General features: G+C 39.7%; 52 protein-coding genes, 3 rRNA genes and 2 pseudogenes (1 of these 57 running past the window's edge). 26 read left to right on the top strand and 31 right to left on the bottom strand.

Features of this window, described 5'->3' with window-relative positions:
- Positions 1-201, bottom strand: partial view of a spermidine/putrescine ABC transporter substrate-binding protein gene (locus tag HEQ36_RS20430; RefSeq protein WP_168635158.1) — the beginning only. 882 nt of this gene lie to the left of the window's left edge; the window shows 201 of its 1083 coding nt (coding positions 1-201); the start codon lies at positions 199-201; its stop codon lies beyond the left edge, outside the window.
- The gene (locus HEQ36_RS20425) at positions 202-1338 is read right to left on the bottom strand and encodes an ABC transporter ATP-binding protein (protein ID WP_053537673.1); all 1137 of its coding nucleotides are present in this window, start codon (positions 1336-1338) and stop codon (positions 202-204) included. It lies immediately after the preceding gene.
- A gap of 130 nt (positions 1339-1468) precedes the next feature.
- Here HEQ36_RS20425 and mrdA point away from each other — a divergent pair, with 130 nt between their 5' ends.
- Positions 1469-3247: a penicillin-binding protein 2 gene (gene mrdA, locus HEQ36_RS20420; RefSeq protein WP_168635518.1), complete on the top strand. Its 1779-nt coding sequence runs from the start codon at positions 1469-1471 to the stop codon at positions 3245-3247.
- A gap of 464 nt (positions 3248-3711) precedes the next feature.
- On the opposite strand, the gene HEQ36_RS20415 is transcribed toward mrdA, so the two are convergent.
- Positions 3712-4350, bottom strand: a complete 639-nt coding sequence (locus HEQ36_RS20415; RefSeq protein ID WP_168635159.1) for a histidine phosphatase family protein — start codon at positions 4348-4350, stop codon at positions 3712-3714.
- A 389-nt stretch (positions 4351-4739) separates the two neighbouring features.
- Here HEQ36_RS20415 and HEQ36_RS20410 point away from each other — a divergent pair, with 389 nt between their 5' ends.
- Both HEQ36_RS20410 and HEQ36_RS20405 read left to right on the top strand, forming a co-directional pair.
- Positions 4740-6002, top strand: coding sequence for an FAD-dependent hydroxylase (locus HEQ36_RS20410; RefSeq protein ID WP_168635160.1), 1263 nt, complete (start codon positions 4740-4742; stop codon positions 6000-6002).
- 212 nt (positions 6003-6214) lie between these two features.
- Positions 6215-6790 (top strand): Uma2 family endonuclease, encoded by a 576-nt coding sequence (locus HEQ36_RS20405; RefSeq protein ID WP_053537669.1) that lies wholly within the window; start codon positions 6215-6217, stop codon positions 6788-6790.
- A gap of 148 nt (positions 6791-6938) precedes the next feature.
- On the opposite strand, the gene lysS is transcribed toward HEQ36_RS20405, so the two are convergent.
- Both lysS and HEQ36_RS20395 read right to left on the bottom strand, forming a co-directional pair.
- Positions 6939-8525 (bottom strand): lysine--tRNA ligase, encoded by a 1587-nt coding sequence (lysS, locus tag HEQ36_RS20400; protein WP_168635161.1) that lies wholly within the window; start codon positions 8523-8525, stop codon positions 6939-6941.
- A 56-nt stretch (positions 8526-8581) separates the two neighbouring features.
- Positions 8582-8941 (bottom strand): VOC family protein, encoded by a 360-nt coding sequence (locus HEQ36_RS20395; RefSeq protein ID WP_168635162.1) that lies wholly within the window; start codon positions 8939-8941, stop codon positions 8582-8584.
- Between the two features lie 789 nt (positions 8942-9730).
- Between HEQ36_RS20395 and HEQ36_RS20390 the strand changes: the two genes are divergently transcribed.
- Positions 9731-10357, top strand: a complete 627-nt coding sequence (locus HEQ36_RS20390; RefSeq protein ID WP_168635163.1) for a radical SAM protein — start codon at positions 9731-9733, stop codon at positions 10355-10357.
- The gene (gene queD, locus HEQ36_RS20385; protein WP_168635164.1) at positions 10354-10785 is read left to right on the top strand and encodes a 6-carboxytetrahydropterin synthase QueD; all 432 of its coding nucleotides are present in this window, start codon (positions 10354-10356) and stop codon (positions 10783-10785) included. The genes HEQ36_RS20390 and queD overlap by 4 nt, the downstream gene beginning before the upstream one ends.
- Before the next feature lie 64 nt (positions 10786-10849).
- Here the strand turns inward: queD and HEQ36_RS20380 are convergent, their stop codons facing one another.
- Positions 10850-12133, bottom strand: a complete 1284-nt coding sequence (locus tag HEQ36_RS20380) for an ankyrin repeat domain-containing protein (RefSeq protein ID WP_168635165.1) — start codon at positions 12131-12133, stop codon at positions 10850-10852.
- Positions 12134-12269: 136 nt separating this feature from the next.
- On the opposite strand from HEQ36_RS20380, the gene HEQ36_RS20375 reads away from it, so the two are divergent.
- Positions 12270-12740, top strand: a complete 471-nt coding sequence (locus tag HEQ36_RS20375; protein ID WP_053537663.1) for a DUF4079 domain-containing protein — start codon at positions 12270-12272, stop codon at positions 12738-12740.
- Positions 12741-13009: 269 nt separating this feature from the next.
- Here the strand turns inward: HEQ36_RS20375 and HEQ36_RS20370 are convergent, their stop codons facing one another.
- Positions 13010-13825, bottom strand: coding sequence for a Uma2 family endonuclease (locus tag HEQ36_RS20370; RefSeq protein WP_053537662.1), 816 nt, complete (start codon positions 13823-13825; stop codon positions 13010-13012).
- Positions 13826-13973: 148 nt separating this feature from the next.
- Entirely contained in the window at positions 13974-14756 is a 783-nt protein-coding gene (locus tag HEQ36_RS20365; protein ID WP_039200590.1) for a Uma2 family endonuclease, read from the bottom strand.
- Between the two features lie 28 nt (positions 14757-14784).
- Between HEQ36_RS20365 and HEQ36_RS20360 the strand changes: the two genes are divergently transcribed.
- Together HEQ36_RS20360 and HEQ36_RS20355 are read left to right on the top strand one after the other, a co-directional pair.
- On the top strand, positions 14785-14910 hold the full coding sequence (locus HEQ36_RS20360; protein ID WP_256366901.1) for a hypothetical protein: 126 nt from the start codon (positions 14785-14787) through the stop codon (positions 14908-14910).
- Positions 14911-15104: 194 nt separating this feature from the next.
- On the top strand, positions 15105-15296 hold the full coding sequence (locus tag HEQ36_RS20355; protein ID WP_152608834.1) for a hypothetical protein: 192 nt from the start codon (positions 15105-15107) through the stop codon (positions 15294-15296).
- Between the two features lie 115 nt (positions 15297-15411).
- Here the strand turns inward: HEQ36_RS20355 and HEQ36_RS20350 are convergent, their stop codons facing one another.
- Positions 15412-16026: a DUF1997 domain-containing protein gene (locus HEQ36_RS20350; protein WP_053537660.1), complete on the bottom strand. Its 615-nt coding sequence runs from the start codon at positions 16024-16026 to the stop codon at positions 15412-15414.
- A 333-nt stretch (positions 16027-16359) separates the two neighbouring features.
- Here HEQ36_RS20350 and HEQ36_RS20345 point away from each other — a divergent pair, with 333 nt between their 5' ends.
- Positions 16360-17034 carry a glycoside hydrolase family protein gene (locus HEQ36_RS20345; RefSeq protein WP_205748449.1) on the top strand — a complete coding sequence of 225 codons (675 nt, stop codon included), beginning with the start codon at positions 16360-16362 and terminating at the stop codon, positions 17032-17034.
- Between the two features lie 10 nt (positions 17035-17044).
- Here the strand turns inward: HEQ36_RS20345 and HEQ36_RS20340 are convergent, their stop codons facing one another.
- Both HEQ36_RS20340 and HEQ36_RS20335 read right to left on the bottom strand, forming a co-directional pair.
- On the bottom strand, positions 17045-17800 hold the full coding sequence (locus tag HEQ36_RS20340) for an armadillo-type fold-containing protein (RefSeq protein ID WP_168635166.1): 756 nt from the start codon (positions 17798-17800) through the stop codon (positions 17045-17047).
- A gap of 92 nt (positions 17801-17892) precedes the next feature.
- The gene (locus tag HEQ36_RS20335; RefSeq protein ID WP_027403585.1) at positions 17893-18426 is read right to left on the bottom strand and encodes a DUF4330 domain-containing protein; all 534 of its coding nucleotides are present in this window, start codon (positions 18424-18426) and stop codon (positions 17893-17895) included.
- Between the two features lie 285 nt (positions 18427-18711).
- Here HEQ36_RS20335 and HEQ36_RS20330 point away from each other — a divergent pair, with 285 nt between their 5' ends.
- Positions 18712-19575 carry a M48 family metallopeptidase gene (locus HEQ36_RS20330; RefSeq protein ID WP_168635167.1) on the top strand — a complete coding sequence of 288 codons (864 nt, stop codon included), beginning with the start codon at positions 18712-18714 and terminating at the stop codon, positions 19573-19575.
- On the opposite strand, the gene HEQ36_RS20325 is transcribed toward HEQ36_RS20330, so the two are convergent.
- From HEQ36_RS20325 to HEQ36_RS20315, 3 genes are all read right to left on the bottom strand, one after another.
- The gene (locus HEQ36_RS20325) at positions 19576-20337 is read right to left on the bottom strand and encodes a metallophosphoesterase family protein (RefSeq protein ID WP_053537656.1); all 762 of its coding nucleotides are present in this window, start codon (positions 20335-20337) and stop codon (positions 19576-19578) included. It abuts the gene before it with no gap.
- A 234-nt stretch (positions 20338-20571) separates the two neighbouring features.
- Positions 20572-21375, bottom strand: a complete 804-nt coding sequence (locus tag HEQ36_RS20320; RefSeq protein ID WP_053537655.1) for a Tab2/Atab2 family RNA-binding protein — start codon at positions 21373-21375, stop codon at positions 20572-20574.
- 47 nt (positions 21376-21422) lie between these two features.
- Entirely contained in the window at positions 21423-22694 is a 1272-nt protein-coding gene (locus tag HEQ36_RS20315; protein ID WP_168635520.1) for a CCA tRNA nucleotidyltransferase, read from the bottom strand.
- 86 nt (positions 22695-22780) lie between these two features.
- Between HEQ36_RS20315 and HEQ36_RS20310 the strand changes: the two genes are divergently transcribed.
- From HEQ36_RS20310 to rrf, 5 genes are all read left to right on the top strand, one after another.
- On the top strand, positions 22781-23029 hold the full coding sequence (locus tag HEQ36_RS20310) for a Ycf34 family protein (RefSeq protein WP_168635168.1): 249 nt from the start codon (positions 22781-22783) through the stop codon (positions 23027-23029).
- A gap of 254 nt (positions 23030-23283) precedes the next feature.
- On the top strand, positions 23284-23943 hold the full coding sequence (gene tsaB, locus HEQ36_RS20305; protein WP_053537653.1) for a tRNA (adenosine(37)-N6)-threonylcarbamoyltransferase complex dimerization subunit type 1 TsaB: 660 nt from the start codon (positions 23284-23286) through the stop codon (positions 23941-23943).
- Positions 23944-24222: 279 nt separating this feature from the next.
- A 16S ribosomal RNA gene (locus HEQ36_RS20300) occupies positions 24223-25709 on the top strand.
- 272 nt (positions 25710-25981) lie between these two features.
- A 23S ribosomal RNA gene (locus HEQ36_RS20295) occupies positions 25982-28806 on the top strand.
- 116 nt (positions 28807-28922) lie between these two features.
- Positions 28923-29040: ribosomal RNA gene (gene rrf, locus HEQ36_RS20290) — 5S ribosomal RNA — on the top strand.
- Together the 16S, 23S and 5S rRNA genes form the textbook arrangement of a ribosomal RNA operon.
- A 65-nt stretch (positions 29041-29105) precedes the next feature.
- Here the strand turns inward: rrf and HEQ36_RS20285 are convergent.
- The 6 genes and pseudogenes from HEQ36_RS20285 to HEQ36_RS20260 form a co-directional block, all read right to left on the bottom strand.
- Positions 29106-29339, bottom strand: a pseudogene (locus HEQ36_RS20285) (hypothetical protein); the annotation flags it as partial.
- A 304-nt stretch (positions 29340-29643) separates the two neighbouring features.
- Entirely contained in the window at positions 29644-30681 is a 1038-nt protein-coding gene (ccsB, locus tag HEQ36_RS20280; RefSeq protein ID WP_027403575.1) for a c-type cytochrome biogenesis protein CcsB, read from the bottom strand.
- Between the two features lie 866 nt (positions 30682-31547).
- Positions 31548-33215: an iron uptake porin gene (locus HEQ36_RS20275; RefSeq protein WP_168635169.1), complete on the bottom strand. Its 1668-nt coding sequence runs from the start codon at positions 33213-33215 to the stop codon at positions 31548-31550.
- A gap of 216 nt (positions 33216-33431) precedes the next feature.
- On the bottom strand, positions 33432-34100 hold the full coding sequence (gene phoU, locus HEQ36_RS20270) for a phosphate signaling complex protein PhoU (RefSeq protein ID WP_168635170.1): 669 nt from the start codon (positions 34098-34100) through the stop codon (positions 33432-33434).
- A gap of 134 nt (positions 34101-34234) precedes the next feature.
- On the bottom strand, positions 34235-35557 hold the full coding sequence (locus HEQ36_RS20265) for a cell wall metabolism sensor histidine kinase WalK (protein WP_168635171.1): 1323 nt from the start codon (positions 35555-35557) through the stop codon (positions 34235-34237).
- 50 nt (positions 35558-35607) lie between these two features.
- A complete protein-coding gene (locus tag HEQ36_RS20260) occupies positions 35608-36360 on the bottom strand; it encodes a response regulator transcription factor (RefSeq protein ID WP_027403571.1) in 753 nt (250 codons plus the stop codon).
- A 246-nt stretch (positions 36361-36606) separates the two neighbouring features.
- Here HEQ36_RS20260 and HEQ36_RS20255 point away from each other — a divergent pair, with 246 nt between their 5' ends.
- Positions 36607-36747, top strand: a complete 141-nt coding sequence (locus HEQ36_RS20255; RefSeq protein ID WP_168634706.1) for a hypothetical protein — start codon at positions 36607-36609, stop codon at positions 36745-36747.
- Between the two features lie 376 nt (positions 36748-37123).
- Here the strand turns inward: HEQ36_RS20255 and HEQ36_RS20250 are convergent, their stop codons facing one another.
- Complete coding sequence (locus tag HEQ36_RS20250; RefSeq protein ID WP_039202790.1) at positions 37124-37693, bottom strand: pentapeptide repeat-containing protein; 570 nt, start codon at positions 37691-37693, stop codon at positions 37124-37126.
- 129 nt (positions 37694-37822) lie between these two features.
- On the opposite strand from HEQ36_RS20250, the gene HEQ36_RS20245 reads away from it, so the two are divergent.
- The gene (locus HEQ36_RS20245) at positions 37823-38401 is read left to right on the top strand and encodes a hypothetical protein (RefSeq protein WP_039202789.1); all 579 of its coding nucleotides are present in this window, start codon (positions 37823-37825) and stop codon (positions 38399-38401) included.
- Positions 38402-38409: 8 nt separating this feature from the next.
- On the opposite strand, the gene HEQ36_RS20240 is transcribed toward HEQ36_RS20245, so the two are convergent.
- On the bottom strand, positions 38410-40554 hold the full coding sequence (locus tag HEQ36_RS20240; RefSeq protein WP_168635172.1) for a DNA phosphorothioation-associated putative methyltransferase: 2145 nt from the start codon (positions 40552-40554) through the stop codon (positions 38410-38412).
- A 535-nt stretch (positions 40555-41089) separates the two neighbouring features.
- On the opposite strand from HEQ36_RS20240, the gene HEQ36_RS20235 reads away from it, so the two are divergent.
- On the top strand, positions 41090-41308 hold the full coding sequence (locus HEQ36_RS20235) for a hypothetical protein (RefSeq protein ID WP_027403567.1): 219 nt from the start codon (positions 41090-41092) through the stop codon (positions 41306-41308).
- 17 nt (positions 41309-41325) lie between these two features.
- Here HEQ36_RS20235 and ribD read toward each other — a convergent pair whose 3' ends face one another.
- Both ribD and mreD read right to left on the bottom strand, forming a co-directional pair.
- A complete protein-coding gene (ribD, locus tag HEQ36_RS20230) occupies positions 41326-42504 on the bottom strand; it encodes a bifunctional diaminohydroxyphosphoribosylaminopyrimidine deaminase/5-amino-6-(5-phosphoribosylamino)uracil reductase RibD (protein ID WP_168635173.1) in 1179 nt (392 codons plus the stop codon).
- A gap of 5 nt (positions 42505-42509) precedes the next feature.
- Entirely contained in the window at positions 42510-43127 is a 618-nt protein-coding gene (gene mreD, locus HEQ36_RS20225) for a rod shape-determining protein MreD (RefSeq protein ID WP_053537645.1), read from the bottom strand.
- Positions 43128-43461: 334 nt separating this feature from the next.
- On the opposite strand from mreD, the gene HEQ36_RS20220 reads away from it, so the two are divergent.
- Entirely contained in the window at positions 43462-44187 is a 726-nt protein-coding gene (locus HEQ36_RS20220; protein ID WP_053537644.1) for a hypothetical protein, read from the top strand.
- Between the two features lie 496 nt (positions 44188-44683).
- Here the strand turns inward: HEQ36_RS20220 and HEQ36_RS20215 are convergent, their stop codons facing one another.
- Both HEQ36_RS20215 and HEQ36_RS20210 read right to left on the bottom strand, forming a co-directional pair.
- Complete coding sequence (locus tag HEQ36_RS20215) at positions 44684-45823, bottom strand: quinone-dependent dihydroorotate dehydrogenase (RefSeq protein WP_168635174.1); 1140 nt, start codon at positions 45821-45823, stop codon at positions 44684-44686.
- A 182-nt stretch (positions 45824-46005) separates the two neighbouring features.
- A complete protein-coding gene (locus HEQ36_RS20210; RefSeq protein ID WP_168635175.1) occupies positions 46006-46875 on the bottom strand; it encodes a class I SAM-dependent methyltransferase in 870 nt (289 codons plus the stop codon).
- Positions 46876-47250: 375 nt separating this feature from the next.
- Between HEQ36_RS20210 and HEQ36_RS20205 the strand changes: the two genes are divergently transcribed.
- The 3 genes from HEQ36_RS20205 to HEQ36_RS20195 all read left to right on the top strand — a co-directional run bounded on the left by HEQ36_RS20205 (position 47251) and on the right by HEQ36_RS20195 (position 49982).
- A complete protein-coding gene (locus HEQ36_RS20205) occupies positions 47251-47412 on the top strand; it encodes a DUF2256 domain-containing protein (protein ID WP_071992819.1) in 162 nt (53 codons plus the stop codon).
- A 52-nt stretch (positions 47413-47464) separates the two neighbouring features.
- Positions 47465-48412, top strand: a complete 948-nt coding sequence (locus tag HEQ36_RS20200; RefSeq protein ID WP_053537641.1) for an isoaspartyl peptidase/L-asparaginase — start codon at positions 47465-47467, stop codon at positions 48410-48412.
- 127 nt (positions 48413-48539) lie between these two features.
- Entirely contained in the window at positions 48540-49982 is a 1443-nt protein-coding gene (locus HEQ36_RS20195; protein ID WP_168635176.1) for an ATP-dependent DNA helicase RecQ, read from the top strand.
- A 50-nt stretch (positions 49983-50032) separates the two neighbouring features.
- On the opposite strand, the gene HEQ36_RS20190 is transcribed toward HEQ36_RS20195, so the two are convergent.
- The 5 genes from HEQ36_RS20190 to HEQ36_RS20170 all read right to left on the bottom strand — a co-directional run bounded on the left by HEQ36_RS20190 (position 50033) and on the right by HEQ36_RS20170 (position 55438).
- Positions 50033-52051 carry a hypothetical protein gene (locus HEQ36_RS20190; RefSeq protein ID WP_053537639.1) on the bottom strand — a complete coding sequence of 673 codons (2019 nt, stop codon included), beginning with the start codon at positions 52049-52051 and terminating at the stop codon, positions 50033-50035.
- A 463-nt stretch (positions 52052-52514) separates the two neighbouring features.
- The gene (locus tag HEQ36_RS20185; protein ID WP_053537638.1) at positions 52515-53003 is read right to left on the bottom strand and encodes a hypothetical protein; all 489 of its coding nucleotides are present in this window, start codon (positions 53001-53003) and stop codon (positions 52515-52517) included.
- Between the two features lie 84 nt (positions 53004-53087).
- Positions 53088-53852 (bottom strand): energy-coupling factor ABC transporter ATP-binding protein, encoded by a 765-nt coding sequence (locus HEQ36_RS20180; RefSeq protein WP_039200054.1) that lies wholly within the window; start codon positions 53850-53852, stop codon positions 53088-53090.
- Positions 53853-53862: 10 nt separating this feature from the next.
- Complete coding sequence (locus HEQ36_RS20175) at positions 53863-54522, bottom strand: energy-coupling factor transporter transmembrane protein EcfT (protein WP_053537637.1); 660 nt, start codon at positions 54520-54522, stop codon at positions 53863-53865.
- Positions 54515-55438, bottom strand: a complete 924-nt coding sequence (locus HEQ36_RS20170; RefSeq protein ID WP_168635177.1) for an energy-coupling factor ABC transporter permease — start codon at positions 55436-55438, stop codon at positions 54515-54517. The genes HEQ36_RS20175 and HEQ36_RS20170 overlap by 8 nt, the downstream gene beginning before the upstream one ends.
- A 714-nt stretch (positions 55439-56152) precedes the next feature.
- Here HEQ36_RS20170 and HEQ36_RS20165 point away from each other — a divergent pair.
- From HEQ36_RS20165 to HEQ36_RS20155, 4 genes and pseudogenes are all read left to right on the top strand, one after another.
- Entirely contained in the window at positions 56153-56446 is a 294-nt protein-coding gene (locus HEQ36_RS20165) for an element excision factor XisH family protein (protein WP_081424107.1), read from the top strand.
- A gap of 125 nt (positions 56447-56571) precedes the next feature.
- Positions 56572-56745 carry an element excision factor XisH family protein gene (locus HEQ36_RS26090; RefSeq protein WP_081424106.1) on the top strand — a complete coding sequence of 58 codons (174 nt, stop codon included), beginning with the start codon at positions 56572-56574 and terminating at the stop codon, positions 56743-56745.
- Positions 56733-57136 (top strand): annotated as a pseudogene (locus tag HEQ36_RS20160) (XisI protein). Before HEQ36_RS26090 ends, HEQ36_RS20160 begins: the two are co-directional and overlap by 13 nt.
- Positions 57137-57205: 69 nt before the next feature.
- Entirely contained in the window at positions 57206-57493 is a 288-nt protein-coding gene (locus tag HEQ36_RS20155; RefSeq protein ID WP_053537636.1) for a type II toxin-antitoxin system ParD family antitoxin, read from the top strand.
- Positions 57494-57671 lie beyond the last annotated feature (178 nt).

Here is a 57671-nt window from a genome sequence, read left to right as displayed (position 1 = left end):
TACTTTCACACCTGTTTGGGTCGTGAAGGTAGTTATTAATTCTTTATCTGTATATTGAGTCCAGGTATAAATATATAGTTTGCCACTTTGATTAGAGCTAATATAGTTTGACACCACATTAGCTAGTCGCCAACCACAACTACCTAAAGATAAGGTAGAAAATGCCGCCGTTTTTTTGAGAAAATTACGTCTGTTAGTCATTTAATTTACATCTTGACTAATAGCTAAACAGTCAAATTTTTCCCACCAAGCATAAATGGGTGTATTCCTATCTGGTAAACTAGCATAAGTATTAGGTTGTAAAACATTGAGGTGAACACCATTGATTAATTCCACAACATAATTAACATGAGTCCCTAAATACATGACATTAATTAGCCGTCCCTCAAAACAATTTGTGAGTATATTAGTGGGATAAAGGGAAAGTTGAATTTTTTCAGGACGGACACTAACAACAACACTTTGAGCTATTTCTAGGGGAGTTTGTTCGTGACGACTAACAATCATCGTTAATCCGGTTTTAGTAGAAATTTTCATAGATTCTGCATCTACTTCCACAATTTCACCGCTAAATAGATTAGTATCACCAATGAAGTCAGCCACAAAAGGTGTTTGAGGACGTTCGTAAATCTCGCTAGGAGTACCAATTTGTTCTATTTTGCCTTGATTCATCACCGCAATGCGATCAGATAAACATAATGCTTCTTCCTGATCATGTGTCACCATCACAAAAGTTAACCCTAAATCCTTGTGAAGATTGGATAACTCAACCTGCATCTCCTTGCGAAGTTTTAAGTCTAATGCTCCCAAAGGTTCATCGAGGAGAATAACTGCGGGACGATTAACCAAAGCCCTGGCTAAGGCTACCCGCTGTTGTTGACCACCGGAGAGTTGACTAGGAAGACGCGATCGCAAACTTTCCATTTTTACTAGCTTTAAAGCATCTGTAACGCGACTAGCAATTTCCGATTTGGATATTTTTTTCAATCGCAATCCAAAAGCAATATTTTCCCACACATTCAAGTGGTTAAATAAAGCATAACTTTGAAATACAGTATTCACAGGTCGCCGATAAGGAGGAACATCAGTCATTAACTGACCTTGAATGAGTAACTTACCAGCATCCACCCTTTCAAATCCAGCAATCAAGCGGAGCGTAGTTGTCTTTCCACAACCAGAGGGACCTAAAATGCTAAAAAACTCTCCCTGTCTAACATCCAAATCCACTCCGTGTACTGCGGGTTCTTGGTTGAAAAACTTGAATACATTACGCAATTCAACATCAAGTGGCTGTAGTGGTTTTAAACCTCTTTGATTCTGCATCGCAGTTCGAGCCATAATCTTCAGTAGAATACCCTGATATTTAATCTTGTTCGTTGTCAGTTGTCAGTTGTCCGTTGTCCGTTGTCCGTTGTTACCTGTTACCTGTTACCTGTTACCTATTTATCCCAAAAAATTATTTTGGTCTATGGCTATTTTACCATCATTACTTAGTATAACAAAAAATACACGCACAGTTGGACGTGGTGTTCAATCTACATTTGTAATTCTATTCACATTATTAATGTTATCTGGAATTGGCGCTAGATTAATATATTTACAAATTATCGAAGGAAAAAACCACCGCATCCGGGCAGAATCCAACCGCATTCGGATTATTCCCAAACAACCAGAAAGAGGTAATATTTTTGATAGAAATGGTAAATTATTAGCCAGCACCCGTTATCCCCGATCTGTATATTTATGGCCAATGGCACATACCAAAGCATCTTGGTCGGTAGTTGGTCCACGTTTAGCCAAAATTCTCGACACTCCCCAAACAGATATCGAGAAAATACTTGAACAATCTGCTGTCAATCCTTCATCACTAATTCGCATTGCTCGAAATTTAAACGAAGCACAGGTAACAGGATTAAAAGAGTATGAAAATGAACTACCAGGAGTAGAAATAAATACGGAAGCTGTTCGTTATTACCCTCATGGTCAAGAGTTGGCTCATATACTTGGATATACCCGTGAAGTTACTGCTGAACAGTTGCAAAAAAGGAAAGCTGAAGGCTACCGCTTAGGAGATGTCATGGGTCAAATGGGAGTAGAAAAAGCTTATGAAAAATTGTTAAGAGGTGAATGGGGCGGTCAGCAGGTAGAAGTAGATGGTAGCGGTAGACCTTTACGAGTATTGGGAAGCAAACAAGCAAAAGCTGGCAATGATTTGCACTTAACCATAGATTTGGATATGCAAATTTCCGCAGAAAAAGCTTTAGGTAATCGTAATGGCGCAATAGTTGCAATTGACCCTAAAAATGGGGCTGTCTTAGCAATGGTGTCTCATCCTACTTTTGACCCCAATATATTTTCTAAACAAAAACTTTCTCAAAAAGATTGGTTAACCGTTCAAGGTTCTGGACATCCTTTGGTCAATCGTGCCATTAGCGCCTTTCCTCCAGCCAGTACATTTAAAATCGTCACCACAACCGCTGCACTAGAATCAGGTAAATTTTCTCCTGATACAGTATTACAAACCTACGGTTCTTTAACTATTGGTGGAACTAGGTTTGGTGAATGGAATCACGCTGGGTTTGGTCCTCTGGGTTTTGTCGGCGCATTACAGTGGAGCAGTGATACATTCTTTTATCAAATTGGTAAGCGAGTCGGTGGACCAACATTGATTGAATGGACTCGTAAATATGGATTTGGTCAAAGAACCGGGTTTGAATTTACTACAGAAGAATCTAAAGGTTTAGTTCCCGATGAAACTTGGAAACACAAGGTATGGAAAAGAGATTGGACTGTGGGTGATACTATAAATATGTCCATTGGCCAAGGGGCTTTACAAGCTACTCCTTTACAAATCGCTGTGATGTTTGCTGTACCTGCCAATGGTGGTTATCGAGTTCAGCCCCATTTATTGAAGGATAATGAAGAAGCTAAAAGCTGGAGAGAATCATTAAATCTCAAACCCACAACGGTCAAAGTTCTCCGGGAAGGATTGCGGAAGGTAGTTAGTGAAGGTACAGGTAAGGTACTAAATGTCCCCAATCTTCCTCTGGTAGCTGGCAAAAGTGGTACTGCTGAAGCTTGGAGAGGAGGGGTTAAAGAAAATCACGCTTGGTTTGGCGCTTATGCACCTGCGGATAAGCCAGAAATTTTAGTGGTTGCCTTTGCTGAACATTCCGGTGGTGGTGGTGGTAGTGTCGCTGCACCCATGATTTTAGAAATCATGGAAAAACATTTTGCTCGAAAATAGGTAATGGGTAATGGGTAATGGGTAATAGGTAATAAGGAATGTGAATTAAATAAGGTGCAAAAGTAGGGTGTGTTAGCGACAGCGTAACGCACCATTCCAGGTTACATCAGAATTGCAGGTTATTAAATTTGCGTTCCTAAGAATAATTCTTTTTCCCTACTCTCTACCCCTGCCTCCTGCTTGCCATAAAAAAAGACCCTGAAATGATCTCCAGGGTACTTACACGTTTTTCAGGCATTAATAAGTTTAAGATTACTCAGCCTCAAGAAATATTGCTACTACCTAAAGTAGAGTTAATGGAAATATTTTGGCTTAAGGGTGAATAAGAAGGTGTTTAAAATTTAAAAAGTTTTGATTTATAGCAACGGTCAAGGTGGTTAGGACATGAATTGTTCGTGTTAACGTACCGTAGGTGAAACTCCGTCCAAAACAGGTTTTTACTCCTGACTCCTGCTATATTATGTTTATGTTCCGGCACGAGAGCGAATATGATCAGGTAGATGATGTCGGTCTCCTAATATTTCCAACAAAGGTCCATGCACATCAAATTTAACCATACTTACTGAAGCGACCAAAATATTCACCCGATAACGATAGCGTCCCAAATCAATCCCCAGTAAACTGCAAAGCATAATCCGAATCGTGGCTTTATGGGAAACGACTAAAACATTACCTTGGGGATATTTTTCTTGAATTTCCGCAATTACAGGCATAGAACGGTTAGCAATCTCTACCGCAGTTTCTCCACCAATGGGTGCATTCCAAGCCGGTTCTGTCAACCATTTTACATAGTTTTCTGAGTAATTTTCTTGAGCAAACGATTTACTCTTAGTTTCCCATTGTCCATAACTACCTTCTCTAAGTCCTTCCCGCACCTGCATCTTCATACCAGTAGCATCACAAAATGGCTTGGCAGTGGCAATAGCGCGTTTCATTGGACTAACATAAACCGCTGACCAGTCCAATTTTTGATATACATCAGCAAAACTAGATGCCATTTGCATCCCTTCTTTTGTCAAATCTGCATCAGTTTCACCACAGAAATTACCACTTTGACTAAAAGTAGTTTCGCCATGCCGCAGTAAATATAAATTGAGTGTCATAATTTGTATGGCGATGGGGATAAAAGAATTTGTGCAAAAACAAAATAACATCAATCTCACTATCGAATCTGTAACAGCAGGACAAAGTGATCAACTCAAAAAGTCAATCAGGTAGTAAACCAATACTGTTCACACTTAAAACCAACAAAACGCAACAATTTGTGTAATCTGTGTAAGTAGGTTGGCGTTGAAAATTGTCGTTATGGCAAGGCAAAAGGCAAGAGGCAAGAGGCAAGAGTGAAGAGGGTTTGGGCGATTTTACGTTTCTTTACACAGTTTGGTTTTATTGTGTTCACCTACTTAATCTGTGATCGTTTCCTTTATTTATGTTGATCATCAGTGGCGATCGCGTCACAATAATAATTAAAACTATGTAATTTATCTTCACAATGTCCATCTCCCCGCTTACTCCTACCCTTTCATCCCCCCACACCCCCACAGAAACCTACTGGGGATATGATTATGATTTGGTCATAGTCGGTGGTGGTATTGTCGGCTTAACCCTAGCCGCAGCTTTAAAAGATTCTGGTTTAAAAATTCTCCTCATTGAAGCTAGAGTTGCATCAGCCGCAGTGGCTAAAGGACAGGCTTATGCTGTACATCTACTGTCCGCCCAAATTTTCCAAGGAATTGGTTTATGGGACAAAATTCTCCCCAACATTGCTAAATATAACCAAGTGCGTCTCTCCGATGCTGATTATCCTGATGTGGTGAACTTCCAAACCGATGATTTAGGGACACCAGAATTAGGCTATGTAGCAGAACACTATGCGCTGTTAGCACCTTTACAGGAATTTGTTCAAAGTTGTGCGAATGTAACCATCTTGTGTCCAGCGGAAGTAGTAAGTACACAAAACGAAAGAGATATAGTTACTATTAATATCAAAATTGGCGACGAAAATCGGATAATTCGCAGTAAATTGTTAGTCGCTGCTGATGGTTCAAAATCTCCCATTCGTCAAGCCGCCGGCATTAAAACCAAAGGGTGGAAATATTGGCAATCCTGTATTGTGGCTTTTGTCAAACCAGAAAAATCTCACAATAACACCGCTTATGAAAAGTTTTGGTCAAGTGGTCCCTTTGCAATTTTACCCTTACCGGGAAACCGTTGTCGCATTGTTTGGACTGCACCCCATGAAGAAGCAAAAGCCTTGTGTGCGTTGAATGATGAGGAATTTTTAGCGGAACTGACGAAACGCTATGGTCAACAAATGGGAAAATTGGAATTATTGGGAGACAGATTTATTTTTCAGGTACAGTTAATGCAGAGCGATCGCTATGTTCTCCCCAGATTAGCATTAATAGGTGATGCCGCCCATAACTGTCATCCCGTTGGTGGACAAGGTTTAAACTTAGGAATTCGGGACGCAGCCGCATTAGCCGAAATCATCCAAACCGCCCATCAAAAGCGTCAAGATATTGGTAATATTTCCATACTCAAGCAATATGAAAGCTGGAGAAAAAAAGAAAACCTTGCAATTTTAGGTTTCACCGACTTATTAGATCGAGTTTTTTCTAACAACTTCTTACCAGTGGTAATAATTCGCCGTTTGGGTTTGTGGATTATGCAAAGAGTTCCCATAGTGAAAATATTCGCCCTGAAATTAATGCTTGGCTTAAAAGGAAAAACTCCACAACTAGCCAAACGCTGAAATCACCAAACTATTCAGCTATCATAGATTGATATTTCCGTCTTTTTTTGATAGCTGATTGCTAAAAATATAGCAGTATGCACTTGAATTAAGATACAGTCAGCAAATCGTAAAGCCTGTAGGGGCGCAGGGCCTGCGCCCTCGATTATATTGCACCAAGCGTGATTACCGCTATAACATCAACCTTATCAATAGTAAAAGGGAGAGATATCATGACTCAAACTTTAGAAAATGCTCTTAATTTAGTAGAAGAAGAACAACGATTCTACCGTCCTGGAGTAAGTTGGGAAAAGTTCCAAGCAATTCAAAAAGCATTTGAAAATGTACCAGGAGTGCGTTTATTTTATTGTGAAGGAGTTTTAGAAATCGTGACTATCAGTAAACCACATGAAGCAATTAGTAGTTTAATGGCTGCACTACTAACCAAACACTTTGAAATAGAGGAAATTGAATTTTTCCCCAGTGGTAGCTATTCGCAAATTGTTCCTGGTATAGTTGAGTATCAAGCCGATTTATCTTATTGTTTTCAAACTGATAAACCTAGACCAGATTTATGTATTGAAATTGTTATTACTAGTGGTAGTCCTATCAAACTGAAGAAATATAAATTAATGCAAGTTCCCGAAGTTTGGTTTTGGGAAGATGGAATGCTGGAAATTTACTGTTTGCGACAAGAAGAATATGAGAAAGTTAATAATAGTGAATTGTTGCCAAAATTAGATTTATCTTTATTGAATCGTTGTCTTTTGTTATCTTCCCCCTTAGAAGCAATCAAAGAATTTCGTTGAGGGATTTAATAGTTGTTATATTATTCCTCGTTCCCTCGTTCCCAGGTTCTACCTGGGAATGCAATCAAAAGGCTCTGCCTTATGCTAACATTAATATGAGGCAGAGCCTCATTAACCGTATTCCCTGTCAGAGACAGGGAACAAGGAATTAAGAAACTTCTAGTTTTTCCTTACCTGCATTCAAAGCCACAACATCTTGTAACCTCGAAATCACAAAATATTTCTCCAAATAAGACAACAAACCACCAGCTTTTGGACCCTTTTCTTTATTTAAAAAAGATAGATACAAAGCCTTAAAAGCAATTGGTTGTTGAATCCCTAACTCCTTAGTAGTCGAGAAAATTATAGTTTGTAATTCCTCAGCTTCCCAATTAGGAATATTTTGCAAATTCTCCATCAACTTTTGCAAATAAGCAACCTGTTCAGAGTTCAAATCATTAGCTTTATCAGGAACTTGTTCCAAATACAGAACTAACTTTTCTTCCTCATCTGCATAATCTTGTAACCACAATTGTGCAGCAGCAATTCTTTGATTAATAATTTCCTGATCATACTCAGTTAAAGGCTGTGGACTACGTTGGACAACCTCATCTTGAATATTTAAACGCGGAACTTGCAACAAAGAAATTAACGTACTAAAATCAAAAGGTTGGAAAGTTTTAACTTCATCCCCTAGTTGGGCGTAAAATAACGGCATTAATTCCTCCGTTAATTCAGGAGATTTAGAATACTTGTTAATTAAAGTATCGTAATCTCTAAATAAACGAGTAGTAGTTTCATAATTTGGCGCAAAATTAATGACAGTTCTTGGCTGAGTTCGCAACATTAAAAAGCGCAGTAATTCCGGTGGAAGTAAAGCCGCAATTTCTTCAGCACTCGAACCAACTCCCTTAGAAGAACTCATCTTTGTCCCATTTACCAGAATAAATTCATAGGGAGAATGAAAAGGAGGTTGCTTTTGTAAAACCTTGCGACTAATCGCATTAGCAACATCACGAGAACCACCTTTTTGAGAATGATCCTTTCCAGCCATTTCAATAGTTACACCCAACACATCCCACTTAGCCACCCATTCAACTTTCCAAGGTAATTTACCATTACCATTAAAAGGAGAAACCCAACCAGAATGTCCACAACCTTTTACATAGTCAGTTGCATCAGGTTTGCAGGTGTAAAATACTTCTGAACCGTTATAATCTGTCGTGACAGTTGTGGCAATCTTACCGCAATTTTCACAAATAACTTGAAAAGGATACCAGTTATTTGGACGGTCAGCTTTGCTTACTTCCTTATAAGCTTCTCTCACCAAATGGGCATTTTTTAAGAAAGTGTCAATATAGGAATTAAGTTTTCCAGAACGATATAAATCGCGGAGAAAATAAGTTTCTGGTTTAATTCCTAAATACTCGAAAACTTCAAAAAATTCACCAATGAAATATTTAGCATAATCACTAGCATCATCACCAGGAGAAGGCACATTACACAGCGGAAAGCCCAAATAAGGAGAAAACTTTTCCTGATCTAAGTATTTTGGAACTGTATCCAGTGCGTCATAGTCATCCACACCATACAAGAACTTGACAGGTTTACCTGCGTGTTTCAATGCCCGGTAAATCACATCATGGATAACCACACCCCGCAAAGACCCAACGTGTACCCGTCCTGATGGAGTCTTAGAATCATTAACTACCTGGTAGCCTACTGCATCAGCAGCGATTTTATCAGCCCAAAACATTTGCTATTTATCTTTTCACAATCTACCCATTTTAACTTTTGTCATGGAGAATAATCTCATTGTTGACTAAGTTCAATAATATTTCTATCTGGATCTTTAATAAAAATTGCCGCGCGACCAGAAGCACTAGCCTGAAAAGGATAATTTTTAGCGATTAACTCATCTTTCACAACCTGCAAATCAACCACAGCAAAAGCAATATGAGGATTCTGTCCCCATTTTTCCTGTTGCTTATCGGTTGGTACAGCAGGCGCAACTATGAGATGAAGTTGATAATTACCGATTTGATACCAGACACCGGGGTATTTTAGAGGGCGTTCTACTTTTTTTAGTCCTAATACCTGACTATAAAAATATTCAGCCTGTTCTAAATCAGTGACTAGAATACCAGTATGAAGACTCTGTATAATTTGCATTTTTTTGTTTTGTTAAAATATATAGTCATCATATTTGATTTTTGAACATTGCAAAACTCAGATCCCCGACTTCTTAGAGAAGTCGGGGATCTTATTTATTTATTGTTCAAAAAAAATTAATTTTTTCTTTAGGGACTTCCAAGAAATAAATTATCCTGATTAACGAACCACAGAGGCGCAGAGGACACAGAGGAATAAGGGTTTGAGAGATTTTTGCGTTAGGTGGTTGAGTATTTTTTTATTTGGAAGTCCCTTATGATTACTCGAAAGTGCCACAAATGCTCAGAAAACCACACCTAAGATAGATTAATTTATAATCCACGTAGTTTTTATTACATAAAAATTGATAATTCCAATACTTCCCCTTCAAATAAAAAAATGTATATTGTTCAAATCTAGCACAGTAGGAAACATCAAGGCAGAAACAAGGTAACGGTGAAAGATGAATTTACTTCTTTCTACCCTTGTCGTGTAAGAATTTCATCTTGATGTTTCTCTTTTTTAATAATTTGTAAATTGTTGATTTTTATCAAAATCTTATCTGATTAATTATTCTTAAATCCAGCAATATTTACTTAAGTAAAGTATAAATTTTACATAAAAATCCCATACAATAAAAAGAGCATGACTTACGCAATTGGCACATTGGTAGGGTGCGTCAGACTGCGTAAATTCTGCAAATAAACAGATTGTTGATATCTGACGCACCCTACAACTCTTGCGTAAGTCCTACAGATTTTTACTTTTTCTATGGCAAGCTGGTAGTCAAAGAGGTTATGGATTTAAAAAATGTCGTTTTCAGAAATCAAGCTACCAATTCATGAAACTTTTCAAAGTACAGTTCAGGGAGAAGGGTACTGGACTGGTTGCTTAGTAGACTTTATTCGCTTATCTGGTTGTCCAGTTGCTTGTCCTTGGTGTGATACGGGTTATGCTGACCCAAGAGTAAATTTACCCCGAATCGAACGTCCTATTGCTGAACTTCTAGGGGAAATAAAATCTCCCAGAGTGGTAATAACTGGTGGAGAACCATTTATTCATAAGCATTTACCGGAATTAGTACAAGCTTTGTTAGTTGCAGATAAGTTGGTTAGCATTGAAACATCAGGCTCTTTTTGGCAAGAAGTTTCCCCCGCAGCCTGGATTACTCTATCTCCCAAGGAACATCTTAACGCTAAATATCCAGTGCAAAGTCAGTTTTGGAGTCGAGCTAATGAAGTTAAGATAATCATAGAAACTGGTAGAGAACTTGATTTTTACGAAAAATATCTATCTACTCACCCTAATTTGCTTGTCTACTTACAACCTGAGTGGAACAGTTCGTCGAAATCACTACCGCTGATTTTCCAGATATTACAACAAAAACCTGACTATAGACTATCTTTACAAACACACAAGTATATCGGAGTACAATGACTAATCAGCAGTGGCTACTAGCTAAGGAATTCCGCTTTGAAGCAGCACATAAATTGCCTTACCATGATGGTAAATGTTCTCGGCTGCATGGACATAGTTGGCGTGGAGTTGTTTATGTAGCTGGTGATAGATTAGTAACAGAAGGTGCTAAACAGGGTATGGTTATGGACTATTCAGAAATCAAAAAATATCTCCAACCCTTGCTGGAGAATTATTTAGATCACTATTATTTAAATGAATCTCTGGGTTTAGAGTCACCAACTAGTGAGGCGATCGCTGCTTGGATTTATGAAAAATTAGAACAAGCAGGATTAGCAGGGTTAACAGCAGTCAGAATTGATGAAACTTGCACTTCTATTTGCTTGTATTCTAAAAATCGCATATCTGGCTGGTTGAATTCTGGTGAAAGCATAAATTTACTTCCCTGAATTTAATTTTCAAAACTCTTACCTTTGGGTGAAAATAATTCATATTTACATAATTCAACGTCTATCACTCCTGCGCTCCAGCTTGTCTTAACATATTACAAATACCACGATAATTATTAAATTCGGCAATCATTAAGGCTGTATAACCCCCTTGATTTTTTAAATTTACATCTGCCCCAGCTTGTAATAGCATTGCCACTGCTTGACTATAACCTTCTGCTACAGCTAACATTAAAGCAGTTGCGCCAGCGGAGTTTTGCAGATTCACATTTGCTCCTGTTTCTAATAGTAATTGGAATATTTCGGGATAGTTGGCAGCTATGGCTTTGACTAAAGCGGTTTTACCATCATCTGCTAATTTATTAATATCTGCTCCATAATAAAGTAATAGTTTGACAGTTGGGAAATGTCCTTGGGATACTGCTAAGGTAAGCGCAACTTCGCCAAAGTTTTTCTTTTCCATATCTGCTCCTGCATCTAGTAAAACTGCTACTATATCGCTATATCCCTGGAATGCGGCTATTAATAAGGGTGTATCTCCCAAATGGTTTCTAATTTGCACATCTGCGCCCCGTTGGATTAATATTTTGACTACATCTATATATTCTTCGACAACGGCAAAATGTAAGGCTGTTTCACCTTCTTTATCTTGATGATTAATTTCCGCACCTGCATCTAATAAAGCGGTGATAATAGCAGTATTTCCCGTTGCTGTGGCTGCTAATAATGCTGTTCCATGATCAACGTTTTTGATGTTAACATCAGCACCAGATGATAACAATGCTTGGACTATTTCTAAATAGCCTAAATCTGCGGCAATTATTAATCCTGTATCACCCTCTGGATCTTGACTATTGACAATATGGTTATTTTGTGATAATGCTTTAACTACTGTTGGATGTTTGTGTTTTATGGCTAGTTTGAACGCGGTATCATCATCTTTGTCGGTAATGCTTATGTCAGCACCGGCGGCTAATAAAATTTGTACAATCTCAAGATGACCTTTCAGTGCTGCTATCATTAATGCGGTACTACCATCATCGTTGGTAGCATTGACATTTGCCTCGTTAGAGACTAATAATTTGACAACATCTATTTGATTAGCACTAGCAGCCAGCATTAGTGCTGTTAAATTATAGGTTTTTCTGGTTAAGTTAATGTTAGCACCGGCATCCAAGAGCGATCGCACAATTTCTGTATAACCTAAATTCGCCGCAAACATCAATGCTGTAGTTCCATTTATATCGCTAATATCCACATTAGCACCGTCGGACAGCAGCGTAAATACTCCCTGCATATCCCCAGTTTTCACAGCCTTCAACAACGAAGTATCTTGATTTTCTATCATTTGGTTATATCCTGTTTCGGTAGATGTGACTGATTCCAACTCCAGATTACACTTTGGCAAGATTGAAAAATTTCTACGTAAGAAAAATAAATGTATGCTAAGTTTTATGAAGATTTAATAATCGGAAGTAAAAAATATGGCTTTTGAACTAACTCCAACAATCAGATTCTGGTTGAACTTTGCTCACCCAGTTACTATGTGGGTACTATTAGCACTTTCCTTGTATGCTGCATATTTAGGATTACAAGTACAGCGTACCAGAAATGCTCAGGGAGAAGAAAAGAAAGAACTAGTTAAAGGGCGTTATACCATCAAACATCACCAAATTGGTTCTATTATGTTAGCTCTGATGGTGGCAGGTTCAATTGGTGGCATGGCTGTCACCTACATTAATAATGGTAAGTTATTTGTCGGACCCCATCTATTAGCCGGATTAGGGATGACAGGTTTAATAGCTTTTTCCGCATCTCTATCTCCTTTTATGCAAAAAGGCGCAAATTGGGCGCGGATAACTCATATATTGTTAAATTTTGCTATTTTAGGGCTTTTTGCATGGCAAGCCTTCTCTGGTGTCGAAATTATCCAAAGAATCCTCACTAAAGCATAGATTGTCAATTCTCAATTTGTAGGGTGCGTCAGACTCGATAACTTGGTAAAAAACAGATTCCCTCTATCTGACGCACCAGTTATTCCCTAAGAGACTTCCAATTAAAAAAATATCCCAAAATTTTTTGTGGTGCGGGCATCTTGCCCGCTAATAATACAAGGACGGGTAAGACTTGTACTGAGCTTGTCGATAGCGTAGCGTGGCGTTAGCCATAGTATGCCCATCCCACAAAATTGGATAATTTTTTTGTGGAGTTCTCTAAACATCCTCTACAGAATTTCATCAGGATTAACACCGATAGATTTCAGATAAGCCGCTAATTTTTCTTTTTGTTGGCGTTCCTGGTCTGCCCTTTGCTGTTGCTCGTCTGCCCTTTGTTGTTGTTGGTCTGCTCGTTCATTGCCAGTTAACAACATCTCACCATCTCCAGTCCACCAACGTAACCAGGGTATTTCCGTATCTTGTTGAATCCCCAACTCTACCCCCATTGGTGGAATCGGAAAATGCCCTCGTTCATTAGCTGGCATTTTCTCATACTTGCCATCTACCAAATGATAGACCTCAACCGATGATTTTTCTACCTCATAAATAGCATAAAAGGGAATCCTAATTGCTTGTTCATATACCCAGAATTTACCCGCTTTCTTTGGTTCTCCAGTTTGGTCATCAATATCATGTAATGAGGTAGTATCTCTTTCTTCTGAACCATCACCAGAGACAAATTCAATGGCAATTAATGGGGCAACAATTTCCTTCCACATTACATAAGAACGGCGATATACTCCTGCCAATAAAGGGGCAACATGGGGAACATAAAACCAATCTGGTGCTTCTGCTCCTTTTACTAGTGGTTCTGTAATTCGCCAATAAATACCGCTATCTTGTCCAATACAATAACGTCCGTCGGGATGTAGTTTTTGTAAAATTGCTTCTATAGAAGTTGTGAGAATGATACTTTGGGGTAGTTCCTGAAAATTTTTCACAAATTCTCCATCTGAATCTGGCAGTTGTGTGTGGTCAGGGAGTGTGATTTGATCGTCTTCAGATGTAGTTGGTGGTGCAATGATTGGTTTTGTTAATACCATAGCAACTTCATCGCCTTAGTTAATTTTTCCTAGTTTAACATGATTCTCAATGCAGATTTATACGATGTGACAAAAAGCGATCGCGTAAGCACTGCTGCAAGTAGATCGCATCTTATGAATAAGTAGAGAGCGCTTTTTTTCAAGACATCTATGGGATTTCGTCAGGATTAATACCCAAGGTTTTCAGGTACGCTGCCAGTTTTTCCTTTTGTTGTCGTTCTTGAAGAGCGATCGCTTCAGCTTCTTCTTTAGCAGCACGCATCTGATCTGCCCGTTCTTCAGCAGTGAGATACCTCACCCCAGAGCGATCGTACCAATAAACCCACTCCCGTTGCCAACCGCCCTGATTGCCCTGCTCACAACCAATTCCTAGCTCTATCTCCGGCATCCAGAACACTTTACCATTTCCTGGTAACAGAGCAACCGATGGGACTAATTCATACTTGCTATCTACTAATTTATAAACTTCTAAAGACTGATGTTTTTTATATAATCCTCTTCTTCCACTCAAGGGATTGTAAATCACATAATATAAAATCCCTAAATCTTGGTACTCTAACAACTTGCTATCATATTCGCCATTATATTTGTGAGAAACTACTTCCAATACCAAAATTGGTAATACTTTTTCTTCCCATAATAAATAACTTAATCTACCCCCTTCATTTTTGAGTCTCTCCACTCCTAAAGCTAAAAACCCATCGGGAACAATTGATTTAGATTTTGCCGGTTCTTCTGTGTTTGGTTCATAGTAAACGCACATATCTACTCCCCAGAACCAATCTTGGCGATCGCCCCAAATCCATTTCAATAAATTTAACAATAGATTGGGAATATCATTTTGGAGTTCATTATCCACTGGGGTTTCGTCGCTGTCGGGTAAGTCTTCTGCTGTGGGCAGATTTTGATATTCATAAGATGTCGTAACCATAGCTTTTTGGCCTGTTACTTTCGCTTCTATGATATTAACTCATTTAGCGATCGCCTCAGATTCTTCTTTAGCACCACGTTTTTGGAGGGGTTTAGCAATGCTCATAGGTGTCAACTTAACCGAAAATATAGGAGTCCTATATGTTATCTGTTAGCGGCTACAACCGCTCGGAAATCAATTTCCGGGCTAATAGCTCAAGTACGTTAAAACGTACTCAAATTAATTGAGAATAACGTTAACCAAACGGTACTGGGTCGCACCAACAACAGAATTATTAGCACCAACAACATTTATGGCAATCTGGCAGTTCTTGGCTCTGCCTTCAATACTAGCAGAGGCAGAGCCTCTGTGATAACATTCCCAGTCAGAGACTGGGAACGAGATAAACGAGATAAAAGTAGTCGGTTTAAACCGACTTTAGCTATAAGACAGGGAATTTATTCCCTGGATTCTGGATTCTGGAACTCTGAAATATTCAAGAATGGACTTAAACTACCTACCACTAGAAAAGCATCCTATTACGGAAATAATGGCAAGTAGATTTAGGTTATGGTATCGGTTCTCAAGGCAATGGTATTGTTGTTTCAACATCAACGGGAATATTACCCGCAATAGATTTGAGGTTGCGTACTGATAACAATGCCTTAGACCGTTATTATTTGTGTTTCTTTTGCGAAAAAGGTATATTTAGAGATTGATGAAAATCTTTTTGTACCTTGTGTGTGAGACGATGGGAAACTTTACGGACTATTTGATTAAGGATGCGATCGCCAGTAGACTGAATTAACGAATAGGGTAATCGCTGAATAAATCTGGGAAACTGCAACTCAACAACCAAATCCAACTCCCACTCCACCCGCGTAACCCCATCTAAATCACCTATCAATCGTGTTGATGATTTATAATCCACCTCATAACCAGGTGACTGATAATCAGGTACAGGAATAGTTCGGATTTGGAATTCATTATCTTCAGGTTTTAACAACTCTAAACCAATCTTCGGTTCTACATCGTAACCAAAAGCACCAAATTTACCTACCGCCAAAGCATAACTATTTTCACCTATCCGGCTTACCTTCATCGGTTCTGCACAACGACCAAACCAGGAAGAGTGAGTATTGAAATACTTCTCTACCTGCTCCACAGGAGCATACATTTCCATCCCATCTTGATAATTACCATAAAATTTAGTTGCGCTTAGATGAGCCTCCTGTAATACAGTCTCATCTGCTACTTCCCATGATTGATATTTACTATTGTTTGTAACCATAAATTTGTTTTTTCTATATCTGGAAAGTTGTCTATATTCATCATTCCCACTTCAGGGAAGTTTTTTCGCATCAAAATCCAATTTTCACGAAAATTTCAAAAAATTGTCATTAACTTTACACAAACAGCATGAACTGATTATGTAGAGTCAGTCAACAACGAGAAAAATGGTAAATTCAGGTGTAACCAATTCACAGTCATTCAATAATTGATATTGTAGCTAAATACCAAAATAACTTCATCATAGCAATATTACTGAGCCGAGCAATCTTCCGAAATAAAAAAGTTAATTTTTGCTTATTAGTCCCAAGAAATAACTAAAAGGAGTTAAATTCTGAAAAACTTTGAACTGAAAGGTGTAGAAAAACTCATCGCTCCCATAGCCTCACTTTTGGGCTTTGTGTACCTGTTTCAGTGGTATATTTTTGGAGATATACAATTATCTCCCGAACCTATATTTACCAGAAAACAGCCTCCCCTAGTCATGAAAGGTGGAGATCCTTATATTCGGGCATTAATGCGAACTATATCTGCCAGTGAAGCCAGTGGGAATCGTCCCTACTCTCTCTTGTATGGTGGTGAACAAGTTAATGATCTCAGTCATCATCCTCAAAAATGTATCACCATTGTCACAGGACCGAATACAGGTAACTGTTCCACAGCCGCAGGTAGATATCAAATTATTAATACTACGTGGGATCAAATTGCTCCTCGTTATCATCCAAAACCCAGCAAAATGATGCTTTGGACTAATTATAGTTTTGAAGCAGAGTATCAAGATGTCGTCGTTTACCGTTGGTTAAATGATGTAAAAGTTTGGGGTGTAAATATTCCTAAGCTATTACAGCAACAAAAATTAAATGATGTTCTCCGAAAACTCTCCCCCACATGGACAAGTTTAGGATACGGGATAGAAAATAATTCTGTTAGTAGTTCCTTACCCAAAATTTATCAGCAAATCTTAAAGGAAGAATTAAAGCAAAATCCCGAAATCAAAAGTACAAAATAGGAAAATTAGATCAATCTACAAGGATTTTGCTTTTCGCTTTGGCTGATATAGGCATAAATACCTTTGCCTGAATAGGCTTTAGCACTTGCAACCCAGTTAAATTTTGCAAACAATCCAAAGCGGCTTCCCGAATCATGACTTCTTGTTCCTGACTCAGTAATAGTTGTAAACATTCCCCGATATCTTGTTGTATTACCGTATCAACTCGCTGACGGGTAATCAGTTTATTGAGTTGACGTATGGAAAGTAAACGTTTTAAAGAATCCTTTTCCGTTAAATTATTTAACAATTGATCAAGATAATCTTCTTCTCGATTTCCTTGAAAACTGAATATTTGCCACACCAGCAAAATTAAAGTTAATAGCGTTCCCATTCCTTGCACAATAGCACCAGCCGCCAACCAATGACTAGGAGCATCAATCCAAATTGCCGAAGCCATGTAAGTTATCACAGTCGCAATACCACCACTGGCGATCGCATAAGCTAACCTACTATTAGTGCTACTCATCAACTTACGTATTTCTAACCAGCGCAATTGCCAATTCCATTTTTGCACTGAGTAAGTAAATACCATCATCCCAATACCCACCACCAGAGCTAACAGCAATTGCCAACTCCAAAGCAGCATAGCTACAATAATTGTCAGTAATCCCAGCAAAATACCAGGTTCAGAAAAATGTTTAAAAACCTGATGTTTGGGAATCTTGATCTGAATTTCTGAAACTTGATTCATCAATTGTCGCCAAGAAGACGAAGCCTGTGCCACAGTATTTACCTACTTGATTACAAAATTATAAATAGATAGTTTTTACTAATTTTAAGGATGAAACCAGGATAATTTCATCCTTAAACAAAATGCTATTTATCCTGTAATCGAATATCAACTACAGACGCATTAAAGTTATAGTTAAAACCTTCTAATTCAAAAGGCATTCCAATTTTCACTTTGCTATTACCAAGAACAGGCCCATCCTTAGTGACTGTAGCTTGTCCTTCTAAAGTCAAGAGAAAATCTGTACTAAAGTTAATTTTTCTAGGATCTGGTAATTCTTTCACAGAACCATCTGGTTGACCAATTGTCAGTGTTCTCTCTAACTGCTCAACCGATTTAATCCCAATCTGACCATAAGGTTGATTACGGATAATCACATTAGTTTTACCACCTTTTGTAAATCCTTCTTTAATTAACTGTTGAGGATTACGAACATTGAGTCCACGTACCAGTAAATCTACCTCAATGGGTACTGTTTTCGCACCCACTTGAGCCACAGAACCAGAAGTACCAGGGAAAATAAAGATACCCACTATCACTAGCAAAATTACTAATGCAGCCCCTAAATCTAATAGGTTAATTTTACCGAACAAGCGACCTTTAGAATCTAAAATAGCCATAATCAGGTTTGGATAAGTTGCAGTTGAGTTTTCAGCTAAGTAATTGATTGTACCGACAAGTTTTTTCAAGTGATCCACAATCTTGATCACTGCATCAGAATTGACAGAAACTAGACATTATGGTTATGCGACAGTTTATCATGATTGCAGGAGCTTCAGTGTCATAGTAGCAGTAAGTTATTTGAATTGACTATTTGCACTATCTGGAGTTGAAAATGCAACTTTGTAAACTGAAAATTCGTCCTCCAATTTTAAGTTCTTACACCCATCTCATATAACTGGATTATGATTAACTCGCAAGGAATTTGGACAAATTATCGTTTGTGGCAGCGTCGCTGTTTGTATCCGTTCATTTCTGTAAGCGTTGCTGTGACTATTTGCTTAGGTACACCACTATCAAGTAAAGCTATAGGTTTTAGCGATCTGATCCGTGTACTCCCACAAGTAACCCAAATATTTAACCTATCTAATATATCCGATCGCCAGGAAGTTGATCTTGGGCAGCAAATAAATCAAGAAATACAGCAAGAAGTCAGAATTTCTCGTAATTCACAACTAAACAGCTATGTTGAACAAATCGGTAGACGTTTAGCAGCTAATAGCACTCGTCCAAATATTGCTTATACTTTTCAAGTAGTCGAAGATCCTGCTGTTAATGCCTTTGCAACCGCTGGTGGTTTTATTTATGTGAATACAGGTTTGTTAAAAACAGCAGATAATGAAGCCGAAGTCGCCAGTGTATTAGCTCATGAAATGGGACATATCGAAGGCAAACATTTAATTAAACAAATGCGACAACGAGCTATAGCCAGTGGTGTAGCTTCAGTATCCGGTTTAGATAGAAGTAAAGCCGTAGGAATTGGTGTGCAACTCGCCCTGAATCTTCCCCGTAGTCGCCAGGACGAATTTGATGCTGATAAAAGAGGATTAGCAAACATCACCCGCACTGGTTATGCTCAGTCAGCAATGGTTTCTTTCATGAAAAAGCTACAAAGAAGTAGCTCCGTACCTACATTTTTAAGCACACATCCAGGGGCAAGCGATCGCGTAATCTCCCTGCAAAATCAGATTAAAAGTCAACCAAGTAGTCAAAATCATGGTTTAGATAATCCGGTATATCAAAGCAAAATGAGAGCATTTTTGCCATAATTATGCTCGTTTTCTATGACGGCGGCTACCTGCAAATTCCTGTGGCTGAACAATTGTCATCACCTCTTCCCAAGCCACAGTCCGCACAACCCTACTGAACACATTGGCCTGATAAACCAACTTATTCGTAATATCCAGCCCCGTCAACCAACCACTACGGGGATGATAAGCGCCAGTATCAATATCTAACCAGCCCTGGCCCTGTGCCAAATTACCGGGAGCCACACCAGGTAAAGTAAAAGTTATAGTATGACCAACTATAATCAACTTATCTGCAAAATATGGTTTCTCTATCCGATGAAACTCATCCCTAATCCAGCATAATTCTTCCGCCGTCTGTTCTTGGACACTCTTTTCTGGATCAACACCTGCATGAGTTAACCAAAAATCTCCCAAATCTAAATATGTGGGCAAACTCTCAAACCAATCCAGATGTTGTTTAGGAATTGTTGCAGATTGGTAACTAGCAATAGTAGCCTGTCCTCCACTGTATAACCACGTTTGCATATTTGTGGACGAAGTATTCTTACCAGTCATGATATTTAATAACATCTGCTCATGATTACCTAGCAAACAAGGGTAATCATTTTCTTTAACAAACTCAACTACTTGGGCGCTTTTTGGACCACGATCAATTAAGTCTCCCAAAAAATATACTTGATCCTCTGATGTAGGTGCTATTTTTGCCAACAGCAACATCAAACATTCATAGTGTCCATGCACATCACCAATAACAACCCTGCGTTGACTAATTTCGCTCATTTGCTTCTAGCTTAAATGAATTAGCTGAATATTTCGACTAAACTTTGATTGGTCTAATTTTCGTTTAAAAGGTCAAGAAAACTTGACTAAGTTATGATTTCTTTAATAATTATGTAGACATTTGGTTAACTTGCCAAGTTCCCATATAAATAATTACTAACACCCAAGACTCCTATCATACATGAATTTTTATGCTTAAGTAGGCTCGTTCTCGGTAACAAAATATAACAAGCATTAGTATTTATTTTCATCTTGCAATAACCATAAACCACTATAAGTCATTCCCGAATCATCTGGTTGCACCAATAAAAAATGCAATCCCTGACTTAGCTGTTTTCGCTCTTGATATAACTTCCCCGCAGCAGTAACTTCCTCATCTGTAAAAGTCGCCAAAACCCACCTATCTACCAAACCAGCTTCTAATACCAACCCATCAGGCGCACCAGCGATATAGTTTAATGATACAGGATTATTTTCCTTTAACCACTGCGCTAAACGCATAGATTTTCGTCCACCGTAAATCACTACACCAGGGATAGGTACTGTTGAAGCTAAACCCAGATTAATTGGTTTGAGAAAATCTGGTATTTGCAAAAAAGGAATTGGTCGTTCTGTAAACTCATCCACAATATCACCAGATGGAATCGTCGCAAACCGCCATTCTTCCCCCCAGAGATTTTCCGGTAATGGTAATGGAGGTAGTTTATCCACAGTTACAGGATATTGTTTTGCTGCTAACCATTGTTTTAACGCCAAAGTTCTCCGAGTAGCTTCAACCTTAATACCTAAATTATTTCCCGCAGTTGTGATTAAACTTAAAGACTGAGGACGAAATACTTGAATTACATCTGGTAACTTTTCCTGACCAGCTAATTGTAATTGTTGGGCAACCCAAGTAGAATTAGCCTGGGATTGGGGACAACTGGCTGTAAATTCAAAACTGCGAGTTGCATCACAAACTAATAGTTCCCATAACGTCTGCCCTTCAACACTTTGTAGCGGACTACGATAAAAATCAGCCTGCCAAATCAGACTCATTCCCTACTCCATAAAAATTAAATAACTCAAAACCAAATTTAGCAAGTTTACTTTTTAACTAAATTCCTGGCAAATTCTATCGCTGCTTCTACTGTAGAAATTTTCCCCTCAGCTTGAGCAACACCAACCTCCATTAATAATTCACCTATCAATGGTGAAGCGGGAATGTTTAACGCCATCATCATGTCTTTACCATTGAGTAAAGGAATAGGATGAGCAACTACATCGTTTTTGTCAAGATAACGCTTGATTAAAGGTTCATAAGTAACAAACATACTTTCTTCAAACATTCCCTTAGCTACAATATCATTTGCTAAAGCTAATACCAACACAGCCGGAAATAAAATTCCCATTTCCCGAAACAGAAAATACTGTTTTCGCAAAGGCATCTTTACCGCTTTTATTTCCGAAAATAGTCTTAATCCCGTTGTCACAGCCCGAATTTCTGCCCGACTATAGGTAAGTTCCTGTAATTCGATTTCGGCAATTTCTGGCTTTGAGTCAACCAGACAAGCAAGTTTAGCAGTAGCTAACCAAGAAGTTTTCACAGTCTCCCGTACATAATTTGCTAATTCTTCTCCTAGTTGTTGCCAATTTTCACTAATTAAAGTATAAGCTTGATCAACAGCAGTTAACTTAATAAAACTTTCCTCAGTCGCGTTTTTAAAGAAACTAGTCAAAACACCATCTTTCCAAGCAGCATTTAGCCAAAATGTCCCTTGAGAATTTGCCAACAAATAACCAATTTCTACCCGTACTCGTTCCGCTGCCACTTGATTAATACTTTTTGCTAAACTGCGAATTGTCTCTTGAGTAGCTGGTTCAATAGTAAAACCAAGTTGGGCAGCTTGACGATAAGCCCGCATTAACCGCAAAGGATCATTTTGCAGATTTGCAGGTGATATCATTCGTAATAGTCCAGATTCTATATCTTTATAACCTTCGAGAGGATCAATAATTTCTTGAGTATGGGGATTATAAGCGATCGCATTAATAGTAAAATCCCTTCTATGCAAATCCGTAATTAAACTTTCCCCCTCCTGTTGAGCAAAATCAGCCGTAGCATGAGGAAACACCACACGGGCAATTTTTCTTTCAGCATCAAGTAACACAAAACCAGCTTGATAACGTTGAGCAATCTTTCTCGCTACCTTCACCGCATCCCCTGGGATAATAAAATCTAAATCCACATATTCCCGAACCCTACCCAAAATCGCATCACGCACCGCACCACCCACCATATAAACAGGTTGTGGCAAATATTCCAGACTACAAGGCCAATTTTTGGCAGCGAGACGAGAAACAACTAATTCATCCATTGTCATAAAAATCAACCTAGTAACTAATGCCGATTATTTTGCATTAAGCTACATTAACTATAAAGCTTCCCAAAGTTGGTTCTATTATGTGTATTTGCGTGAATTGCCACTATGTAGACCGCTGCGTCACCTACAACGCCGTAGAAACCCAGCACCAACAGCCTCACCTGACAGAAACACCAGATTTTGACCCCAACGAACCTGCCATCAACGTCAATATTCGCACACAAGGCGAAATAATTGAAATGGAATGGGATATTGTCGGTTGTCTCAGCTTCAAACAAGAAACAGGTAAATGGTCTAAATTGCGTCCAGGTGAATTAGTCCCCACCTAATTAGGCTAAATTCTGAGATGTTGCTGAGTATTTACAGCCAAAATCAGCAACACAAATTCTTACAAACTCCATTAACTTCCAATTATTCTCTTTCTTTCCTTCTTTCTTCGTGTCCTTCGCTTCTTCGTGGTTCAATCACATTTAATTGGTATTTTCCAGCGGAAAAAGAGTAAAAGCCCAAAATTAAGGTGATTTCACCTTTAACTTCTGAATTATGCTGTATTATTTAGCAGAAAAATACATTTGCATTTACCTTGACAACCATAATCAAACAACTCCCGCTGAATAAATACGCTTTAGCATTACACACCACCACACCAGAACTCGGTTTAGCAATTAGCAACTTTGCCGACTATCCCCAATCTCAAGTTTGGAACTTAGGACGTGACCTATCCAGTCACATTCATCAATATCTAGTTGAAGTAATTAAACCACGAACCTGGGCAGACCTAGAATTTATCGCCGTTGCCAAAGGTCCTGGTGGTTTTACAGGAACTCGCATCGGAGTTGTCACTGCGCGCACACTAGCACAACAGCTAAAAATTCCCGCATTTACAGTTTCCACCCTAGCCGCAGTAGCTTGGCAAGAATATAAATTACAAAGAAATTGCCAACATCCAATAATTGCCGTAGAAATGCCAGCACAACGGGGACAAATTTTTGGTGCTATTTATCAACCCAACCCTGATAATTCGGGCATTACAGCCCTATTATCAGATACATTATTCACGCCGTCTGCATGGCAAGAAACCCTAACTAATTGGCATACCAATCAGTTAATATCAGCCACATCTCACTTAGCAGCCACCGTCAACAGCATTTTGGAATTAGCCTATTTAGATTGGCAGCAAGGAAAAAATCCCCATTGGTCAGAAGCTCTACCTTATTATGGGCAACACCCAGTAGATATTTGAAATTATCGAAATCCGTTTAACCCTTGCCATATAAAGCCCTTAGCTGGAAATAGCCTCTGGTTTTACCCACCTCTAAAAAATATTTCTCAAACCCCTTGACAGAAAAAGGAAGGATTGCTATATTAGATAAGTGCCGAGAGAAAGAAACAAATCCCGGACAACTGAACCGAGAAAAAATAATACTTTGAAAGAATAGATTAAACCAATCCTCGTCGTCAAGATAATTGAAAGAGGATTCGAGATTTTAACTAATTTCGGAGCCAACAAACTCGAAAACACAAAATGGAGAGTTTGATCCTGGCTCAGGATGAACGCTGGCGGTATGCTTAACACATGCAAGTCGAACGGTCTTTTCGGAGATAGTGGCGGACGGGTGAGTAACGCGTAAGAATCTACCTTCAGGTTGGGGACAACCACTGGAAACGGTGGCTAATACCCAATGTGCCGAGAGGTGAAAGGCTTGCTGCCTGAAGAAGAGCTTGCGTCTGATTAGCTAGTTGGTGGGGTAAGAGCCTACCAAGGCGACGATCAGTAGCTGGTCTGAGAGGATGATCAGCCACACTGGGACTGAGACACGGCCCAGACTCCTACGGGAGGCAGCAGTGGGGAATTTTCCGCAATGGGCGAAAGCCTGACGGAGCAATACCGCGTGAGGGAGGAAGGCTCTTGGGTTGTAAACCTCTTTTCTCAGGGAAGAACAGAATGACGGTACCTGAGGAATAAGCATCGGCTAACTCCGTGCCAGCAGCCGCGGTAATACGGAGGATGCAAGCGTTATCCGGAATGATTGGGCGTAAAGGGTCCGCAGGTGGCATTGTAAGTCTGCTGTTAAAGAGTTTGGCTCAACCAAATAAAAGCAGTGGAAACTACAAAGCTAGAGTGTGGTCGGGGCAGAGGGAATTCCTGGTGTAGCGGTGAAATGCGTAGATATCAGGAAGAACACCGGTGGCGAAGGCGCTCTGCTAGGCCAAGACTGACACTGAGGGACGAAAGCTAGGGGAGCGAATGGGATTAGATACCCCAGTAGTCCTAGCCGTAAACGATGGATACTAGGCGTAGCTCGTATCGACCCGAGCTGTGCCGTAGCTAACGCGTTAAGTATCCCGCCTGGGGAGTACGCAGGCAACTGTGAAACTCAAAGGAATTGACGGGGGCCCGCACAAGCGGTGGAGTATGTGGTTTAATTCGATGCAACGCGAAGAACCTTACCAAGGCTTGACATGTCACGAATTCCGTTGAAAGATGGAAGTGCCTTCGGGAGCGTGAACACAGGTGGTGCATGGCTGTCGTCAGCTCGTGTCGTGAGATGTTGGGTTAAGTCCCGCAACGAGCGCAACCCTCGTTTTTAGTTGCCAGCATTAAGTTGGGCACTCTAGAGAGACTGCCGGTGACAAACCGGAGGAAGGTGGGGATGACGTCAAGTCAGCATGCCCCTTACGTCTTGGGCTACACACGTACTACAATGCTACGGACAAAGGGCAGCTACACAGCGATGTGATGCGAATCTCATAAACCGTAGCTCAGTTCAGATCGAAGGCTGCAACTCGCCTTCGTGAAGGAGGAATCGCTAGTAATTGCAGGTCAGCATACTGCAGTGAATTCGTTCCCGGGCCTTGTACACACCGCCCGTCACACCATGGAAGTTGGTCACGCCCGAAGTCGTTACCCCAACCGCAAGGAGGGGGATGCCTAAGGTAGGACTGATGACTGGGGTGAAGTCGTAACAAGGTAGCCGTACCGGAAGGTGTGGCTGGATCACCTCCTTTTAGGGAGACCTAATCCATTTAGAACTCGAAAGCAATGCAAATTGTGAATAGAAACTAAATTGGTCTAACCTAGGTCGGTCGAGATTGGTAGATATCTTTCAAAGTATTATTCGGCTTAGTTCAAAAATTGAATCAGAGTCAGCACCTAACAACTATGGTTAGACTGCTGGGTTAAATTCCAGCCAGAACCTTGAAAACTGCATAAGAGAAAGAGAAAAAGCAGGCAGACACAGACATTGAGATGGATGTGAAAGCAAACAAGCAGAAAATGTGGTCAAGCTAATAAGGGCTAATGGTGGATACCTAGGCACACAGAGGCGAAGAAGGACGTGGTTACCGACGAAATGTTCCGGGGAGTTGGAAGCAAACTAAGAGCCGGAAATGTCCGAATGGGGCAACCCTATGTACTACCTGTTGAATATATAGACAGGAAAGAGCCAACCCAGCGAACTGAAACATCTTAGTAGCTGGAGGAAGAGAAATCAAACTAGAGATTCCCTAAGTAGTGGTGAGCGAAAGGGGAAGAGCCTAAACCAAGGGATTTATCCTTTGGGGTCGTGGGACAGCGATATCGAATCTAGAGACTAGACGAAACAGCTAAATACTGTACCAGAGGGGGTGAAAGTCCCGTAGTTGAAAGTCAAAGGATAGTAGCTGAATCCCGAGTAGCATGGAGCACGAGGAATTCCATGTGAATCAGCGAGGACCACCTCGTAAGGCTAAATACTACTGTGTGACCGATAGTGAACAAGTACCGCGAGGGAAAGGTGAAAAGAACCCCGGAAGGGGAGTGAAATAGAACATGAAACCATAAGCTTACAAGCAGTGGGAGTCCGATTTAACGGATGACCGCGTGCCTGTTGAAGAATGAGCCGGCGACTTATAGGCACTGGTAGGTTAAAGCGAGAATGCTGGAGCCAAAGGGAAACCGAGTCTGAAGAGGGCGAAGATCAGTGTTTATAGACCCGAACCCTGGTGATCTAACCATGTCCAGGATGAAGCTTGGGTAACACCAAGTGGAGGTCCGAACCGACCGATGTTGAAAAATCGGCGGATGAGGTGTGGTTAGGGGTGAAATACCAATCGAACCAGGAGCTAGCTGGTTCTCCCCGAAATGTGTTGAGGCGCAGCGGTTGTGATTAAATCTGGGGGGTAAAGCACTGTTTCGGTGCGGGCTGGGAGACCGGTACCAAATCGAGACAAACTCAGAATACCCAGAGAACACACAGCCAGTGAGACAGTGGGGGATAAGCTTCATTGTCAAGAGGGAAACAGCCCAGACCACCAGCTAAGGTCCCCAAATCATCACTAAGTGATAAAGGAGGTGAGATTGCCTAGACAACTAGGAGGTTTGCCTAGAAGCAGCCACCCTTGAAAGAGTGCGTAATAGCTCACTAGTCAAGCGATCTTGCGCCGAAAATGAACGGGGCTAAGTGATGTACCGAAGCTGTGGGATTACTAATCATAATCGGTAGGGGAGCGTTCCGTCGTAGGTAGAAGCAGTAGCGGCGAGCAGCTGTGGACGAAACGGAAGTGAGAATGTCGGCTTGAGTAGCGCAAATGTATGTGAGAATCATACACCCCGAAACCCTAAGGGTTCCAGAGCCAGGTTCGTCCACTCTGGGTTAGTCGGGACCTAAGGCGAGGCCGAACGGCGTAGTCGATGGACAAAGTGTCAATAGTCACTTACTGTTCTGTGGGAGCATAGATAGGGACGCATGAAAGATAGCCATACCCTGATTGGTTTGGGAGGAGTTTACGAACTCTGCGTGGTGAAGGATAGTGCCAAGAAAAGCTGTCTATGTGATGAAGATAGAACACCCGTACCCGAAACCGACACAGGTAGGGAGGTTGAGAATACCAAGGGGCGCGAGATAACTCTCTCTAAGGAACTCGGCAAAATGGCCCCGTAACTTCGGAAGAAGGGGTGCCCACCTAAGAAGTGGGTCGCAGTGAAGAGATCCAAGCGACTGTTTACCAAAAACACAGGTCTCCGCCAACTCGCAAGAGGACGTATGGGGGCTGACGCCTGCCCAGTGCCGGAAGGTTAAGGAAGCTGGTCAGCGAAAGTGAAGCTGGCGACCGAAGCCCCGGTGAACGGCGGCCGTAACTATAACGGTCCTAAGGTAGCGAAATTCCTTGTCGGGTAAGTTCCGACCCGCACGAAAGGCGTAACGATTTGGATGGTGTCTCAGAGAGAGACTCGGCGAAATAGGAATGTCTGTGAAGATACGGACTGCCTGCACCTGGACAGAAAGACCCTATGAAGCTTTACTGTAGCCTGGAATTGTGTTCGGGCTTCGCTTGCGCAGGATAGGTGGGAAGCGGTGAGTTATTCCTTTTGGGGAATAAGGAGCTAACGGTGAGATACCACTCTGGCGAAGCTAGAATTCTAACCCACGACCGTAAGCCGGTCGGGGAACAGTTTCAGGTGGGCAGTTTGACTGGGGCGGTCGCCTCCTAAAAGGTAACGGAGGCGCGCAAAGGTTCCCTCAGCACGCTTGGAAACCGTGCGAAGAGTGTAAAGGCAGAAGGGAGCTTGACTGCAAGACCGACAAGTCGAGCAGGTACGAAAGTAGGCCTTAGTGATCCGACGGCGCAGAGTGGAATGGCCGTCGCTCAACGGATAAAAGTTACTCTAGGGATAACAGGCTGATCTCCCCCAAGAGTCCACATCGACGGGGAGGTTTGGCACCTCGATGTCGGCTCATCGCAACCTGGGGCGGAAGTACGTCCCAAGGGTTGGGCTGTTCGCCCATTAAAGCGGTACGTGAGCTGGGTTCAGAACGTCGTGAGACAGTTCGGTCCATATCCGGTGCAGGCGCAAGAGTATTGAGAGGAGTCCTCCTTAGTACGAGAGGACCGGGAGGAACGCACCGCTGGTGTACCAGTTATTGTACCAACAGTAAACGCTGGGTAGCCAAGTGCGGAGAGGATAACCGCTGAAAGCATCTAAGTGGGAAGCCCACCTCAAGATGAGTACTCTCACTACAAAAAGTAGGTAAGGTCACGGGCAGAACACCCGTTAATAGGCTCTAAGTGGAAGTACAGTAATGTATGAAGCTGAGGGGTACTAATAGACCGAGGGCTTGACCTCTATTCAATTTGTTATTGTGATTTCTCTTTCTCAAATGCAGTCTTCAGGGTTATGAACACCCTCAGTTAGAATCTAAAATTATTCTTTAATTCTAAATTCTAAATTCTAAATTTTTTCCTGGTGTCTATGGCGCGGTGGAACCACACTGATCCCTTCCCGAACTCAGAGGTGAAACGCTGCTGCGGCGACGATAGTTTGGGGGTAGCCCCACGTGAAAATAGCTCGATGCCAGGTCTATTTTTTCAAGTAAAAAACCCTTCTCTATTCTTTTAGAGGGGGGTTTTGTTTTAGTTAGTGAACTACTCACACTGACTTGGAGTACCAAGTACAGTGTCGGCTTCTGTACTCACAGGGGAGTGCCGCAACTTAGACTTTCGCCCAAGTTTTGGTCTTATCTCCCCTCCTACAGCAGAGACGGCTGATAGCCTGCGTGGCGAAGCCATACCTTCCGCCTTGATCATTTCGGCTGCGCTCAATGCAAGCATTCTGATACCTTCTGCTCTAATATTTATCGCTGCATAGTCTTGCGGGTAAAGGATTCACAGAATTAACACACTAGGCTATGCCGGCTATGCCTCGGACTGATTGAGAACGATTTCGGTTTTTCCCGCCTTATATCCCGCCACTGATTTGGAGTACCAAATTCAGTGGGGGAGTTACGGCGTAATAGTTAAAGATGAACAGCAATTCTCATTTTGAAACGAGTTTGCGCCATTTCAGCGAACTGCTTGCAGCAGCGCTTCGCTATCCCCGGATTTGTTAAGAATTGTAAAACCCTATGAATGTAAGGGTTTAAATGTCATGAAACCTTAAAATGAGAATTGCTGAAAGATGAACTTACAAAAACCAACCGTAAGAATGTAAACCCTTACCTAAAAGATTCACACCGAGATAACAAATCCAAACTACAACAAACCCAGCAGCGGCTAAAATTGCCGGTTTTCGACCTTGCCAACCGCGAGTTATTCTAGAATGCAGATAAGCCGCGAAAACTAACCAGGTAATTAACGCCCAAGTTTCCTTCGGGTCCCAACTCCAGTAAGAACCCCAGGCTTCATTAGCCCAAACCCCACCAGCAATAATCCCAATTGTGAGGAGAGGAAAGCCTAAACCAATAATGCGATAGCTGATATTATCGAGGGTTTCAGCTAGATTAAGACGTTGAGGTGAAAGGATTTCAGCAGTTTGAATGGGGGTACTTGTGATTAAATCTAAAACCGCAGTCCCATTTCCGTTGTTGTTACTTTCTACAAGGGAAAAACCATTAGTTTCCGCAGCGAGTGTAGATGTAACTAACTCACCAGCTTTTAGTAATTTATAACCATTACTTCGATAACCGCCATTACCAACGGAACTACCTTGTAATTGGATATTTTGACCGCGAGTAACAATTAAAAAAGCGATCGCTAACAATGCACCTACCATCAAAGCTGAATAACTCAACATCATTACACTAACGTGCATCATCAGCCAATTAGATTTTAAAGCTGGGACTAAAGGCTCTGACACCTGCATATTTGATGGTAAAGTCAGAGTCGCAAAAGCAGCAATTCCCATGGCTACAGGTGCAGTTACAACCCCCACTAAACGGCTACGACTGCTATTTTCGGCAATTAAATGGACAGCGGTAATTCCCCAAGTCAGGAAAAATAAAGATTCGTAGAGATTACTCAGGGGAAAATAACCCGCTTCGATCCATCTTGCTGCTAATAGAGTCGCCATACACAAATTAGCGATCGCCATTCCAGCCGTCCCCAAAGCCGCTGTCACCGATAAACTCGGAAAGGCTGCCCCCACCCAATACACCAACATCGTACAGAATAAGACAGCAAATGAGGCATTATCTAGCCAGTTCTGGAGTACAACCAGATCCATAAACACTTCTCTCCAGTGGATGCTTGAAAATATAAATTCCGATTTCCTTGATCCTAACTGGTTTTGGGTATTAGTAATTGGCAAGATTAATCTTCATAATTCATAGCGCCCAGATATTTAGTTAAAAACCCAGGTGCGTAGGAGTAAAGCAGTCAACTTAACGTAAAACCCATAGCCCGCCTGGGAATGAATTCCCAGTCTAATAGCAAAAGTCATCTGAAGATGACTAAAAATCCCCAGTTTACTTTAGTAAACTTTGGCTATTAGCCCTGAAATTCATTATCTCGTTCCCAGTCTCTGACTGGGAATGAATTCTAGAAGGCTCTGCCTTCAATGATATTAGAGGCAGAGCCTCATCAACTGCATTCCTAGTCAGAGACTAGGAACGAGATGCGGTAGTCTTGAGAATATAGTTTTATTTTATAACCGATTTACCATAAATTAGAATATCTTTGACAGTCTCCGGTCTAGAAACGCGGAGATTCTATAGAGAGTTTTAGCTTAAACAGTAGAAGCCTCTCACCTACCCGATAGGGAGGTAATGAGATGAATACGCTCAAATTTTCAAATTAACGTCAATGCAGGATAAAGCAAAGCAACTAGCTTTCATCCCTTGTCTGAAGCCCAGATGCGTTCTCCTAAGTCGAACGCATCTTCAAGGGTTTTCGGCATCTACTTTATAATACCCGGCTGCTTTTTTAGTGACAGACACAGTTTTAATATCAAGAGGTTGTTTGAAAGGTGGTATCCCGTAATTTTCACCACATTTTTACCTCCCTTTCCCCTTTAGAAGGGGGGAAACAAGAAAAATCTGGTTCCCTCCCCTTCACAAGAGGAGAGTTAGGGAGGGCTAACCTAACTTAATTCTAGAAAGTGAAGGTAGTCCGTAAAGTACCAACATATTCGTTGGAGTTCTTATCGTTATGCTCAGGATTCAAGATTACCAACACACCAGGAGTGACCAGGATGTTGTCAGAAAGCTTAATCTTGTACAGACCTTCGATGTGATAAGAAGTGTTTGCATCTCTGGTAATACCTTTACCGCCAGCTAATTTAGGAGGTTGACCGAAGATAAGACCCAAGGTATTACCTTCTTTACCGAAGTCTTTAATACCCAAAGTACCAGCCCAGTACCAGATTTCTCCACTCTTGCTATTACCTGCTAAAGTGCTGGCGGCAGTATAACCACCCCAACCGCCAATTGTGATATTCTTAGTGGGTTGGAGTGTAGCTTGTACACCGTAGTTGCTTGATTCTGCTGCAACGCCAGCACCAAAGGGACTATTTGCACTACTGCTACCTGTGGAACTAAAGAAACTATTCTTTAGATCAATTGTTTTACTTTTATCTGCTGGATCAGTAATAGTAATTCCCCGCTGATAAGTGTGCGCGTAAGTTAGACCAATGTTGATAGCCTGGTTAGGCTTGAAAGCTAACTGACCGAAAATAGTATTATCACCGTTGAATAGCCCATTACCGACATTAGGATTGCTAGAAGAAGTTCTATCGTTAGTTCCATCTTTCAGCCCTTGAGCAAAATAAGCAGCACTTAATGCAATCTTATCATTAGGAGTAACGTTAACAGTGATACCAGCACCGTCACCAGCTTGACGATAAATAGGGCTGAAACGTCCGTAGCGAGATAAAGCACCTGTACCACTGCTTCTAAAGTCGGGGTTGAAAACATTGACGTTCTCATTTAACTCAGCACCAGTAGCATCAATCTTGACGCGAACTTTGTCGCTCAAACTGAAAGCGTAGTTGAGTTTGTCAATGCTTATGGCATTATTTTCGCTGCCATCATAACCTAAACGGGTCATGTTGGTACCAGTGGTATCTTTATTACTGGCAATATTCCGACCTTGCAAACGAGTTTGCAATTGGTCTTTACCAGTGAAGCTGCTATTTAAACTCAACCGCACCCGGTCAGAGAAAGTTGAATTGCTGCTTAAGTCTTTTGTTGGTGCGCCAGAAGCAACTGCTACCTTATCCCCAAAAGCTTGGGATACGCTGAAAATTGCTTCACCAGATAGTTTGGTGGTGGTGGAAAACTGATTGGCTTCCAGTTCGCCAGTACGAGCTTCTAAAGCATCTACTTGACCGCGAATAGTTGCTAATTCTGTAGAATATTCTTCTTGCAAGCGCTGTAAGGTAGCTAAATCTTGCTTGCTTACCATGTCAGCAGTTGCAGTAGCAATGAGTTCATTAACGCGGTCTAAGCAGGAATTTAAACCAGCCGCAAATTCATAACGACTCAAGGCGCGATTACCACGGAAAGTACCGCTAGGATAACCAGCTACGCAACCATAACGTTCAACTAAAGATTGTAAAGCTTGAAACGCCCAATCAGTAGGTTGTACGTCGGAAAACTGAGAAACGGATGTTACTTGACCCAAACTGTTGGACTCTTGGGATAACTGAGCAACACTTGTTACTTGTTCGTTAACTTCACCAGCAAAGGCACTATTACCAGTTAGCAAGCTCAAAGCTATAACAGGGCTAACTTTGAGGATGTTCCAAAAAGCTTTCTTCATAAATTTTAGTCTCTCTCACACCTAAATGAATCCAGTTTATGGTAAAGTCCCAAGGGAACTTATACATAAATGTTCTATGGTGATTCTACATCATTAATGACAATTAAAACAACTAAATATCAAAATTTTTATACAAAGTTATAATTTATTTATGATCTGGTAAATTTGAGTTTATACTCTGTTTATGGTACGTATTGATAAAGATCAATATCAAATTTACGATCGCTGACCTGTGACAATATATGTAACTCGTTGGGCAATATTAGTTGCGTGATCTGCCATGCGTTCTAAACAACGAATTGCTAAAGTTAACAAGAGAATTGGCTCAATTACGCCAGAAATATTTTCCTGTTGGGCAAAGGTTTGATAAAGATGCTCATAAGCATTATCTACAGCATCATCTAACTGCTTCATTCTTTGTCCACTGGTTTCGTCTAAATCTGCCAATGCAACTAAACAAGTTGCTAACATTGCTTGGGCGTGCTGGGACATAATTGCAATTTCTGGTAAGGAACTATGTTGAGGATAAGGGAAGAGTTTAATGGCAATTTCCCCTAGCTCTTCGGCATAATCCCCAATTCGTTCTAAGTCACGCACCAATTGCATGAAAGCACTTATACAGCGCAAATCTCTTTCTGTGGGTACTTGACGAATGATAATAGTTGTGCAGTCTGATTCTATTTGCCGATAAAAGCGATCAATTTTTTTATCTAACCGGGGTATTTGTTCCGCTGCGATTAAGTCCCCGGCAAATAGGGCTTGGTGACTCAGCCGAAATGATTGTTCTACTAAAGCCCCCATACGTAATAAATCCCGTTCTAAACGCCTAATGGAGCGTTCTATTGGTAGTATTTTGTGATTGGGAGGATCAAATACAGTTTTCACAGTGGTTATATTAAAAGTGTATATATTTTCTTAACTATAGTCTTGACTAGTACCGCAGGGCGGAATTAAAAATTAACAATTAAAAATTAAAAAAGCAGATTGTATAAGCTTTTTAAGGATTTTTAATGGTTATCTTACTTGCGCTGTACTGTACTAGGTAAATTTGTCATAACTTGAGAAAATTGAATTTGTATCCAAGCACCACCTGTTTCTGGATGGTTCATGGCTTTAATTACACCACCGTGAGCCATGACTATTTGCTGGACAATGGCTAAACCTAAACCGCTACCAGCAATTCTCGTTGTCGAATTTACTTCATTGACTGGTGAACGATACCGGGCTTTATCTCCGCGATAAAACCTTTCAAATACATGAGGTAAGTCGTCAACAGCAAAGCCAACACCGAAATCAATAATATTTATTTCCAACATTTGACCGTTATCAGTAGAAATTATTTTAGTCTCAATGTCAATAGTTGTGGTGGCTGGACTATATTTGATGCTATTATCTAGCAAGTTGACGAATACTTGATAAAGTCGAGATTTATCTGCCTGAATGCAGATGCTGTCTAGTCCAGAATAGTTAATACTGAGAGAATGACGCTGGGCAATTGGTTCTAGGGTTGCCCATGCGGAGATGATGAGCGATCGCATTTCCACCATTTCTAAATTTAACTGCATGGTAGGATTATTTTCCATTTGCGTCAGTTCCAACCAACTTTGCACCAAATTAATCAGTCGGTCAACTTCTTGCATTAACCTATTAACCCAACGGTCTAAAGGTGTTTCTAGACGGGTTTGCAGAGTTTCCACTACCAGACGAATTGCCGTGAGGGGTGTTCTCAGTTCATGGGCTAAATCAGAAAAAGAGCGATCGCGTTCTTGCTTCATATCTAGCACAGATTGGCAATTTTCCAAAAATACCCCCACTTGTCCCGTTGGTAGAGGCAAACTAGAAGCCCGCAAAAACATAGATTTTACCGCTGTCATCTCCCTAGCATCTTCACAAGCAGGATGAAAAACCCATTCCTGCACCTGTGGCTTTTGCCAATCACGAGTTTGTTCAATTAACTGATCTAATTCATAAGACCGCACCAATTCTAACAACAAACGCACCTGTCCTGGCTGCCACCTTTGAAGATATAAAATTTCTCGCGCTTGCTGATTGCACCATAGCAGTTGATTTTCCTCATCTACCTGCAAATATCCCAGAGGTACAAAATCTAGCAATTCCTGATACATAGACAATGATTGCTGCAAATCCTGTCGTTGTTTATTCACAATAGATATATCCTGCCGTAAGCGAGGTCTTAGCAGCAACTTGATGTTATTGGTTTCATGGGAACGAGAATTTAACGGTTGCAACAATCGCTCTAAATACCAGTTCAGGTGAACCTGTTGCCAAACCCAAAAACCAAGGCCGACAACTAAACCCAGAAAAAATCCCAGAAAGAACATGGAAGTCGTTAGTTGGTGTATGATTCAAAACTAACAACTATCTTCACAAATCACCCAAATCTGTAACCAAAACCCCTCACAGTCACAATATGTTCTGGATGACTAGGATCTTCCTCCAGCTTTTCCCGTAACCAGCGAATATGAACATCCACAGTTTTGCTATCCCCCACAAAATCTGGACCCCATATCTGATCCAACAACTGCTCCCGTGACCATACTCGTCGAGTATAACTCATAAATAATTCTAACAGCCGGAACTCCTTCGGAGACAAATTCGCCTCTTCTCCACGTACCGTTACCCGACACTCTTGAGCATTTAAAGTTATATCTTTGTGCTTGAGAACCGGAACTTGTGGCAATGTACTTAAACGTTGACGACGAAGTAACGCCCGACACCGCGCCACCAATTCTCGCATACTAAATGGTTTTGTCAAATAGTCATCAGCACCTACCTCCAAGCCCAGCACTCGGTCAGTTTCACTACCTTTAGCACTCAACATCAAAATTGGCACTGAGTTGCCCTGGTGACGCAAAAAACGGCAAATATCTAGACCATTAATTTGCGGCAACATCAAATCTAACAGCACCAAATCTAAAGGCAGTTTTTCAGAATTATCTTCACAATTTTTCAGATATTCTATCGCTGTTCTGCCGTCACTAGCAACAATTACATCATAACCTTCCCCTTCCAAGGCTACAACTAACATTTCCCGAATTAGCTCTTCGTCTTCGACTACGAGAATACGGCTTGTTTGTCCAATATCTGCCCTGGCGGAATATTTAGCTAATTCACTGGTATACATTAACTTTTTCAGTGTATAACAAAGCCTAGTATATTATAAATCATACCAATTATATATTTATTTTTATTTTCTTTGTATTTACGTTAATTGTAAATTTTTGTGTCAGTAATCCAGTCATCCCCCTTGACAATTCTTATCAAGCTATGAAAGAAATAGCCTTAGAACAGGCGAAAAGTCAGGCAAAAGCTAAATAGACATCTCCGAAAATTAAATGTGCGTCGTTTGAAACCCTTGTAGAGACGTTCCATGGAACGTCTCTACAATCTTTACCGGAGAAGTCTAATAATTAATCGGTTGTTGGCAGATATTTTACCTGTGGATTGTGTATTTGATGGTAAGACAGAATTTCCACAGTCCTATTATGACACTGGTACTGACAAGGAGTAATAATAATGCGTAAGTGGATTGTTTTTCGGGCTGAGAAGCGTCAACCCGGTTAGCCCGCCTGGGAATGAATTCCCAGTCTAATAGCAGAAGTCATCTGAAGATGACTAAATAACGCGGAAATTTTTGAGTAAACTTTAGTTTACTTTCGCTATTAGCCCGGAAATATGGCTTACGCCACGCTACGCTATCATTTCCGGGCGGGTGTGGAAGCCAACAGATAAGCCATTTTTAACTTAAGTTGACACCTATGATGAACTAAAAATGTCCATATTCCGAGTATTTAGCAGTTCAAGCTTTTGGATAATCAAATATTTAAATATTTTCACTGAGTGTTGGTGGGTATTGCCCACCCTACGAAGTATTTTGTACAACAACATCAGCTATGAATGCTACCATCAGGCATAATTGCGCCAGTTAAAAAAGTCTCACTCATATCTGTATCATCTAAATTAGCTCCAGTTAAATTCACTTCGCACAAATTAGCCTCGCTTAAATCTGCACCACTCAAATCTGCACCTTGTAAGTCTGCTTTCCACATTCTCACACCTCCCATTTTTGCGCCACTGAGGTTTGCACCCTGCAAATTTGCGGCGGAAATTGATGCCATGTGTAAATTAGCATCACATAAATTAGCACCACTCAATAATGCACCGCTAAGATCTGATTCATTTAAATGAGCAGTTTTTAATGTAGCTTGAGTCAAATCAGCACCACAGAGAATAATTTCGGATAAATGCGCTCTTGCTAATGTTGCTCCTTTGAGATTTGCCTTACTCAAATTAGCACCACTTAAAGAAGCTTCTGTTAGATTTGCTCCTCTCAAATCTGCTCCACCGAAGTCTACACCACCCAAATTGACTCCTTGTAGATTTGCTCCTGGTAAAGCAATACAGTTAAAGCTTCTTTCTCCTGTGGCATATCTATCTAAAAGTTCTTGAACATTCATAGTTTTTTTAGACCTTGGTAAGTCCAATTATTAAATTATTCACATTTTTTAACTTCTCAGCAATTAATAAAACGGAAGTTTACCAAATGCTACAATAGAATCACCAGTCTCATAGCCAATCCAGTATTTATGAATAGTCATAATTTAAAACTAGGAAAATATCTAACCTTAGAAGAATTTTGTACCTGCACACAAACTTATCATAAATACGCCCAAAATATCAACCCCTATCCACAAAATCTACCAGAAGTAATTCCCGCATTACAGGATTTAAATAAATTTATCATTGACCCAGTGATAGATTATTTTGGTAGAGAAAAATTTCGACTTACTTACGGTTTTTGTTCTCCAGACTTAAAAAAGTATCTAGAGAAAAAAGACCCAATTACAGGGCAAAAAAATGGGCGTGTAGCTCCGCATCTTGACCAACATATTAGCCATGAAATCAACAAAAACGGTAAATACTACTGTGAAAGATTAGGTGCTGCTTGTGATTTTCTAATTACAGATTTACCGAGTACAGAATTAGTAGAATGGATATTACAAACAAAACTACCCTTTGATTCCCTCTATTTTTATAGTCACAACCAACCAATTCATATTAGTTATGGACAACAACATAAACGAGATATGTGGACATTTAATAACTCAGGAATCCCCACAAAAAAAGGAATTACAGATTGGGTCAAACTAGCAAAACAAACATAAATAACCCTCTATTCCTCCTCTCTGCGCCTCTGCGTCTCTGCGTGAGCAACATTCTTCCTTCTTTGTCGAGTTCTCAAAGCTGCTTTCAGTGCTTTCAACTTATAAGCATCTGCATCTTTAGCCCAAGCTAACCGATAACCATCAATAACAGTACAATTTTCCTTTAGACATTTTTCCCAACCAGAAACATGACTAATACTGTGCCAATTATCTAAAAGACCCCTATCTTCTTCTTGACAAGTGAGTTTCACTAATTTCTCATATTGGGGATAATCGGGAGTAACTAAAGCTTCTATTTGGTGTAAGATTGGTGGGTCATCTTCTTGATCATAATCTTGATAAGTAACGTGCAAATCTCGCAAATCAATTGTCATGACTTTTGATAAAATGGGATGAGGGTTAATATCAAAATCAGGATAAAATAAATAAGATATCTTAGGCGTTTTTAGATGAAATTTAATCACATTGGCTGCTTCTAACCGTCCAATAGTGCGACTAGCGCAACCTTCATAAAGACGTAATAAGGGGTCAACTGCTTGTAATGCAGAAATGTGAACCCAAAGGGAATTAGGTAATTTTTTCCCGACTTTGCTTTCTTGACAACGTTTAATAATTAGTTCTGTATTTCCCAAACTGCGTAACATTTGGTCAGCATCTAAACAGGCTTGCTTATAACTACTATATAAACCTAGGATGTCCTCTTGTACTGCTGGTGCTAATTGTCCTAATCGGGGACGACGGCTAAAATTACACAGTGCTAAATAAACCATTAAATCTTGACGGCGTTTGTCAGCGATCGCTTGCCATTCTTCCGAGTCAGTTGCCTGTATAATGATATTAAACGCCCGGCGTAAACTCCCAAATTCCTGAACAATTGCCGATTCTTGAGGTAATTCTCCCTTAATAGGCATTCTTCCCCGTTCCGTCAGAAAAGTCATCAGCGGTGTCAATAATTCCTGATGTTCCTCAAACCTTTTTACACAAAGACGGATTCTGGGAGTAGTCGCGCGGGAACGGAAGCGAGAAGCACGGAATAACTCAGCTTCAGCTTCATCTCGAAACACAAAATAAACCCCCAAAGCCACAGGAATTGAGTCAACGCCTAATACTTGGTCAATGTAAATTTTTAATTCTTCTTGTTCATAATATTTCTGAAATGTGTTGCGGTTAGTAATGATGCCATCGCCATAAGCAATTACACCCCGCTTAATATCAGATATCAACACTTGGGCGGCTACCAGCAGGACTTTTTGAGTCAGTTCCCAAGCTTGGATTAGGGATTCCCGGCGCTCGCTTTGGTGTTCAATGACATTAATCACAAAACCAATATTCACAATGTCCGCAGCTACTCTAGGCGTATGTGTAGAGTAATAGGGGTCCCAGCCACAACTTGTATAACCCTGTTCAGCAATACGGGTAACATCGCCACCATGTCCACAACCATAATCAAAAAAGGTGGTTTCTGGACTAAATAAGCTCAATTCCAAAGCTAACCGCACAGGACGAGATAAATCAGAGCGAATAATAGCGGCTTTGTGACGGTCTATTTTGGGAACTATATTTGTAGGTATAGAACCACTTTCTCTTTTAATTAAGCAATGTCCTTGCACTTCCACCCCAAAAACTTTTAACCGTTGTTCCCAACCCAACTTAGTCCCAATTCCTTTAGGATGATTAAGTAAACCTAAAGCAACTTGAGCGCGAGTTAAAGCTGCAAACTCTTCATAGAGGGGATATTCTGGAGTCACAAAAGTTTCTTTGCGGTGCAGAATCGGGGGATTTTCCGAATCGCTGTAATCCCGATAACCAACTTCTAGAGTTTCTAAGTCAACCTGAATACTAGCTTGTAAAGCCGGATGAGGATCAGTATCAAAATCAGGATAGAATAGATAGGAAATTTTGGGTTTGTTTGTACTAAACTTGACCAGAGTTGCCAACTGGACTTTAGGTAAGACACTACGGGCGCGGCTTTCACATTCCTGAAGCCAAGGGTCAAGAGTATGTAAAGCTAAAATATGAATGTAAAAGGCATCAGGTAACATTTTGCCAACAGGATTGTTTTGGCAATATTGATTTATGCTATTTATATCAATAGAGTGAAACCTTGAGAGGTTTTCCTCAACTGCATTCTTTATGTTGTCAGGTTGAACCATTACTTTGTCATCTTGTAAAAATATAGATAACCTGGTTACATTTACCTTAGTACAAAAAATCTGAAATTGGAAGTTAATAAACTTTGAAACCAAGAGAATGTTTGAAAAGTTTTTAATGTATAAACAAAATAAACCCCTCTCCAAACCTCTCCCCGCAGCGGGGAGAGGCTTTGAAACCCCCTTCCCTTGTAGGGAAGGTGGGCAGGGGGGTTAGGTTTTTGGAGATTATCGGTTTCATCTAATACTTTTCAAACAACCTCTAAAGTAAAAACAGTTCAAACCATTGTTTATCAATTTTTTTGTCAAAATAGTAAAACACAACAAAAAATAACGTTCATTGATGACAAATTGTAGTCTTAGTTAAGTAAAATTAAGTTAATTCATATAACTTGACATTTCTTAATTTTCAGCAAAACATTTGGTCATTTATTAAATTTTTAATAATAGTTATATCTAGTTGTAGATTTATGCAGTCAGTTAATATCAGAATTGTGTAATCTAAAAAGAACTAAACTAATGATTAAATAGAGGTCTAATGACTCCAACTATCATGCGTCAATTTTGGTCTATCGTTGAAGCCACCCACACAGTAACACTCTTACAGCTTGATGATGCTAGTTTGGTGCAGTGGTTGGTTAAACAAATAACTAATCAAGCTTTTTTAGATCCTCATGAAATTGATTTCTTGTGTGATTACATCCAATCTCGGCTGAGTCTGATTCGTGATTTAGCTTATGAACGCCAACAGTCATAGTCAAGTGGCTGTGCTGTTTATTTAAGTTTCGATGGTAAATAACCTTCTACTAAGCAATCATTACCGACAATCCGCCAAGTTACCCGCTCCAACGGTAACGCCTCAGTCATACTAGTTAAACCCAAGTCTCCCACAGGTGTAGGAGCATGATCTCCACCAATAATTTTGGGGGCGATAAATGCCATGATTTTTTGGACAGCGCCTTGAGCGATCGCACTAGCTGCTAAAATACCACCACATTCCCATAGCACGCTACAAAAACCGCGCTCATATAAATAACCCATGACTATTTCCGGAGTGAGGGAGCTAAATTCCAGCACCTCCACGCCTTTTGACCGCAGCATTTTTTGAAAAGCTTGTGAACTGCCAACTTCCGTTACAACCAAAGTTGGAGCTTCCTGAGTATCCCATAGGCAAGCCTGTTCTGGTAAATTCAGACTACGACTCATCACAACTCGTAGAGGATTATGAGCCGCAACTTGATGGCTAGTCAAGTAAGGATTATCTTTTCTCACTGTATTCCCACCAACAATCACCGCATCACAAGCCCCTCGTAATTGATACACCTCAGTGCGAGCATCTTGATTTGTTACCCAAGAACTATGACCAGCAGTAGTGGCAATTTTACCATCTAAAGTCATAGCATATTTCAAAATACCTAAAGGTCGTTGATAGAGAATGCGATGAATAAACCCTTCATTTAAACGCCGACAAGCCGCTTCCTCTACTCCAACTACAACTTCAATCCCCGCAGCCCTTAACCGTGCAATCCCGCTACCTGCTACCAAGGGATTAGGATCAACCATCCCTACCACCACCTTAGACACACCAGCATTGATTAATCCTTCTGAACAGGGAGGAGTCCGTCCATAGTGATTACAAGGCTCAAGACTCACATAAATAGTGCTTGAGTGCGCCCTTTCTCCTGCCGCTCTGAGGGCAAAAACCTCGGCGTGTGGTTCACCAGCACGAGGATGAAACCCTTCCCCCACAATCTCCCCATTTTGGACAACCACTGCCCCCACCAAGGGATTTGGTGAAGTGTATCCCAACGCAATGCGAGCTAATTCTACGCACCGTAACATCATCCGCGAATCAAAGTCATTACCTACTAATTCCGGGACTACAGGCTGTGCAAATTGATGGTTTTCAGATAAGGGTGTAGATGCTGGAGAGACTCCTGGAAAATTATCCATTTGACTTAAGAATTACGAATTAATTTCATCTGCTGCCACCAGCGATTAAGAGGATAATAAACCACAGGCGCCCACAAACTACTAAGAATTGCCGAAGCTAAGGTTGCACGCTGGTAATATGTCCAAATACTGGCGGCATGACGATTTCCTTCCCAAGATAACTGGAAAGCAAAAATAGTGCCTGCCACCACAGCCATCACAAATACAATTAAAGCAATAGAAATAAAGTCTTCTTGAATAAACCGCTGTTTTTGCATTAGGGCTGTTAACATTCCCACGATTCCCAAACCCAAAGCATGAGTGGGATTTGGCGATGTCATTGCATCTTGCAATAGTCCTAAAATGATTCCTGACAGCAGACCAGAAAATACTGAGCGATTAACACTCCAAGCCACTACCCAAATTAGTAGCCAGTTAGGACCAATGCCTAATAATTCCATCCCAGGAAGACGAGTTGGCAACATTATTAAGCATAACATTACAGTTAAAAATATTACCATCCAATCCATAAATTGATGCCACCAAGGATGCCAAAGTGCTAATGGGGGAATCAAAAAATAGGATTTTCCTCTAGTTGAAGTTGATTTTTTATCTCTGTTACTGGTAAATCCAGGTATCTTCATCTTTTTATGATTAGTGATTGGTTATTATATAGCAGGGAACAGGGAACAGAGTGGAAAGTCCTTTGGTGTATGGTTTTTTAGGTAAATTCTGTATCTTATTCAAGTGCATACCGCTATGTCATCGCTTAATTTTAATCTTTCTCAACCTAATCTGACTACAGATTAATTTCTCAAAAGCTGGAAAAATATACTTATAAAATTAGTTACTTTTTTATATATCAGTAGCTTTTGCCGAATAATTAGCGACAATTTTGCCAAAAGATACAAACAAATGTCCAAATTTTTGCCAAGATAGAGATATTATTTTGTAAAAATTCACTTGGCAAAAATCAGTATGAGTGAAAAAACCATAGAAAGCCCTGGCAAAAGTTTTCTCGTTCTAATTTTGCCGATATCGTTTTTGATTATTTTCTTGGTCAATACCTGGAAAGTTTTACTGGTAATTTTGGGGCTGTTAATGGTTTTCAACCTTTGGCAGCAATCTAGATGGGAAAAGTGGTGCAACCAAGTTAACCCACTCTTTTATGAATTGGTTGAGGAAAATCATGGCAAAATTACACCCACGGACTTGGCAATCAAGGGTAATTTTTCGGCAGAGGCGGCAAAACGCTATTTAGATGGCAAAGCTAAGGAATTTGGTGCTAGTGTACTAGATTCAGAAAATGAGGAGGATCAATCGTACTACTTTATTAATGCCAGTATTCTTGGTGATATTATTGATAGTAGTGAATTGGTAGAAAAACTTCCCGATCAACCAGTTACTAAAATTGCCCGTTCGTTTTTAGCTCCACCTTCACCTATTTCCCTGGAGGGGGAAGCGCAATCTGAATCCTTATCTGTTCCTACCCATGAGGAAGTGAGAAAACCACTAGAAGAACAGTTAGTTTTTGGTTCGCTGATTCAATCTGAATTAGCTAAACGGCTAAATGTCTATTCCAGTACGGTTTACAAGCGACGCAATGACCCAGATTTTGCTGAGTGGTGTCGTAGCCGTGATCCTGATGGTATTGCTTGGTCCTATTCTCGTAGGTCTAAGGAGTTTTTCCCAATTCAGGAATAGGCAACAGGAAAAAGAATTTTTTTTAGCTTGGGGGGTGTTTGAAAAGTCATGGTTGCTGGATTTTTACCCCACCCTAACCCTCCCCTTAGAGGTTGTTTGAAAAGTATTAGATGAAACCGATAATCTCCAAAACCTAACCCCCCTGCCCCCTTCCCTACGTTAGCGCAGCGTGCCGAAGGCTGGGAAGGGGGGTTTCAAAGCCTCTCCCCGAAGCGGGGAGAGGTTTGGAGAGGGGTTTGTTTATTAAAAACTTTTCAAACATCCCCTTATAAAGGCTACGGTGTACACACAAGTTATCGAATCACCATTATTCCTCAAATTACCCCTCCCTAACCCTCCCCGATGCTTTGGGGAGGGAACTAATTTTTCCGGTTTTCCCCCAAAGCATGGGAACTAATTTTTCCGGTTTCTCCCCAAAGCATCGGGGGGACTAGGGGGGGTAACAATGTGATGAAAATTATGGGATACCACTTTTAAAACATCCTCTAAAATCGAATTACCTATTACCCATTCCTATCGCTTGACTGATGGATGTTAAGCCGTTTTCTTCTAGTTTGGTTAATAAACCGGCGAGGATGCGGCGTACCATTATTGGTCCTTCATAAATCCAGCCTGTATAGGTTTGAATAAGACAAGCACCGGCTGTGATTTTTTCCCAAGCATCCTCGGCGGTAAATATGCCACCTACGCCAATGATGGGCATTTGTCCCTGGGTTTGTTGGTAAATAAAGCGAATTACTTCTGTGGAGCGATCGCTCACTGGTTTACCGCTAATTCCTCCCGCTTCTTCTTGGGGAGATTTGCCAGTTTTTTTAATGATTTGGGTTTTGAGTCCTTCCCGGCTAATAGTGGTGTTAGTGGCGATTAACCCAGCCATTTGGTAAGCTTGAGCCAGAACAATAATGTCAGATATTGCTTCCCATTCTAAATCGGGGGCTATTTTCACAAATATGGGTTTTTTCGCGGTGTTTTCCTGTTGTAATCCGTCCAATATTTGACTGAGCATGGCAGCATCTTGGAGCGATCGCAATCCCGGAGTATTGGGAGAGGAAACATTAACTACAAAATAATCACCCAAATCCTTGAGTAACCGAAAACTCTCTAGATAATCCTGGGCTGCTAATTCCAAAGGTGTGATCTTGGATTTACCCAAATTTATACCTATAGGTATGGGTATTGGATAATTCGACTTTTCTTTAACCTCATTCAGTCTTGCAGCCATAGCGACAGCACCAGCATTATTAAAACCCATCCGGTTAAGTGCTGCTTGATCTAAAGGTAAACGAAACAACCGAGGGGGCGGATTTCCCGGTTGGGGGTGATAAGTCACAGTACCCAATTCAGCAAAACCAAACCCAAAATTATGCCAGATATTAGCGCCAACGCCGTCTTTGTCAAATCCAGCCGCCAAACCCAAAGGATTGGGAAATTTCATTCCCAGTATAGTTTGTTCTAGTCGTGGATCATTTAAACACAGATATTGCTGAAGGAGGTTATTCAACCAGTTGGTAGAAGGATAATAACTGGCTTTCGACAGCCAATTTAGACTACCGATGGTTTGTTTGTGCAACCACTCCGGTTCGGTTTTCACCAGAGTAAATAGGAAATGACCAACTAATGATTTATAAAGATCCAATTTATGTTACGAGTCAGTTAACGTAGAATTATATTCATATTATAGCTTTACGTGAATCTGAGAATTTTAAAAAATGTTTTGCTTCTTTCAATTCTGATTTCGTAGATGTAATTTATAAAACTGGTAATTTGCAAAATCCCAACTGAGAAGATTTTTTTAAGTCTAAATTTTCCAGTTTAATTTCACTTTTTATAACCGATTACTGCAAGATTACCAGCGGGAATAGAAACGGGTAAGTAGCCGATTTTTGTCTTCTTCAGAAAAGAAAGACAGAAGCGCTTGAGTTTTAAAGGAAGTGGGAATAATTTTACCCAGTAATGTAAAGGATAACGATTAAAGATAACTTTAGTTGTTATCGTTGTAAAACCATTCATTTTTAAAAGATATCTAGCACTTTTTTCCGAGAACAATTGTAAATGTTCAATATCAAAAATGGGAGATCTCATTCTTAAAATTTTAGCTGAGAGAGCGCGATGATTATGACAGATAAAAAAGACAGCCCCACCTTTTTTGATAAGAGTATAAGCATCTTGACACATTTGTTTAGGGTCATACAAATGTTCTAAAGTTTGAAAACAAGTAATAAGACTAAAAGTTCCCGCTTGAAAATCCTCAACTCTGAAAAGACCATGCTTAATTAATGGTTGTATTTCCTCCTTAGCAGCTAGAATAGGTGCTTGGAAAGGTTCTGGTTCTACTCCAATAACAGAAGTAAACCCTGTACGAAGCAATTCCTCTAAAAATGCTCCATCCCCTGTGCCAATATCAATCGCACCATCTAAATTAGGAATATGTTGCATAATTTCGGGTAGAAAACTGGCATAAGTACGACTCGCATAATGAGCTTCTTCCGAACTATCAAAAGCAGCTTCATGGTAGGCGGTTGCTAATTCACTTAATTCAGGAATTGGACTGGCATACAGTACATCACAAGTTTGACAAGATATCAGTCTGTAGTGCATATATTCAAGCAGTTTACGACAAGCAAAGGCAAAACCGTCTAATTGATTAAGATCAAAGTCAGCCTCAGCAAAGACTTTAGGGACTTCCAAATAAAAATATGTCCCAAAACTAACGCAAAAACTCTCTCTATTTCTTCTCTCTCTGTGTTCTCTGTGCCTCTGTGGTTCTTTTGTTCATTTATTGGGATAATTTTTTTCTTGGAAGTTCCTTAGACTGATCCTTTGAACCGCAAACTGGACAAGAACGATTAACCATTTTCATTTTTATTTTCTCCTTTTCAGAAATTTCAGACTTGAAATTCTGTTTTCTGCAAATTATCGTAGAATCTGGGAAAACCTATGTAATTAATTTTGCTTGGTTAATTGTAGACAGTACAAGTATTAAAAAATCCTTGTCATCCGTCTTTAGATGTATTTTTTGATAGATGATGTTTTTCGTGTTTATTGTTACGTTATTGTTACGTTATGCGTCCTACTTGTTCTAAATCTGATTTACCGGAAAAAATCTGTGTAGTATGTCAACGTCCGTTTACTTGGCGGAAAAAATGGCAAGATTGTTGGGATGAAGTGAAATATTGTTCAGAACGTTGCCGTCGTCGTCGTTCTCAGGCTAAAAATGAGAGTTAGACCAACCAATAAATATATGGGCGCAGGCCCTGCGCCCCTACGAAGAAAATAAATGATTTTACAAATGCAACCTAAATTAATTATTCATGGTGGTGCTGGTAGTTCTCTCCAAGGTAAGGGGGGATTAATAGCAGTCCGCAACTCTCTGTCTCAGATTGTTGCGGAAGTTTATGCTCTTTTGCTGACGGGTGCAAGTGCGACTGAGGCTGTAGTTCGGGGTTGTCAGATGTTGGAAGATGAACCCCGCTTTAATGCTGGTACTGGTTCTGTCCTCCAATCTGATGGACAAATCCGCATGAGTGCTTCCATTATGGATGGGACAACAGGGCGCTTTAGTGGTGTGATTAATGTGTCACGGGTGAAGAATCCGATTGAAATGGCGCTGTTTTTACAAGATGCTGATGATCGGGTTTTATCCGATTATGGTGCGGCTGAGTTGGCGCGGGAGTTACAACTGCCTATTTATAATGGTTTAACTGATTTGCGCTTGAAAGAGTGGACTCTAGAACGCCAGGATAATTTTAAAAGAACCATGGCTGGGGTAGTAGCAGAACCAGAAATGGCAGAAAGTGCTGGTAGGGGAACTATTGGTGTTGTGGCTTTAGATGGCTATGGTAAATTAGCTGCTGGTACTTCTACTGGAGGTAAAGGCTTTGAACGCATTGGGCGAGTTAGTGATTCAGCTATGCCAGCGGGTAATTATGCGACTAGTCAGGCGGCGGTGAGTTGTACGGGGATTGGGGAAGATATTATTGATGAGTGTTTAGCCGCTAAGGTTGTAGTGCGTGTTACTGATGGAATGTCACTACAGGAGGCTATGCAGCGATCATTTACAGAAGCAAAGAAGAATAATCGGGATTTTGGAGCGATCGCTCTTGATGCCACTGGTGCGATATCCTATGGTAAAACCTGTGAAGTATTACTGGCTGCTTACCATAATGGGGAAAACATTGGTGATACTTTGGAATGGAATGATCAAGAACTAATTGGTAATTGGTAATTGGTAATTGGTAATTGGTGATTGGTGATTGGTGATTGGTGATTGGTGATTGGTGATTGGGAAGAGTAAAGATGAATATTTATCTTGATTTTCCCTTTATTATTCTTTTCGCTTTTGTTTTAGGAAAATGAATCTCCCTGTAACACAATCTTGGCAAGATGTTCGCGCAGCATTAAAGGCAATTTGGGGATATGACGATTTTCGTCCTCCTCAAAAAGAAATTGTTAACTGTTTAATATCACAAAAAGATGCTCTAATTATTATGCCCACTGGTGGGGGAAAGTCAATTTGTTTTCAACTTCCCGCCCTCCTAAAAACAGGATTGACTTTAATAGTTTCTCCTTTGGTGGCACTAATGGAAAACCAAGTTGCGGAATTACGGCAACTATCACAAAAAGCAGCACTTTTACACAGTGAATTAACTGCATCTCAACGCAATGCAACCTTGCAAGCTTTGGAAAAACAGCAATTAAGATTATTGTATTTATCACCAGAAACATTACTCAGTCCAGCAGTATGGCAAAAGTTATGTAATCCCCAACTCCAAATTAATGGTTTAATTCTGGATGAAGCCCATTGTTTAGTACAGTGGGGTGATACTTTTCGTCCGGCTTATCGGCGTTTAGGGGCTGTGCGTGAAGCTTTGCTAAAATCAAAACCACCGGGAACAAAAATTAGTATAGCAGCTTTTACGGCAACGGCTGATCCTTTAGCCCAAAAGATTATTTCTACAGTTTTAAAATTAGACAAACCGGAGATTTTTCGGATTAATCCCTATCGGGAAAATTTAAATCCTATTGTCCGAATTGCTTGGACTCCTAAAGGGAGAAAACAACAATTATTAAAGTTTATTCAAAAACGACCAAATCAAGTTGGTTTAATTTATGTACGGACTCGAAGAGATAGTGAAAATTTAACCCGGTGGTTAATAGAAAATGGTTATCAAACTGCTAGTTATCATGCAGGATTGAGTCCAACGGAACGCCGCAATATTGAAGCTAGTTGGTTAGGTGGAAAAATCCCATTTGTTGTGTGTACTTGTGCTTTTGGGATGGGGATAAATAAATCAGATGTGCGCTGGGTGGTTCACTTTCATGCGCCACATTTATTATCTGAATATGTGCAAGAAATCGGGAGGGCGGGAAGAGATGGCAAACCTGCTGATGTTTTAACTTTGGTAAGTGAACCGACGGGATTTTTAGATGCTGAGGATAAGCAAAGACAGAAGTTTTTTGAGTCACAAATGAAATTGCAACAACAAAAAGCTCAACAATTAGCCAAACAATTACCACTCCAAGGAGAAATAAATACTGTAATTAAAGAATTTCCGAATAGTGCTGTGGCACTTTCTCTTCTGCATAGTAATGGACAATTGGCATGGCTTGATCCTTTTCATTATTCTATGTCTTTGCAGTCAGGAAATCCAGAAAAAACACAATTACAAGCTACTAAACAAATGAGTGAATATCTCACTAATAAAAGGTGTCGTTGGCAATTTTTATTAAATGCCTTTGGCTTTGAAACACCAACTGCTAATTGGCGTTGTGGACATTGTGATAATTGTGATTAAATCAAGAAACACAATCTGGAAAGCTAATTATTGCGATATTTCCATATTAATTATATGCCTAATTTTTTAAATAAAATATTATTTCTTTGTTTTGCATCTTTAACAAGTTTGTTAAATGATAATACTTCAATATAGGTTTTTAATCCAGGGTTAAAACCAAAAAAACCTTGAAGGTCTGGTGTTGGAGTCAGAGAAGAATTAACAGCAAAAGTTTGTATTTCTTCTGTTAAGTCACAAATAATATAGGCATAGAAAGGTGTATCTTCACGAAGGGATATTAATCTACCATCTTTATTCTTGTGTTTTCCTGATCTAACCTGGCGTATATAAGAATAAACTTGAGCAATAGGATCTTCTGATGCAGAATATCCCTCTCTCATTGGGCGTTTAAATTCTATTACTACAACGGAAGAATAAGGCTGTTCTTCATCTGGTACAAAAGCAATAGGATGGTTGAAAACTAAAAGGTCTGGTCTATCATTACTTTCTGAATCTAAATTTTCTAGTCTTTTTAAGGATTGATCAGAGGAAAGATACTCATGATAAGACAATCTTTCATCTATTATCCAGAGATTTTGTTTTTCAAAAACATTGATTTCATCAGAAGATGTCCTCATTGGAAAAATTATTTCATGTATATCTTTTTCAAGACTATATCTTCCATCTGAATCAACAATTAGGTTTTTTTCAAACAGACTGATTATGATTTTTCTATGAATAACATATCTTGCTAACTTAGACATCCCTAGATCATTATACTGTTCAAGAAAATCATAATATTCTTTGCTATATTCAGGAAATCTCTCAAAGTGTTCTAGAGGAGTTCTCAATATTTTTACTCCCGTTTCTTTCAGAGATAGTTCATAGCTCGACATTATTTTATGAAGTTCTATTTCTAGCTTTTCTGGAGGGAGTCCAGGTTTTATAGACTCTAATTTATCTGTAGCATATTTTAGTAACGGACGATATTCTACAGCTTCTTCTATAATGTATTTTTGGATTTCTTTCTGTTTCTCTTCCTGTAATCCTTGTAAAAATGGAGAAAGATTATTAGATATTACAGAAATTAATTCATTTTGTATTTCTTTATAAGCAATAAGTCCAATGTCTTCTGTAAAACCCTCATGATTATGAATTAGGTTAAAATTAGTTCTTTCTTGATTAACATATTGATCTAAACAGTCACTAGAAACAAAAGCCAGATAGGTAAAAAGCCTTCCTTCTCTGTCACGAATTTTTCTTTTTTCAATTAAATTAGGGATATAGTTGTGTAAATTTTCAGAAATAACGGTTCTATGATTAGCGCAATAAAAAAGTTTATGGCTTGAATCGGATGAGTTGTAATATTTAATTCCTTTAAGATTAAAAGTATATTCTTTTATTTTAATTACATCATTATCCGAGAATGATTCTAAATTTTGATTAAAGTATGTATTAATGTTGAATTCTTTTTTTCCATCAATTACTCTAATTTTGGGTGGTGTTTCTAAAATAAAGTATGAAATACAGTGTTCTAGAATTTGCTTGCCTATAGTTTCACATTTTTGAGGGCATTTTCCTTTATATGGGTTTAAGAAATTTTTAAGTTCAACTTTTGTATAAAATTCTTGTTCATTATTTAGTTCTATTTTCTGCTTAGAAGTTTCTTGAACTCCTTTGCAAAAAAGGCTAAATTCTATATTACGTTTGTAAAAATTATTTTCTTCTTCAAAAACACTTTCAATCAGTATTTCTGTAAAAGCTTTAAGCCATAAAAATCTACCAACTCCTTTTGAGCCTCTGCTTTTTTTATATGTACTATCTGAAGTACAAAAAGACATATAGTTAATATAGTTAAATCCTACTCCGTTATCTACAACAACAAAACCTTGTATTGGAGATAAATTTCCATCTTCTATGAGTTCTGTTTGATTACCTTCCCTTAAAAGAATAATGTCAATATATCCATTATTGATTTTTGAATCCTCAATAGAATGAATTGAGTTTACTACACACTCAAACAATGGCAATAAACATTTATTCTCAGCTAAAGGGGTGTTGTTAATTCTACCTTCTAAACTTATGTCCATGACTTAATGGGTTTAGTTATTTACGTATCCGTTACATTTTACTATACTATATACAAATTTATTTATGTGTTCAGATATTTAAATTAACTTAGCATTTCTTTTTAAATTCTCATTTTCGATCTAGCTTGCCACGCTTTTACTTCAACAGTAAGTAGGTGAACACAATAAAACCAAACTGTGTAAAGAAATGTAAAATCGCCCAAACCCTTTTCACTCTTGCCTCTTGCCTCTTGCCTCTTGCCTTTTGCCTTGCCATAACGACAATTTTCAACGCTCACCTACTTAAGTGCCTAAATATTACACAAAAACACACTACAATGTATTAATGCTTTTCGTAATGCGAATAAATTCGTCCTTATCTTTGTGGATGATTAATTTGTACAGTCTGTAGGTCTTAGCAAGATTAAAAACTAAAAAAGGAAGAGTAAAGGATATAACTCTTACAATTTTTAATTTTTAATTCTCAATTTTTAATTGATTCTGCTTGGCTACAATATTTATTTAATTGAACACCTAGAGTATCTGATTCTTTCCCGGCAGTTTTGGCGGCTGTTGTTAGTGCGGAATCAATTTCTTTTCTGGCTTTTTCAATTTTTGCTCTACCATCTGATGATGCCTCTGCTTTTTTAGCTTCTCCAAGTGCTTGAGAAGCTTTGGCTATGGCTTCACTAAGATGATCAAAGATTTTGATAAATTTGGTTTCAAATTCTTGCAGTTTGGGATCTTTTAAATTTAATTCCTGAATAGACTTAGTAACATTTTTCAAGTCTTTGGATAGTTGCAAGCTAGTTGATACTTGCTGACCTTTTTTTATATCAATCAGTGCTGTACCCTGATTGACAACTGTAACTAATCGCTGACATTGGGAGATTTTAGTCTCGCTGCAACTAGTAATTAACAAAGCAATGCTCAGGCTAACAGGAGCAATAACTGAATGACGGGAAAACAACATTAAAATCCCAAGAGCAATAAAATCCCCTAAATATTAAGCCAATTGATTATTAATTCGCAATTACGAATTTCTGTGTTGAGCAGTTTACCAATCTAATGGCAATCCTAATTTATCTAAGGTTTTGCCATCTTGCAACAGTGTTTGAATGTCGCTGTCTATTTGGATTTTACCCGTAGATAGGACTAAAGCCCGTTGAGTTACTCTTCCTAGCCAATTGAGATCATGGGAAGCTATTAACATCACTTGTACGGGCAATTTTAATAACACGTGAGCTAAATGTCGTCGCCATGCTGGGTCTAGTCCGTTGGTGGGTTCGTCTAAGATGAGAATGGCTGGATCTAGGGCTAAAATTGCTGCTAAGGCGGCTAAACGTCTTTGTCCTCCAGAAAGTTCATGGGCGGAACGGTGGGCGTAAGCTTCTAATCCGAAGTCGGCTAATAGTTGATGGGCTTTATCTTTTGCAGCTATGGGTGAAACACCATAGTTAAGGGGTCCGAAAGTAACGTCTTCCAGAATTGTAGGCATAAATAATTGGTCGTTAGCATCTTGAAAGCTAAAACCAATTTGTTGGCGTATTTGAGGTAAGGTGGTTGGCAATAGGGGGATGCCGTTAATCCAGATTCTGCCACTTTGGGGATGTTTTAAGCCGATGAGGTTTTCTAATAAGGTGCTTTTTCCTGAGCCTGTAGCCCCCATTAAGGCGATGCGATCGCCTGTTTGTAAGCTAAAAGAAATTTCTTGTAATACGGGTTGCTGGTGCGAATAGGCATATACCAGATTTTGGACTTCAACGACATTGGTATGCGGTTGAGAGAGGGAAATTTGGGGATTAGAAGTTAAGGATGTCAAGATTCACCACTCAAATAACAGTAAGGTAGGAACTTAGGGTTAAACAAGTAGCTGTCACCCCAGCTATTAACAAGATAAAACGTTCTTTCGATTTGAGGGGGGAATCTATCGGTAATTGTCCATTATATCCACGAGCTACCATAGCAGCATAAACTCTTTCCGCTCTGTCGAGGGTGCGAAGATACAACGCCCCAATCATGGAAGCACTGGCATAACGCAGCCATCCTGCTGCACCATTTAAACCACGTAATTGGGCGCTGCGCTGCATTTGCGTTACTTCTGAAAGTAAGATTTCTAAGTATTGCGCGGCTAAGATCAGGTTTTCTTTTAATGGGGCAGCTATTGGTAAGCTTTTGAGGGCAATACCCAAACTGTGGGGGGGTAAGGTTAATAAGAAACTATTCATGGTAATTAAACAAATTAGGGAACGCACAAGTAAAAAACTGGCTTTTTCCCATCCCAAAGGCAAAGCCATTAATGATAGAAAAATTAATTCTGCACCAAGTAAACCGCTTAATTTACGAATGGGTACTTGTAATAGGCCAACCCATAAAAGGGCGATCGCCCCATATACTAGTAAATTAGACCAAGTATGATGTTTTAAAAACGCTGCGCCAATTACAATAATGAGGGATAATTGCAAGCGTAATGGCAAGGAAATTTTAAGCATTCTTAGGTTTCATAACTTTAGCAATTCCAAAAGCCACAGTGAAGCAAGCTGTAGAACCTACCAAACCGGCAATACTTGTGCCGATTTGCCCTAAACCTTTAATCTCATAGTCAGCCAAAGGTGTTGGTACTACCACTCTGACTTGTTCAGCTAAGTTGATAAAACCCAAGTTTTCTGCTACTTTTTCTAAACCATCTGGCCAAGCAGAAGCAAATAGAGACAACACACCCGAAATCAGCAAAATACTGACAACGGGAACTAACCAGCCTCTAACTTTATGTTCTTCACCTGGTAACAAATCTGGACGGGCTGTGGCTAAATAGGTTAATACACCCCCGGTAATTAATCCTTCTCCAATACCAATCAAAATATGTACACCTGCCATGGTGGGTAAAACTATGTTGGCTGGCGCTGTTCCAGACAGGGCTAATTCAATGGCACAAGCTACTGCGGCGACAACTACGCTAACTGCGGCAGCTATGCCGGCTGCTAGGGGTAAACGCCTTTGAGAACCGCCCAATAGTCTTTGTAAGGTTTGGGTTAATCCCCACGCTACCCACACGCCGACTATTCCCATATTAAAAATATTTGCACCTAAAGCCGTAATTCCACCATCAGCAAATAACACGGCTTGAATAATTAAAACTGTGGCAATACATAACATTCCCGCCCAAGGACTACCTAAAATAATGGCGGCTAAAGCCCCTCCTAATAAGTGGCCGCTGGTCCCCCCCGCTACAGGAAAATTAATCATTTGGGCGGCGAAAATAAAGGCTGTGGTTAAGCCGAGAATGGGGGCGCGACGAATGCCAAAAGCTGTTTGCGATCGCTCAAAAGCTACAAATAAGGCGGCTGTACTGGCTAAACTGGTGGCTGCGGCTACTGGTACAGAAACAAATCCGTCGGGTATGTGCATGAAAATTCCTATTTCTTTTATGTGGTTTTTTGCAGTGCTAAAAGCAATATAACGACTAACAAAATTAATAGCAAACTAAAATTTATCTGTTCTGACAATAGCCTATTGGTAGATATTTTGGGATTTTATTTAGGATAATTTTTCAATAAAAAATACGTCAAATTATATATTTATTTTTTGAATTGTTAACATTTATAAATCTTTATGACATATTTTCATAATTGTTCATGATTATGAATTTATTAATTTTCTGGAGGATGCCAACCAGCAAGTACCCAATAACTGCGAACTTCTAAAACATCTGCATCATCACTTAAATGCAAAGCTTTAACAGTAGCTCTCCCAGTTGGTGTTTTACCCACAATTTGCAATCCATCTTTTGTCCAGGAAAAATGCTCAGACTAAATTTGAGTACGCGGGTTAAATAATTTAACTATTTCACCTGTTTCTGAATCAATATTTGTTATTTTATCGCTTTTATATCTATTACAAATAGGACAAGCTAACCATAAATTCGATTCATCATTAAGTAGGTGAGCGTTGAAAATTGTCGTTATGGCAAGGCAAAAGGCAAGAGGCAAGAGTGAAGAAGGTTTGGGCGATTTTACATTTCTTTACACAGTTTGGTTTTATTGTGTTCACCTACTTATTGTAACGCTAAAATGTTAATATACAAGTAACTTAGTAAAACCAAGTTATAATGGAATTAACACCGTGCCAGCTAAAGATGCTTTTCATAACATTGTCAAAACAGCACTAGAAAAAGAGGGCTGGTTTATTAGTCATGATCCTTATCCATTGCAAGCGGGAACATTAGAATTACATATTGATTTAGGAGCAGAGAAAGTTATTGCAGCCGAAAAAGAAGGACAAAAAATAGCTATAGAAATCAAAAGTTTTCTTAATCCTTCAAAAATCACGGAACTTTATGCTGCATTAGGACAATTTATAATTTATCGTCTTGCTTTACAAGAACAAGAACCAGAACGAATTTTAGAGGGTGTTTGAAAAGTTATGGTTGATGTATCAAATATTTTTTACCCCACCCTAACCCTCCCCTTGTAAAGGGGAGGGAACTGGATTTTTATTGTTTCCCCCCTTTACAAGGGGGGACTAAGGGGGGTAGCAATGTGATGAAAATTACGGAATACCACTTTTCAAACATCCTCTTATATTTAGCAGTTCCTATTACTGTTTACAATGAATTTTTTATCTTGCCTTTTATTCAATCAGTTATTAAAACAAATCAACTTTGTTTAGTAGTTTATAATATTGAACAGGAGGTAATATCACAATGGCAAAATTAGAAGAATATCAGCAATATATTCAGAATTTACTCAAACAACACGCTAGTATGGTTTGGGATAAACGCATTCAAGCACAAACGATTTTTGATATTGAAAATAACCATTATCAATTAATTTAAACCCCGTCTAAGTTGAAACCTATAGTTTTTCTATGGCGAAAACCCAAGTTTTCAAGATGGATGGAGTATATGTGGGTTGGCGTGATCAAAATCGTATTTATGGACCTGTTTTACATCTAGACATTATTGATGATAAAATTTGGATTCAGCAGGATGGTACAGAGGTAGGAATTGCCAATGAATTAGTTGAATTAGGTGTACCGAAAGAAGATATTGTTTTAGGTTTTCAATTGCCTTCCGTCCGCAAATATACAGATTTTGCTGTTAGTTAATTAAATCTCAATTATTAACATAATCTATGTTAATATACAAGCAACCTAGTGAAACCTAAGTTCAAAACTATGACCAATATTAATATTTCTGTACCTGAATCACTGAAAAGTTTTATTGATTACGAAATTGTTGAAGGTGGTTATAGTTCAGCGAGTGAATATTTACAACAGTTAATTATTGAAGAAGCACAAAGAAAAAGTAAAGCAAGTTTAGAGGAGTTTTTGATAACTCAGGAAGAATTTGAAAAGACTTTAGATGAATTAGCTGATGATTTTGTAGCTTCTGTTGGTGCAAATGCGCCTATTCTATCAGATTATGCTGTTAGCCGTGAGAGTATTTATGAGGATCATTATTAAAAATGGAATATTTAGTAGATACGAATATTTTATTACGTCTTGTGCAGCGTAATGATCCATGTACAGTGTAAATAGCAATACCTGCGGTCGGCTTCTATATCCGGCGTTGCTGAATTGGCGTATGATTTTTGGAGGTAGAGACGTTCCATGGAACGTCTCTACAAGAGTCTTGAACGTA

The organism is Anabaena sp. 54, assembly GCF_017355725.1.
GTDB classification, from domain to species: Bacteria; Cyanobacteriota; Cyanobacteriia; order Cyanobacteriales; family Nostocaceae; genus Dolichospermum; species Dolichospermum heterosporum.
This window is presented reverse-complemented; position numbering and strand designations above follow the sequence as displayed.

Coding starts and splice junctions, on each gene's coding strand:
- HEQ36_RS20425 (WP_053537673.1), bottom strand. CDS start 1,338: ATGGCTCGAACTGCGATGCAGAATCAAAGAGGTTTAAAACCACTACAG.
- mrdA (WP_168635518.1), top strand. CDS start 1,469: ATGGCTATTTTACCATCATTACTTAGTATAACAAAAAATACACGCACA.
- HEQ36_RS20415 (WP_168635159.1), bottom strand. CDS start 4,350: ATGACACTCAATTTATATTTACTGCGGCATGGCGAAACTACTTTTAGT.
- HEQ36_RS20410 (WP_168635160.1), top strand. CDS start 4,740: ATGTCCATCTCCCCGCTTACTCCTACCCTTTCATCCCCCCACACCCCC.
- HEQ36_RS20405 (WP_053537669.1), top strand. CDS start 6,215: ATGACTCAAACTTTAGAAAATGCTCTTAATTTAGTAGAAGAAGAACAA.
- lysS (WP_168635161.1), bottom strand. CDS start 8,525: ATGTTTTGGGCTGATAAAATCGCTGCTGATGCAGTAGGCTACCAGGTA.
- HEQ36_RS20395 (WP_168635162.1), bottom strand. CDS start 8,941: ATGCAAATTATACAGAGTCTTCATACTGGTATTCTAGTCACTGATTTA.
- HEQ36_RS20390 (WP_168635163.1), top strand. CDS start 9,731: ATGTCGTTTTCAGAAATCAAGCTACCAATTCATGAAACTTTTCAAAGT.
- queD (WP_168635164.1), top strand. CDS start 10,354: ATGACTAATCAGCAGTGGCTACTAGCTAAGGAATTCCGCTTTGAAGCA.
- HEQ36_RS20380 (WP_168635165.1), bottom strand. CDS start 12,133: ATGATAGAAAATCAAGATACTTCGTTGTTGAAGGCTGTGAAAACTGGG.
- HEQ36_RS20375 (WP_053537663.1), top strand. CDS start 12,270: ATGGCTTTTGAACTAACTCCAACAATCAGATTCTGGTTGAACTTTGCT.
- HEQ36_RS20370 (WP_053537662.1), bottom strand. CDS start 13,825: ATGGTATTAACAAAACCAATCATTGCACCACCAACTACATCTGAAGAC.
- HEQ36_RS20365 (WP_039200590.1), bottom strand. CDS start 14,756: ATGGTTACGACATCTTATGAATATCAAAATCTGCCCACAGCAGAAGAC.
- HEQ36_RS20360 (WP_256366901.1), top strand. CDS start 14,785: ATGATATTAACTCATTTAGCGATCGCCTCAGATTCTTCTTTAGCACCA.
- HEQ36_RS20350 (WP_053537660.1), bottom strand. CDS start 16,026: ATGGTTACAAACAATAGTAAATATCAATCATGGGAAGTAGCAGATGAG.
- HEQ36_RS20335 (WP_027403585.1), bottom strand. CDS start 18,426: ATGGCTATTTTAGATTCTAAAGGTCGCTTGTTCGGTAAAATTAACCTA.
- HEQ36_RS20330 (WP_168635167.1), top strand. CDS start 18,712: ATGATTAACTCGCAAGGAATTTGGACAAATTATCGTTTGTGGCAGCGT.
- HEQ36_RS20325 (WP_053537656.1), bottom strand. CDS start 20,337: ATGAGCGAAATTAGTCAACGCAGGGTTGTTATTGGTGATGTGCATGGA.
- HEQ36_RS20320 (WP_053537655.1), bottom strand. CDS start 21,375: ATGAGTCTGATTTGGCAGGCTGATTTTTATCGTAGTCCGCTACAAAGT.
- HEQ36_RS20315 (WP_168635520.1), bottom strand. CDS start 22,694: ATGGATGAATTAGTTGTTTCTCGTCTCGCTGCCAAAAATTGGCCTTGT.
- HEQ36_RS20310 (WP_168635168.1), top strand. CDS start 22,781: ATGTGTATTTGCGTGAATTGCCACTATGTAGACCGCTGCGTCACCTAC.
- ccsB (WP_027403575.1), bottom strand. CDS start 30,681: ATGGATCTGGTTGTACTCCAGAACTGGCTAGATAATGCCTCATTTGCT.
- HEQ36_RS20275 (WP_168635169.1), bottom strand. CDS start 33,215: ATGAAGAAAGCTTTTTGGAACATCCTCAAAGTTAGCCCTGTTATAGCT.
- HEQ36_RS20265 (WP_168635171.1), bottom strand. CDS start 35,557: ATGTTCTTTCTGGGATTTTTTCTGGGTTTAGTTGTCGGCCTTGGTTTT.
- HEQ36_RS20260 (WP_027403571.1), bottom strand. CDS start 36,360: ATGTATACCAGTGAATTAGCTAAATATTCCGCCAGGGCAGATATTGGA.
- HEQ36_RS20255 (WP_168634706.1), top strand. CDS start 36,607: ATGGAACGTCTCTACAATCTTTACCGGAGAAGTCTAATAATTAATCGG.
- HEQ36_RS20250 (WP_039202790.1), bottom strand. CDS start 37,693: ATGAATGTTCAAGAACTTTTAGATAGATATGCCACAGGAGAAAGAAGC.
- HEQ36_RS20245 (WP_039202789.1), top strand. CDS start 37,823: ATGAATAGTCATAATTTAAAACTAGGAAAATATCTAACCTTAGAAGAA.
- HEQ36_RS20240 (WP_168635172.1), bottom strand. CDS start 40,554: ATGGTTCAACCTGACAACATAAAGAATGCAGTTGAGGAAAACCTCTCA.
- HEQ36_RS20235 (WP_027403567.1), top strand. CDS start 41,090: ATGACTCCAACTATCATGCGTCAATTTTGGTCTATCGTTGAAGCCACC.
- ribD (WP_168635173.1), bottom strand. CDS start 42,504: ATGGATAATTTTCCAGGAGTCTCTCCAGCATCTACACCCTTATCTGAA.
- mreD (WP_053537645.1), bottom strand. CDS start 43,127: ATGAAGATACCTGGATTTACCAGTAACAGAGATAAAAAATCAACTTCA.
- HEQ36_RS20220 (WP_053537644.1), top strand. CDS start 43,462: ATGAGTGAAAAAACCATAGAAAGCCCTGGCAAAAGTTTTCTCGTTCTA.
- HEQ36_RS20205 (WP_071992819.1), top strand. CDS start 47,251: ATGCGTCCTACTTGTTCTAAATCTGATTTACCGGAAAAAATCTGTGTA.
- HEQ36_RS20200 (WP_053537641.1), top strand. CDS start 47,465: ATGATTTTACAAATGCAACCTAAATTAATTATTCATGGTGGTGCTGGT.
- HEQ36_RS20195 (WP_168635176.1), top strand. CDS start 48,540: ATGAATCTCCCTGTAACACAATCTTGGCAAGATGTTCGCGCAGCATTA.
- HEQ36_RS20190 (WP_053537639.1), bottom strand. CDS start 52,051: ATGGACATAAGTTTAGAAGGTAGAATTAACAACACCCCTTTAGCTGAG.
- HEQ36_RS20185 (WP_053537638.1), bottom strand. CDS start 53,003: ATGTTGTTTTCCCGTCATTCAGTTATTGCTCCTGTTAGCCTGAGCATT.
- HEQ36_RS20175 (WP_053537637.1), bottom strand. CDS start 54,522: ATGCTTAAAATTTCCTTGCCATTACGCTTGCAATTATCCCTCATTATT.
- HEQ36_RS20170 (WP_168635177.1), bottom strand. CDS start 55,438: ATGCACATACCCGACGGATTTGTTTCTGTACCAGTAGCCGCAGCCACC.
- HEQ36_RS26090 (WP_081424106.1), top strand. CDS start 56,572: ATGAAAATTACGGAATACCACTTTTCAAACATCCTCTTATATTTAGCA.
- HEQ36_RS20155 (WP_053537636.1), top strand. CDS start 57,206: ATGACCAATATTAATATTTCTGTACCTGAATCACTGAAAAGTTTTATT.